This is a genomic window from Nitrosovibrio sp. Nv17 (assembly GCF_900119085.1).
In the GTDB taxonomy this organism is placed as follows: Bacteria; Pseudomonadota; Gammaproteobacteria; order Burkholderiales; family Nitrosomonadaceae; genus Nitrosospira.
Genome location: NZ_FPIQ01000007.1, coordinates 1 through 56092 on the forward strand (window position 1 = coordinate 1; position 56092 = coordinate 56092).

Consider the following 56092-nt stretch of genomic DNA (forward strand, 5'->3'; position numbering starts at 1 on the left):
AGTGTTGTTGCCATCGATTTCTCCTCTTTCGTTGATCAGACCCGCCAGCAGCCTCTGTCCGCCCGCGGGCCCACTCTCTCTTGCATCACAGCTTGCTGTTCTACTGCCTGTTCCAAATCTCCAAACCTAAACAACCCGTCCTGCTCCTTCGATGCCGCCATGCCGGAAATATCTCGTCACGGCGCTGTCCGGAGCGGATCTTACTCTTTCCTGTACCCTCGTCCACTGCTTTTGCTTTTTTGTATCGACCGGAGCCGAGCCAACCGCCCGTTACCGTCCGGCGACCGACCTCTTACGTCCCGGTCTGCCCAGCCTGACAGATTGATCTGACAGACTGCCATCCGATACACGCCCGCAGTCTTGCAAAGACTATCCCTCTTTCCGTCCTCAAGTCAAGATGTTTTGTCGGGCGAATCGAAGAGGAAAAGACGCCATCAGCCCGATGCACGGGGCTTTTGGGCGGAACGACGGAAGAGGCGCGAGCTATTGCGCGAGGGTCGTCCAGACGCACGGAAGGTAGGGAAATCAGAACCTGTCCGCCACCTGCCTTCGTACCGCTACCATCGGGACAATATTCCATCCAGCTGCTCCAGGCTGCTGTAGTGGATGACTACGCTGCCCTTGCCCTTTTTTCCCGGCTGTATGATCACCCGCGCACCGAGTTTGGCCGACAGCGTTTCCTGAAGGCGCAACAGATCCCGGTCCGGCCTGGGAGCCTGTCGCGATGCTGCCGAATGCTCCATCTGCTGCACCAGCTTTTCCGTCTCGCGCACCGATAGCTGCCTTTGCACCACCAGATTGGCAACGTGCGCCTGCCGGACGGGGGAGAGCGCGAGCAGGGCGCGCCCATGTCCCATGTCGATCTTCCCCTGCATCAGGAGTTGCTGTACCGGCGGCGACAGGTTGAGTAACCGCAGGAGATTGGACACAGCGCTGCGGGAGCTGCCCAGCGCCTGACTGGCCGTCTGGTGGGTCATGCCGAATTCCTTGATCAGCCTCTGTATTCCCAGCGCCTCTTCCAGGGGATTGAGATTTTCGCGCTGGATGTTTTCGATCAACGACATGGCCAGCGCCGCTTCATCCGGCACTTCGCGGACCAGCGCCGGGATTTCTACAAGCCCGGCAATCTGCGCGGCACGCCAGCGCCGCTCACCCGCGATGATCTCGAAGGCATGGGTGGATACGGGCCGCACCAGCACCGGTTGCATCACGCCCTGGGACTTGATGGAGTCGGCGAGCTCGGCCAGCGACTCCTGGTCCATCCGGGTGCGCGGCTGGTACTTGCCCGGCTGCAACTGGGTGACTTTCAGGTTGCGCAGCGACTCCTCGCCTCGAAGACTCTCGTCATTTCCCGCCAGCAGCGCGTCCAGCCCCCTGCCCAGCCCTTTTGTCTTTGTTCTCGTCATGCCTTGCCCTGTCGCATGTCTTCGTTTTCCTGATCGTGATTCAGCCGGATACGGGAGGATTGCCGGGCTCCCCACCGAGTATCTCGCCCGCCAAGGCCAGATAGGCCTGCGTGCCCTTCGACAGCCTGTCGTGATAAAGCACCGGCACGCCGAAACTGGGAGCCTCGGCCAGCCGTATGTTGCGGGGGATCACCGTGCGGTACACCTTCTCGCCGAAATGCTGCTGCAGCTGCTCCGACACCTGCTGCGCCAGGATATTGCGCGGATCGTACATGGTGCGCAGGAGTCCCTCGATCTCCAGCACCGGATTCAGGTTGGCTCGCACCTTCCGGATGGTGTTGACCAGGTCGCTCAGGCCCTCCAGCGCATAGTACTCGCACTGCATCGGTATCATCACCGTGCGGGCGGCACACAGGCCGTTGAGCGTGATCAGGTTGAGCGCGGGCGGGCAGTCGATGAGGATGAAATCATACTCGTCCGCCACCTCCCGCAATCCCTCTCTCAGGCGCATCTCGCGCCTGGGCAGATTCACCATCTCGACCTCGGCCCCGGCCAGGTCGCGATTCGCAGGAATCAGATCGTACTTGCAATCGGCCGCCGCCACGCGTACCGCCGCGATGGACTCGCTGCCCAGCAGCACATGGTAGACCGTATGGGCCAGGCCGCGCTTGTCCACACCACTGCCCATGGTCGCGTTTGCCTGCGGATCCAGATCGATCAGCAGCACGCGCCGTCCGGCGGCCGCGAGACTGGCCGCAAGATTGACGCTGGTGGTGGTCTTTCCCACCCCGCCCTTCTGGTTGGCTACCGCCAGTATGCGCGTCACCCCGCGGCCCCCACCGATCGGCAACGCAGATGCGAACTGGGGAAATGGAAGAAAACTCCAGATTTGAAGCCATTAAAATGTAAGTAAGCACTCACTTTATTTTGCCTCGTCGTGCTTACCGGTCGCTGCCGGCGCGGGATGGATCATCACCAGATGCCGCTCCGCATCAAGACCCGGCACCGTGATCGGGAATACATTTTCGACTACGAAGGACGCCGGTATCTGCGCCAGTTCCTCATGCGGATAGATGCCTTTCATCGCCACCATCCGTCCATTCTCCGCCACCAGGTGTCCCGCCAGCCTGATGAAGTCGCACAGGTCGGAAAACGCCCTGGAAATGACAGTATCATATCCTTTGCCGGCACGGGATGCTTCCACCCGTCCCATCGTCACTTCGGCATTGCCCAGTTCCAGCTCGATGAGCATCTGCCGCAGGAACACGGTCTTCTTGTGGCTGCTCTCGATCAGCGTCACCTGCCAATCCGGCCGCGCCAACGCCAAGGGAATACCCGGCAGCCCCGCGCCGCTGCCGACATCCGCGACTCGTGGACCCGCGACATGCGGCAGCACCGCGAGACTGTCGAACAGATGCCGGACCAGCATCATTTCCGGATCGCGCACCGCGGTGAGGTTGTACACCTGGTTCCACTTCCCGATCAGTGCCAGGTACTTCAGCAATCGCCCCCGCACCTCCTTCGGAAACACCCCGTCGAGAATCTCCAGTCCGGCGTCGAGCCGCTTCGCCAGCATTACGCGCTTTTCTTCCGGTCACGCGGGGAGGGCGCGGATGGAAATCCCCGCTTGGCGTACACCAGCAGCAGCGAAATCGTCGCGGGCGTGATGCCGGGAATGCGTGCCGCCTGGGCCGCCGTTTCCGGCCTGTGCTGATTCAGCTTCTGGCGCGCCTCGCTGGAAAGACCGGGCACTGCGGCATAGTCGAGATCCTGCGGCAATCTCGCCTCCTCATAGCGCGCATTGCGCGCCATCTCGTCCCGCTGGCGCGCGATGTAGCCCTGGTACTTGGCCTGGATTTCGACCTGCTCCGCCACCAACGGATCTGCAACTGCCTCCCCGGCGCCGGGCAAGGCCATGAGATCGGCGTAGGTCACGCCCGGGCGGCGCAGCAGTTCGCTCAAAGAGTATTCACGCCCGATGGCTTTTCCCAGCACCCGTTGAACGTCGGCCTGCAGGCCCGACTCTCCCGGATTCAGCCAGATGGCCTTCAGCCGCGCCTGCTCGCGCCCGATGGCTTCGCGCTTGGTCTCGAAGACGCGCCAGCGGACATCATCCACGACGCCGAGCCGACGCCCGGCCTCCGTCAGGCGCAGGTCCGCATTGTCCTCGCGCAGTTGCAGGCGGTATTCGGCACGGCTGGTGAACATGCGGTACGGCTCGGTGACACCGCGCGTGACCAGATCGTCCACCAGCACGCCCAGGTAGGCCTCGTCGCGGCCGGGACACCAGGGATCCCGCTCCAGCGTCCGGAGCGCCGCGTTGATGCCGGCCAGCAGGCCCTGTGCAGCCGCTTCCTCGTAGCCGGTGGTACCGTTGATCTGGCCGGCGAAGAACAGTCCTTCTATCGCCCTGGTCTCGAGCGAACGCTTCAGGCTGCGAGGATCGAAATAGTCATATTCGATGGCATAGCCGGGACGCGTGACGTGAGCGCCTTCCAGGCCCCGGATGGAGCGGACCAGCTCCACCTGCAGATCGAGGGGCAGGCTGGTCGAGATTCCGTTCGGGTACACCTCGTGGGTGTCGAGCCCTTCGGGTTCCAGGAAAACCTGGTGCGATTCCCGTTCGGCGAACCGCACGACCTTGTCCTCGATGGATGGGCAGTAGCGCGGCCCCACCCCTTCGATGACCCCGGTGTACAGCGGCGAGCGGTCGAGGCCGCCTCGTATGATTTCATGCGTGCGCACATTGGTGTGGGTGATCCAGCACGGCCGCTGGCGCGGATGCGATGTGGCGCGCCCCATGAACGAAAACACCGGGAGCGGCGAGTCGCTGAGCTGCTCGGCCATCACGGAAAAATCGATGGTGCGGCCGTCCAGCCGTGGCGGGGTACCGGTCTTCAGCCGTCCCACGGGCAGATTCATCTCCCGCAGGCGGGCAGCGAGAGTGGTGGCAGGCGGATCCCCGGCGCGGCCCGCCCGGAAGCTGGAGGAACCGACATGCGCCACTCCGCCGAGGAAAGTGCCGGCAGTCAGCACCACGGCGCGCGCGAAGAACCGGGCGCCTGACTGCGTCGCCACGCCTACGGCCCGGTCTCCCTGCACCAGAATATCGTCGACTGCCTGCTGGAACAGCCGCAAACGGGGCTGGTTCTCCAGGCGGTGCCGGATCGCCTGGCGATACAGGACGCGGTCCGCCTGGGCGCGCGTCGCGCGCACCGCCGGCCCCTTGCTCGAGTTGAGGATACGAAACTGAATCCCGGCCTCGTCGGCCGCTTCGGCCATGGCGCCCCCCAGCGCATCCACTTCCTTCACCAGGTGCCCCTTGCCGATCCCCCCGATGGAGGGATTGCAGGACATCTGGCCCAGCGTTTCAATGCTGTGGGACAGCAGGAGGGTACGGCACCCCATGCGCGCCGCCGCAAGCGCCGCCTCGGTGCCGGCATGGCCGCCGCCGATGACGATGACGTCGAAACTCTCGGAAAAATTCATTACCCACACTCCCTGCGCCGACCGCGATCGGCACGCAAGCACAGTGCGGCATTCTACGGCAAAAAGGCGGGAAGGGTAAGGAGAAGGCGATGTTTCACGTGAAACATCGCCGGCAGGTGCCGCAGATCATTGTCGCGAGCGGCGCCCATGACTTTGCCGGCTTCTTTCGGAAGACGCGGAAATGGCGCTTGTGCCGGGAACGACATCTCAACGGCACCCGCGCGGCCACGGAACCGCCCTGCCTTATCATGCCCACATCGAACCGCTCATGATCCTGAAGGCAGCATGGATTCAGTCCGTGCACAGGAACGCTCGAGTTGGCCCGTTCCATACAACGACTGCCGATGAAGCCACACGCAGCATCGTCGGCGCGAAATGTTCGGCACGTCGGAAATCGACGTGCCGAAAAGAACCTCGTTCGCCTTGACGGCTGGATGCCACAGCGGCGGCCAGGACAGTCGACGGGCCTCTTGTTGCGGCCGGGATTCGGGCTATTTCAGGTTCATGCAGCTCGCGTAGTAGCTGACTGTCGCCGGCCAGTCCGAAAAGATGCCCAGGATTCCTACCTCCTTAGCCAGCACGTCCAGCGCCTTGTACATGTCGCCGTCCTTCCTGATCACCGCGCCGGACGGATCGAAATCGTAGTAGAAACCCGCGCCGGACGCTCCCTGGCGCAGGTCCGATCGCTCGAAGGTCCAGGTGATGATGTCGAAGCCCAGCGCCTTCAGATCCCGCGCCAGACGCGAAGGCACCACACGATTGCCGCTCACCGCAAGGAGCGCCGGCATGGCGGGAGCGACGATCTCCACCCTGGCCTTGCGCAGCTCCGCGAGGAACCTGAACTGATCCTCTCTCCTCACCAATTGCCTGCCGGCGATGTCGAAGAGCAGGATGTTGTCCCTGTCCGCATCGTAATCGATCAGGAAGACCGCCTGCCTGCCGTACGCCGTATTCCGCACCCAGTACAGCACGTCGTTCACGTCGAACGACTGGGGCCACGCGTCACGCGGCCTGACACCGGCCGCCCGCAGCTCGTCCGCCAGCTTCTGCGCGTACTGCTCCTGGCCACCGAATACCTGAGCGATCGTGGCGGGATCGCCGCCCTTCAACTCGGGAGTGTGCCTGACGCCATTCCTCTCGTTGAGCTCGATGCTCTCGCGCAGGGTCATCAGCGTGCCGCGGCCGGTGTAGAGGTCGGTACGCCACGATGCCGTGCCGCCCAGGAACTCCTCGGGCGTGCGCGCGGCGGGATTGAATGCGTCCATCTTCCCCCGCAGGCTCCTGAACTCCTCGAGGCTGAGTTCGGACGTACGGCATTCGGCGCTGGCCGGTGTCAGCAGATTGCCGTCCGCATCGAAGCTCGCCGGCGTGAACGGCTTGATGCAGGTGGCGGCAAGCGGCGTGACCAGTATGTCGGTCGTCGTGTGCAGATCGTTCTGCGCGTGCCGGCACACGAAATCGCCGTCCTTGGTGAACGTCACGTCGCATTCGACGATGCCCGCGCCCATGCGCGCAGCAGCCTGGTAGGATTCCTTCGTGTGCTCGGGAAATTGCAAGGCAGCCCCGCGGTGCCCGATGGAAAAACCGGTACGGCGGAAAGGACCGTTCGCACACTGCAACAGCCGCTTCTTCAGCGGTCCATTCTCCATGCTCTCCACCAGCTGGAACGGGCGGGGTCCAAGCTGGATCGACTGACTGCCCCCACGGTCATGATCCCGATCATGACCGTGGTTCCCGCGATGACCATCATCCCGGTCCGCGAACGCGCAACCGGGAAACAAGGCAAGTGCAGCCACTACTGCGGCAACCTGTATGACTTCGCGCATCATTGGGTCCTCCTCTGCGTTGCGGGCGCGAGTGTGCTCCCGTATCCGTGAACGCTACAGCAGGAACATGATGCGAGAATGACATCGCCGTGAACCAATCAGCGCAGGGGAAGCCGGCCTTCATGCGGCTTTTCGCGCCAAGGGAACCGGCCCTGGATTCCGAGACCAGGACGTTCATTACCGGGCTGCAATCAGAGGGCGGTATGCATTGCACTCTTGAGTATCTCCCATTTTCATGCCATTATTCATGCCATGAAAATTACCATGGATATTGCCGGGCGGATTGTGGTGCCCAAGCCGCTGCGGCAGGCGCTCGGCCTGACACCCGGTCAGCCGCTCGAGATACGAGCGGAAAACGGGCGCCTCGAAATCGAAGTGGTGCCGACACCCATGCGTCTGGAAAAGAAGGGGAAAGGCGTTGTCGCCGTTCCCACCACGAAATTGCCCGCACTCACCGCCGCTCAGGTTCGAGATACGCTGGAACGCGTGCGGCGTTGATCGCAGTCGACACCAGCCTGGTCGTGGCCGCCTTCGCATCCTGGCACGAAAGCCACGAACCCGCGCGTCGCATACTCGAGAAAGGCGCACGTCTGATCGACCACTGCGCGCTCGAAACCTACTCCGTACTGACTCGCTTGCCTCCTCCGCATCGTACGCCAGGTATGGTGGTGCGGGATTTCGTGACGGCACGATTCACTGAACCGCTTCTGCGATTGGATGAAAGAAGCTACAAGAGCTTCATCCTGGAACTGGCGGAGCGCGGGATTACAGGCGGTTCCGCGTATGACGCGCTGGTGGCTGCCACCGCCGTGGCGCACGGGGCCGAGCTCGTCACATGCGACCGGCGCGCGTTGCCGGTGTATGAACGATACGGCCTTCGGATACAACTGCTGGAATAAAATTTCGGCGCGCACCTCCCATCTATAGATGCATCAGGCCGGACGGCCGAACCGTCAAGAACCCACGGCCGGCATCCGACAGGCCCCGTCCCACCTGACAAGCCTTCGCACGGCCAAGCCCGGTTCGGCAGACTCAAGCCAAGTAATGATTCTGTCATTCCGCGCGACGAGACGTTCCCCATCCTTCTCGATCCGGTCGAGCAAGGTGTTTCCAATTTACCGATAGCCTCGGAGGGCCCCGATCTCATACGGGACAACTTGTCCCTCATGCAGGCCGGACAGAAACCGGCTTGCATCATCCTCGCTCCAAAACCCGTCACCAGCGTAAATGCTGACACAATGGGAATGGCGGAGAGGTACCTGTCCTCGCTTCGGCCCCTCCTGAACCCTCAGTCAGAAAATATGAACGTCCAGCAATTTCCATGGCACGTACCGCGTTACCCAGGGAGATCTCAATCGAGCCTGGATAGCGGCTCCCGGCATGGCCACAGCCACCAGCATCCTGCATCGCCCGAATCCCTGCCGCCACTATCGCGATTTGCGAGTGGCACCCTGTATCTTTCCATTTGCGTATCACATGCACATCGCAATGACAGGGGTCCAACATGGGTATTCCGATCAGATTGCCCGAGATTCACGATGGGAGAACCGATCGCGCGAAACGCCGGTTCCTCGGCAGGCTCGCGGGGCTGCTGACTGTCGCTCCCTTCGCGCCACGGGCCTCCACGGCATCCCGCGTGGTGCTCATCCAGACCTCCCCAATCGCCGGATTCCAGTATCACGACGGCGAAGCGGTGTGGACAGGGTTGCGCGTCGGGCAGGCGCTCACACTGGTGCGCGAGTCGCGCAACCCCCATGACGGCAAGGCCGTGCGTGTCGACTGGCTGGGCCACAAACTCGGCTATGTGCCACGAAGCGAAAACCATGCGGTTGCGGAGCTGCTCGACCGCGGTGCCAAACTGTCGGCACGCATCGCCGCGCTGAGCGAGAAACGCGATGCCCACGGATGGAAGTCGAACTGGGACCGGGTGCGGCTCGAAGTGTTGCTGGCGGCGGAACCTTGAAGCGTGAGCGCATTGCCTGGCCACTGTTCTGGCTATGGCTGTGGTTTCATGAGTCAGGAGGTAGGGGCTCCCGCATTGCAAGGCTTCATCTTCGGGAGCTGAATGATGGAAAACTGAGTAACGTGCAGGTACATACAGGGATTGTCAAAGATGGTAGCTACGAAACTATTGATAGCCAACACAATTATTTATTTGCATAATAAACGGATCAGTTTATATGCATCGTAATATATTTCCGCGACATCATGCCGCGGCCGCATCGATCAGCATAATAGAACAGCTTGCTTACAGGAGGGTTTCATGATTCCGCTAGCTCTGAACACACTTGTAGCGTCGACAATTGAGGATGCCGCCCTGCGCCGCCGCCAGGCACTTCAGCCGGTGGGTGGAAAAGGCGACAAGATCTTTCCGCCCACCTACCCGGGTGAGGGACGCAATGCCCCGCCCCGCCATGTGTATGAAAAGCGGCGGCTGGAGACGCAGGATACCTGGTGTGTCCTGGTCGACAGCGTCCAATCACAGGCCAACCGGTTGGAGGAATGCCTGCTCCAGGCGATGGCAGACGGCATTCCGATCCCGCACGTCGCGGTGGACTTCAGCGACGCCAGGCTGGAAGGGATTTCCAGCATCACCTCGCTCGACGCTCCGCACCGCGTCTACGACGCGATCCTGCGCGACAGCCTGCTCGGGAAAGAGCCGTTCATGGAAAGCGAGGTCGGCAGGCGGCTTGCGAAGGCCAAGGCTGAGGACGCCTCGGCGCTGCTGGAGATCTCGCCCACTGCGCTCCTGTTCGGCGCCTGGCACTCGACCGGGGAAGGGGGCGGGATCGGCGCCAAATTCGCGCGGTGCCTGATATCCGAGATCACCGGGATCGACGTCCCCGTGGAAGAAGTGACGGACCGGAGAACCGGAGAGATCGACTTTCGCACGACCGGGCGCCGTACCGGGAGCAGGATGGACCCGCTGGGGATTCTGAGGAAGGTAGAGGTTTTCAAAGGCGAGTACGGCTGGAGCACGAGTGACGCTGCAGCGGGAAAGAAGGCGAAGAAGGTCAGGCCATCTGAAATCAACCATGGCAACATCGCGCCGTCCGTGCAACCGCTGGGCGTCACCTGCGATCATCTGGAACACAGTTTCGTGCTCAGTTTCGCCGCCCTGCGTCGATTGCGCTTTGGCGGTGGCGAAGAACGGGATTCCGCGGCCCGCGCCTTCCTCGCCGCGCTCGGCCTCCTTGCGCTCGCCGAGCAGGATGCGCGAGGCTATGCGCTGCGTTCGCGCTGCGACCTGGTGTGCGATGGGCGCGCGGCGCTCGAACTGGTGCATCCCGACGGGACGACCGACGCCGTCTCGATCGATCGTGCAGGCGCGCACAAACTCTACATGGACGCATTTGAAGCGGCCCGGGCCGCAGGCTTCCAGCTTTCGGGAACCCCCCTGGCCCTGACGCCGCAGGACAAATTGGTCGAAATCGTTCGCAAAAGCCAGGATCTTGCACTTCATGGAGCGGGCGGCGAGGATGGAGATTCCGACGATCCATCATCATGAGCCTCGTCCTCGAAATCGAATACCTGTCCGGCGTCTCGTTCGCAGCGATCGGCCCCGACAGTGCCGCGCCCGACTGGCCGCCGCAGCCCGACCGCGTTTTCTCGGCCCTCGTCGCGGCATGGGCAGGGCGAGGACAACACAGGCACGAAGCGCAGGCGCTTGAATGGCTGGAAGGACAGACACCGCCCCGCGTCCTCGCATCTTCCGCCTGCACGCGCACGGGTGCGATTGTTTTCGTGCCGCCGAACGACCCCCGCAGCGACAAGCAGAAGAACGCACGAGGCGTCTTTCCGCCGTTGCGCGGTCGCCAGCCGCGCCGCTTCCCTGCAGCACGGCCCGCCAAGCCGGTCGCGCGCTTCGCATGGGACGACGCAGTCCCGGACGGCACGACGCTCTCCGCATTGCAGCGGTTGGCGCACGACACCGCTTACGTCGGCCATTCGGCCAGCCTCACGCGCTGCCGCTTTTCCACCGAGTGCGGCGAATCAAGCTCGGATTCGCAATCGACTGCGCAACGCAATATCTATCCCGGACGTTTCGCGGAATTGCAGCGCGAGTTCGCGGCGGGCCGCCGGCCCCTGCGCAGCACGGCGTCTGCAACCCCTTCCAGCCCGGTCACGGCCGGCACAAACGCGTTCGGTGACCGCTGGCTGCTCCTGGAGCACGTCGATGGGGACATGCCCGATCTGCGCGCGTGCGCCATCGTGGCGAAGACCATTCGCGATGCCCTGCTCAGCGGCTATAAACGCATCGGCCGGGAAAACGCCATTCCCGAAGCCGTCAGCGGGCATACGCCGGACGGGAAACCGAGCCGCGCACCCCATCTCGCGATTGTCCCGCTGCCGTTTGCCGGCTTTCCTTACGCCGATGGGCACGTGATGGGCTATGCGCTCATTCCGCCCCGCGACGGCGGGCTTCACGACGGCTCGAATTTCGATCCCGTCTTCCTGAAGGCGCTGAGAACCATCGCGCCCCTGACCGGCAGCCGGCGCATCCTGACGGTCAAACCCAGAGAGGGGACGGGTCGCCGCCGCGGTTTTTCCATCGACCTCTCGTTGACGCAGGAGCCGTCCGCGAGCAAGCGCTCGCTCGACCCCGGCCTATACCTGCAGCGATCGCGAACCTTTGCGACCCTAACGCCGATCGCACTCGACCGGCATCTCAAAAAGGAAGACGGCGCGCGCGAGGATGAAATCAAAGCGCTGATCGCCGCTGCCTGCATCAATATCGGACTGCCGGAACCCAGCAGGATCGCCACCGACAAGCACTCGGCCCTGGAGGGCGCACCTTCGGCGTATCCCTCCGGAAAGGCGCCCGCATGGATGCGGTGGCATCTGCCTTCCTCCCTTGCCAGCCGACTCCTCGTGCACGCCGTGATTCAGTTCCCCAGCCCCGTCGATGGACCGGTGATCCTCGGCGCGGGACGTTTCGTCGGACTCGGCCTGTGCAGACCTCTCGACAGGGAGGCACGATGACTCTGTCGCTCGATGACTTCAGCGCATTCTTCCAGGAAATCCACGGCTATGAGCCGTTCCCCTGGCAGAAACGCCTGCTCGAATATGTCGCCGCGCAGGGAACATGGCCGCGGATACTCGATTTACCTACGGGTTCGGGCAAGACCGCCGCGATCGACGTCGCCGTGTTCCACCTCGCCCTGGAAGCGGATCGCGGGAGCAGGCGCAGCGCGCCGGTACGCATCGCCTTCGTGGTGGACCGGCGCCTCGTGGTGGATGACGCCTTTGCACGCGCGCAGACCCTGGCCGGGGCCCTCGCATCGCCAGGCGGACCGGTCACCCGCCGCGCCGCCGAGCGGCTTCTTTCCCTTGCATGCGACGAGTCCAGGGGCCGCCGTCCGCTGATCGCGCGCCGCCTGCGTGGCGGCCTGCCGAGGGAGGACGATTGGGCGCGCACCCCGTCGCAGCCGACCATACTTTGTTCGACGGTTGACCAGATCGGCTCGCGTCTTCTGTTTCGCGGCTACGGCGTGTCGGACTCGATGAAACCCGTGCACGCCGGCCTGATCGGATCCGATTGCCTGATCCTCCTGGACGAGGCGCACCTCGCGGAGCCGTTCCATCAGACGCTGAACTGGGTGGAGCGCTATCGAGGCGAAGGCTGGAGGGAAGAAAAGCATGCCCCGCCCTGGGGCATGGCCCTTCTCACCGCCACGCCCGGCGAGGAAATCCCGGCAACTTTCGCGCTCGATGACGACGACAGGCACCACCCGGTTCTGGAGAAACGTCTGAATGCCGGCAAACCGGCGCGCCTCGCGGAACTGGGAAAAACAAAGAAGGAAATGGCCGAAGACGGCAGCGAAACCGAAGATGGCGACAAAATCTTGATCCGGCGCGTGTCCGCAATCGTCGAGGAAGTCGAGCGCGCGTTCCGGCATTTCGAGACGGCCCCCCATGGCGTGCCCGTTCCCGCCATCGGCGTGGTCGTCAACCGCGTCGCACGTGCGCGCGCCGTGTTCTCGAGGCTGAAAAAAGAACTCGAGCCGAAGATTCCGTCCGCCGAGATCACCCTGATGATAGGGCCGGCACGGCCCGTGGAAAGGGACGAACTCGCCGACACGCTCCGGTCCATTCGTACGAAACCATGGAAGGATGGTGAGAATCGCATCCTGCCCAGACCCGTCGTCCTTGTCGCAACGCAGTGCATCGAGGCCGGCGTGGATATCGATCTCGACGCGCTCATCACCGAAGCGGCCGCGCTGGACGCACTGCGCCAGCGTTTCGGCCGGCTCAACCGCGCGGGGCGCGATATCGTTCCCTATGCCGCGATCGTGGCAGCCAGGGATGACCTGTCGCCGAGAAACGTCGACCCGGTCTACGGCAAGGCGATAAAGCATGCCTGGGATGGCCTGATCCAGGCCGCTGCGAAGGAAGGCTCGGCATCCATCGTGGATTTCGGGCTTGCCCGCTTCAACGTCGAGATAGTGCCGGAGGCGCTGTCGCCCAAGCCGGATGCGCCCGTGCTCATGCCCGGCCATCTGGATCTGCTGAGCCAGACCTCGCCCATACCGGCCGCCGATCCGGAGGTTGCGCTCTATCTCCACGGACCCGATCGCCAGCCGGATTCGATATCGGTCGTCTGGCGCGCCGACATCGATCCCGGCGAAATGGCCGACGGCGACGTCCAACGAATCCGCCGCCGCCTGACGCTCGTTCCGCCGCGATCGGGAGAGGCCGTCGAGCTGCCGTTATGGGCCGTCCGCCGCTGGCTGGACGACGCCGGCGCCACGGACGTGCTCGCGGATGCTGCAACGGAAGCGCCGGAGGAAGATCGTGTGAATTCTCCCGGAAAAAAAGGCTGTGTATTCGTCTGGAAAGGCAACGACGAGCGCTCGCGATGGATTTACTCCCATGAGATTCGCGCAGGCGACGCCATCGTGGTCCCCGCCCGCTACGGCGGGATCGACAGATTCGGATGGGCGCCGAAATCCACCGAGGCCGCGAGCGACGTTGCACACAAGACGGCGGCACTGTTCAAGGGATGCCGGTTTGCGATCCGCATCACACCCGGCCTCATCGACCCTGCACTCGACGAACCGCTGGCGGACACCCTGGCTAGCACCGAGTCCCAAGGTTGGAAGGAGGTGGCCACGGCGCTCCTGCAACTGCCATTGCCAGCGGAGATCCGGCAGGATCTCGATTCGCTGCGCGAAGCCAAAAAACCAGCCAGCGTCACGGCCTACCTGGATCTGTACGGCACGACGGAAGACGGCCGCCCTCGCGGCGTCGTCTTTATCGCGCCGTTCGGGATCAGGAACCAGCCCATGGACGAGGAGGGTTCGCCCAACGCAACCGAGGACGACACCAGCGGCTCCCTGCTGGGACTGCCGTTGGCGCTTGATCGGCACAGCGAGGACGTGGAGCACAAGGCGGATCTGTTCGCCAGGGCGGCGGGGCTTCCCGAGGCGCGGGTGCAAGACCTGAGGCTCGCCGGTTTTCTGCATGACTTCGGCAAGGCCGATCCCCGCTTCCAGAAATGGCTTCATCACGGAGATCCGTTGGGGTGGGATCCGGACGAAGCGGCGGACATTCTCGCCAAGTCGGGGCGCCCGCTGCCGCCTGCCGCCCGCATGATGTCGGGCCTGCCGGACAACTGGCGGCATGAGGCATTGTCCGTGCGGCTGGCCTTGCACGTTTCACGGTTCAGCGAGGCCAGGGATCCCGAGCTGGTACTCTGGCTCGTGGGAATCCACCACGGGCATGGCCGTCCGTTTTTCCCGCACATGGACCCTCTGGACGCCACGCCCCGCGAACTGCCGGACGTGCTCGGCCTTCCGCAGCAGCTACCTTCCGGAGCAGGCCCCCAGTCGATCGCCTTCGACTGGAACGGTCTCGACTGGCCGAAACTGTTCGAGCGCGTCAAGGCCCGCTACGGCCCATGGGGGCTCGCGCACATGGAAGCGATCCTCCGGCTCGCCGATCACCGCGCTTCGGAAGACGCCAAGGAGAACATACAATGACGGCCACCGCCTCCCATCGGCTCGAAGGGCTGGAACCGGACAACCTGCTTGCCTTTCTTGCGCTGCTGGGCTTGCTGCGCGCGATCGAGTGCGCGGACGAACGCCATGCAAAAGGCGAAAAACTTCTGCCACGCGTGGCGTGGGACATCGGTGCCCCACCTCTGCGGCCCCGGCTGCTCCTTGCGCGCACCGTGCCGCCGGACGACGTTTGCGGATACATCGCGCACGGCCTGGCGACCCTGTACGCCACGCATGACTTCGCCGGCAGGAAGGATCCGAATTATGCGCAGGAAGAGTGCCGCGCGCTGCTGACGCACGCGGCGGAATCCGCCCAGCCGGGGCAACGCGCGCGCGCCGACCTGCTGACCGCATTGATGACAGATGCCGCCGTCAAGGACGACAAGGAAGCGTGCATCAACCCGACCCCGCTTTGCCTGCTTTTCGGGCAGGGCCATCAGCATTTCCTGCAGCGGCTGGCGGCGGTGCCTCGGGAACCGGCCCCCCCGCCACGCGGCAAGGGCAAGAAAGCGGTCACGCTGTCGGAAGCCGAATGCCTGGCCGAGGCATTGTTCCAGCCCTGGCATCGAACCGACCCGATGTCCTCCTTCCGATGGGATCCGGAGGAAGACGTTCGCTACGCCCTGATGGCCGGCGACCCCACCGACTCGGCGTACAAGAGCGGCACCCAGCACGGCGCCAACCGCCTGGCCGCGGTGGGGCTGGCCGCCCTGACCCTCGTCCCCGAGCAGCGCACCGGGCGCGTACGCCCAAGCATCATCGGCGGGCACTTCAATGTGGACGGCTTCTCCTTCTCATGGCCGATCTGGCGCGAACCCGCCACACTCTCCTCCATTCGAGCGCTCATCGGGCACCCGCGCCTGCGGCAGCCCGAAGCACTCGGATACCTGGGCGTCCATCAGGTCATGACCGCAAAACGCATATCGGTCGGCAAGTTCATGAACTTCGCACGAGCGGTTGCATTGGCGAATTGATCGAGATTTAATGACATATCACTGAACCGGTAGCTCAGTATCATCCATCATGCTTCGGACAGATCGAGCCTTGCAATTCCCCGCAGATCAACCTGCTGTCGGATCTTCCAGAGATCGTGTGCATCCTGCATCGCAAGCCAGCTCTCTGCAGACCTGCCAAGCGCCTTCGAAAGCCTGAGCGCCATCTCCGGAGTGACTCGACTGCTACCCTTGAGCACGCGACTCAACGTCGATGCCGCCACGCCCAGCGTCTGGGCGAGCTCTCGTCCGCTAAGCCCGTGGGGCTCAAGATAGATCTCCGAGATGAACTCGCCCGGATGTGGTGGGTTGTACATGGTCATCAGTGGTAATCCTCGTATTCCAGAACGTAGACATTTCCCTGGATGAATTCGAAAGTCAGACGCCAGTTTCCGTTGACGAAGATGGACCAGCGACCCTTCATTTCATCTTTCAATGGATGAAGCCAGAAGGCTGGGGTATCATTTTTCTCACATCATATAGTCATATCACGCCGATCTGGCTTTGCCTTGATTATTGACGCAAAGAAGTTCGGCACTCGACGGGAGATTTTTATGGAAGAAATATACATTGAAAAATTATTACGTTATAGAGCGCTGCCTTCTATCCCTTCGTCGTCCGCTCGAACCGACACTTGATACCAGTGCGCTTGCTTTGCTCGGTGATATAGAACTCAGCGTTCGTACCGTCGACGCAGCTCGGGTCAATCTTCTGGGAATTGATGACCTCTGCTTCGCGGGCATCACCGTCGAATACCGCTACCCATGCCGTCCCGCTGCGCTTGAGCGTTCCCGGACGAGTCTGTCCCTTCTGGATCGACTTCGGCGCCGCGGGTGCTGACGGTGCCGGACGTGGCGGAACATTCATGTCGTGAGCACTAGTAGACCGCGAGCGGTCTCCGTCGGGACGGCGCATCACCGCACCGCTGCCTCTGCCCCCACCGCCTGGCCGCGGAGGATCGACAGGCCACGGCGGTTCACCTGCTCCCGCAATGGCGTGCGGAGTGGGCAGGACCGGCCGATCGCGAAAGCGAGCAAGTTCCATGTACGCGGTCGACGGGTTCTTTGGGCGCCCCTCCCATTCGAGAAGCCGAAAGAGCGCGTCGAGTCGCGCGAGCTTTTGAAGCCCTTCCTGGCCGTCCAGCGTTGCCTCGCCGTGTTGCTGCGCGTGCCCGAGGATTGCCTTCTCAAACGCGTCGCAAAAATCGTTACCGTCGCTCGCCTGGAGGCCGGCTGCGTGCCAGCTCCGGTAGCGGGCGAAGGAGTCGAAAAGCTGCAAGCGCGCGCCGATTCGAATGCTCCCGAGGCCTAGCGGCTTGCCCATGCCGAGTCGGTGGGCGCAGCCGTCCGGGAGATCCAGAGCGTGGAGCAGCGCACCCAACTCGATTGGCGTCAGGTTCTCAAACCGGATCTTGCCAGCAAGGGTGACCCCCTTCTTCACGGGCTGGATGATCGTATGTTGCGTGTCGCCGGGATTCGCGCTCCAGAGATCGCGCAGCAGGCCATCGTGATTCTGGGCTTCCTTGATCTGTGCGAGGCCACTGCCGTCATCACGGTGCCAGTAGAGCTTGTGGCCGCGAATCGTCGTGTGGTCTCTGTCGATGTACGTCGTGAGCTGATCTCTCCCCTTCGTGCCGTCTTGCGTGATGTAGTGCTGGAACGTGGTCGGCTTGGGTGCGGACAGGATGTGCGGCACCAGTACAGCCTCGCACCAAGGCGGACCACCTGAAGTCGCGACGGCATCGGAGAAGTGAACGCGTCCTTTGATCGCTTCTCCACCAGAGACCTTGCCGAACATCGCTTCAGCGAGGTCCAGCGGGCTCTCGCGAAGTGAGGCAGGCACGAGATCGCGCGGCGTCCGGTCATAAGGGAATCGGAACATGCCGGCACGCCCGAAAAAGACGAGACCATCCGGATTGTCCTCAGACTTTTCAGCCTCCGAGAGCACGAAGAAGACGGGCTCACCTTGTCGCAGGCGACCGGCCGCCGCTCGCCCCGCACGCTGGGGACGATCGCGAGGGAAGGCCCGCTCCTGCCAACTCGTGATCTGGTCGTCGTCATGGAAACGAGCCAAAAGGCTATCGGGAATACGAACCGGCGTGGCTCCGTCACCCTCTGGATCGAGAAACACAAACTCGCGTTTCTTCCTTGGCGCGTTCCCGGTCAGCACCAGCGTCGCCGCACGCCAACCTGTGCCCACCGGCTGCTGGTCCTGAAGCCTGATGTCGCTGACGTCTGAAGCATCCATCACCCTGACCCAGCAGCGGCCATGCTGCGGAGGCCACGGTGGCGTGTAGTTCGGGTCACGGGGGTCGAACTGGATACTGGTCAGCGCGTCGCGCTGCACACGCCTAACCTCGCGCGGTTGAATGCTCGCGCCCGAGCCGTCCAGATGAAGAATGCCACCACGCGGCTTCTGGCCGTCGACTGTCATGCGGCTGCGATACGTACGCCCGATCCGGTCGTCAGCGACTGTCCGGAAGAATGGCTTCGCATCGCTGATGGGTTGCATCTTCGAGAACGAGAGGATCTCGACGAGGGTTCGCACCATCCCGCGAAGGCTCGATCCGGGGATGGCCGGCCGCCCGTCCGGCGTCATGTACGGTTCGGGGCGACGCCTTGAATCGCGGTCGTCCCAGCTTCCGTCCCGCTTCTTTCGGACCGCGCCGCGGACGAAGAGTGGTGTCAGCGTCTCGATCGTAAGATCAATGTGGCCGCTGAAGGTGCCGGCGACGAAGCAATCATGCATCTCCCACGGCTTGATCTGCTTGCCGTCGACTTCAATCCCGTCCGCGACATCGAAGATGCGTTCGGGCAGCGGCACGAAGTTGTAGGGTGCGGTCGCGGGACGATCCGCACTCGTGGGGTTCACATGTCGAGGCATCATGTCACTTCCATGAGGCGCGTAACCGCCACCCGAACGCCGCCGGTTTCGATATCGCGCGTGAAGTAATGGCGGACGCGAAGCCGGGGCCACGAATGGGGCGGACCTTCCGTGACGCGAACCGGCAGAGCCTGCTCCGCGCCCGTGCCATCGCCGATACGTGTGAAGCCGTCCCGATGCTCGCCAACGCGTCCGGCGAGCAGAAGGCGCTGTTCGTCGTGCGGAGCGCACGGGTCGTCGTCCACGGGCTGCGCCGACTCGCGCAAGATTCGACCTGACGGTCCGTCAGCCTCTCGCCAGATCAGGATCTCGCCCTTCCGTGAGAAGATGCGTAGCTCTTGAAGGGTCGTGACCAACGGAGGTGGGCAGAGGTCCGGGAATACTGTCGACCCTAGCTGCCATCCGCTGCCGTCGATCAAACCCCACGTAACGCCGTCATCACAGTGGCACAGGAGCCAAGCGGGCGGCTCGATCAACTCGGACACAGGGGCTGCGGAGCGGCCCAACACGTGGTCCAGCCATGCGCGGCACGACGGGCCATCGAGTCGGTTGATCTGACATCGTTCGACGAGACTCACTGCTCACCTCCAAGGGCAGCTGTCGACCAGAACTGCCCGATGGCTTCATCCACGATCGGATCCGCCGATCTCGCGGGATCCAAGGCCACTCGCCGTCCGTCATCAAGGCATAACGTGGCCGTTCCCGCGAACACGCCGCGTCCGACCGAGGAGGAACCGCCAACGGCGATATCGCCCGTGAGGAGATCCTTCAGTGCGAGAAGGCAAAGGCCCAACTCGCCCGGAACCGGATCGCACAGCTCGAGGCGGAGCCGAGCACGCCCGCCATGCTCCGGCTCCTCGTCGAACAGCGCCCCCGGCACGACGCCCTGGGTGAAGCGGTCGATCCGAACACGGGATGGCCGCGTACGAATGCCATCCTCGATGAGGCTTTCGTGTACACGTAGCTTGGATGCGTGGAGCTTAGCGACGTCGGCTTCGTCACTCTGCGTTCGTGGTCCGAAGATTTGGTCGACCCAGTGCTCGGCGTCCCCTTTCCCATCGCGTACGAGGCGTGCAATGCGCAGCGCCCGGGCTCGGAGCACCCCTGCCATGGATGTCCCGGGAAGAACCGAACGGCCCGCCGACTGGATATGCGCCGCATCGGGAACATCGGGAGCATCTGGTGCGCTTCGAATCAGGAGACCTGATGTCAACGAGATATCCGCATCGACGATGACCCGCCGTCGCTGATCGGGCAGCTCGGGCAGCACACCCCCACTGAAACCGCGCTTGCATGCCTCGGTGATGTCGTTTGTCTCCGCGGTTGGATCGGCGGAGCATAGTTTTTCGCTCAGAAGCCACGCCAGCCAGCCCGCGCGACTCGACAAGTCATGACGTGTCGCCCGCCACTTGGTGGCGCGCACTGCGCCGAGGCCGCGTGAACGCCGTGCGCCGAGTGCGACATCTCCGGCTGAGAGTCCACCGAGCGCTGCAACGAGGAGACTCAGCAGAGCGGCCTCTTGGTCGCGCGTCGATATGATCAAGTCGAACCTGAGCGGGAAGCACGCGCCGGCAGGAAGCACTTCAAGGTCGAACTTCTTGTGCTCCTCCGCGACCCCTCGGGATGCGTCGATCTGCACCCCGTCGCGAATCTCGACGACGGACGGCGAGCTGGCCAGAGCGTCGAAGACGATGAGAGAGCTCTGAGCACCGAGGTCGTCGCCACGCGTCCCACCGAACAGCCGCGCAACTCGCGGATCCTCCTGGCTTCGATAGCCGCCGAGGACATCGGCAAGATACGAGCGTACGGCACCAGCGATCGATGTGCCTGGCAGAAGAGGCCAGCCGGTCCGCGCATCTCGTACGAGTACCATATCGGCAGCGTCGCCGACGCCGCTCCCGAAGTGAGCCGCCGTCTCGAGGACCAGCTCGCCGGTGATGGTCCATCGGCCCACAATCGGCCGCACGCCTCCCGGATCGCTGAGCCCTGCCGTCATGGCGACCTCCGTTGGCGCTGCCTTCGTGCGAGTGACGCGAGCGTAGCGTCGATGAGCCGGGCGCGGATCCAAGGCGCTTGCTGGACCCAATGCGCACGTGCTGTTACCTCGGAAACCACGTGTGCACGCTGGACCAGGGCGTCGAGCCTGAGGGAGGCCACGAGCACCTGCTCGGTACCGTCGATCATTTTTCGTAGCCAGGCTGCCAGCCGTTCTCCGTCATCGACCCGGCATCGCTCGAGTTGATCCATGGCAGGGCGCTTCAAACGGCGAGGGCCATCCTGGCCCAGCCACGTGCGGAGCGTCGCCAACGCGGCGGAGGGCTCCGCGCGCAGCGCCGTGCGCAAGCGTCCAAGCAGGCTCGGCGCAGGCAGCCGTGAGGCGTTTCGAGCGATTCGCGCAGCGTGCTCCTGGATGGCCCGTTCGAGCGCCGCGTCGACGATGCGCCCCTCGGCGAAGCGCACCAGCTCCGGGACGTCACCACCCTGTGTGGTGGCACCGGATGCCGACGGCTTACGCAGCATCAAGCTCTGTGTCGGAGCTTTGATAAAAACGACGCGCCCGAACCCTTCGGCCCGTCGTTCACCGAGGCCGGCGTTCTCGATGGCGAGCAGATCGCCGAACGGGATCGGTGCGGTGGTCCTGAGCACCAACACTGATCCCGCGGCGCAGGCCAGCGCCTGGGGAATCTCGAGCCGCCACTTTCGGTTGAAGCCCCCTACCAGTTCGAAGGCCCATCGCCGCGCAATGACCTCCACGCGACCTGCGAAACGCTCTACCAGCTCCGCTACCGTTTGAGTCGGATCGATCTGGCCCGTTTCGGGATCGCGAGTGACACACGCCGATGCGAGCAGAGCGCGGAACTCGATGTTCACAGGGAGATCCGTGCTGACGAGCCCGGTGCCCTCGACTTCGCGAGTACGAACGTTGCTCCACGAAATCGCGGCGTCGCCTCCGTAGCCGGCCCGGCGCGACCGACCCAAAAGCACGGGTCCGGGAAGGGCATTCTTGATGGTCGCCACGAGCGCGTCGCATTCCGCCTCGTTCTGCGCGTGGAATTGGATCAGCCCGTCAAACTCCTGACCCTCGTCGAGGGACTCGAAGGAGAAGATGGCGCCGTGAGCTTCTTCGCGTCCCTTGCGTTCCTCCTTCCACGCCCGCCCGCGTGCGCGGTCGCGTTGCTGATGCACGCGGCTCGTGCGAGCCGGGCTCACGCGAAGCGGCTGTGCGCCACCGATCGATACAAAGGGATCAGGAAGTGGCATGAGCGCGGCTTCAGGCCACGAAGTGCCCGCATCATCTTGCGCGTTCGAGAACGCCGAGAGATCCCAGGCGCTGATCTCGCCCGCGGGGCCTACCGAACCGTTCTTCTCGGCGTGCAACGACACGGGTGTCGGCAGTGTCCTGCGTCCGCCCGCGCGTGGATAGGCATTAAGGAAACACACTCCACCGCTGAGGAACACGGCTCGGAACCGCTCCAACCGGTCGGCGTCGCTTCCTGGATCACCGAGTCCCCGCGCGGCGGCGCCACGAAGCGCGGAACCCGGCACAAAGGGAAGCGTGCGTGAGCTGTTGGGGTCGTCGCCAAGAGACGTCAACACGGCGGGCGCGCGCAACGACAGCGTGTACGGCAGATAGTGGTAGATCATGGAGTCCCCCGTGCGAGCGCTCGCGTTCGCTCGAGGCCACCATCGACGGTCAGACGCAGGTGACCTCGCCCACGGTTGCGTACCAGGCCGCCATGCCTCGTCGCCAGCGCCGCGAGTGCGAGGCACTGTAGGTCGGCCGCCGCCGGTGGTTCGAGCCAGGAGAGCGGCGCTTCGAGCCTCAATCCGCGCAACGCGACCCGACTGGACCGCAGCGTCGTCCGGGCTGGAGCGCCAGTCGCGCGCTCTTCAGATGTCTGCAGCCGTACCCCAGTGAGCGCTGACAGAATCATGGTGGGCGCCAGCGGGTGTTGCTCGCGTTCGATGGCAGCAACGAAGAAGGTCCGCGCTGCCTTCTCGATCACCGCGTCGCCGATGCGGAGAATGGACGTCTCCGCCAGATCCTCATGCGGACCGAGCACGCGCGGTGCTGCGTCTCGAAGCTCGGGGAAGTGGTCTTGCATGGAGAGCCATGAATCCCGCAGCAGCCCTCGTAGCGCCTTGCCGCCGAGCATCGGCAAGCCGTGGGCGTCGTGCTCGACTTCAACGTCAACGGCACCAGGCATACCCTCGCCGCGACCGAAAGTCGTGTCCGAAAGAAGTTCGATGGTGATGTGGCCGGGTACCGGCGCGATGGTCATGGAGCAACCTCCAGCCCGAGCGGCAGGTGCACATCCAGGAGCTCGATCGCATCGAGGAGAGGGGTGCGAGTGGCGTCGAAGAAGCCTCCGGTCTGATCGAGCCTATCGGGCCACGGGAGGTTTGCCGCCGCTGTCCACGATTCGCGGGCGCGCCGAACGCCATCCGCACCCTCCCGCACGACTTGCACGAGCTCCTTGAGCTTATTGCGATGCCGGCTCCAACGCTCCCCGCGGAATCCTTCTGGCCCGGTTCCGAGGACAATCCCCGACAACCAGCGCCACGTCTCACGCTCGCGAGTGTCCAGCCCGAGGCGGTACGGTCTGCACGTGAGGTGGAGCTGCGTGCCGTCGAGTCGTTGCGTGAAACTGCGGGCGCGCAGATCGCCGACACTCTCTCCCCGGCGTGGGGCACCGATGTGCCAGTCGATCCAGCTCCCGCTGTCGTTTCTCTCGCGGCGGCGGGTCTTGGCGTTCGCTGCGAGCGCCTCGGCGAGATCGTAGGCGCGATCGAACGGCGTGTGCGCAGGAACGATCGCTACGCCCGCGCAGGCCGTCACCCTGCCGAGCTTCGAAACGTCACTGTCGAACTCGCGGAGTGCAGTTTCCGCTAGATCGAGTGCGAGCCGGCCATCGCAGAGAAACGTAAGATCGTCGCCCCCAAGCAGGACGGGCCGCAGCGGCAAGATGATCCGGCCATTCGACCGGCGAAGATCAAAGCCTAGGTCAGGCAGTGTCCCCTCAATGTGAGCCTCGCTGGTGACTGCCCCAGCGACCCGAGCAACGACGCTCTGGAGGCAACGGAGACCGATCTGGTCGATGCCCGTCGACCATGCGCGGAGATCCTCTTCCACAATGACATCGGGTCGTGCTTGCTCGACGCATTGGGCCAGCCATGACTGGATCTGCTGCCCGATCCCGTTGCCGTCGATATGGACGACACCGACGAGGCTCGTGTCGCCGCGCGTCCTCCCCATGTCGTCGATCTCCGGGGGGAAGGCGTAGCGCTGTGAGTCCGTAAGCAGCGCATCCCAGCGGCTCGTTGCAGAGGCACGCACGTCGCCGTCCCGCCACCGGAGCACCATGCTGGAGAGCGGGATACTGGCGTCTTGCGGATCCAGCCTGGTCGCGGGCAGACCTGTGATACGGCAAGGTGTCGTCACCGAGATGCCGAGCTGTGGCACGGAGGGAATGCGCTCGAGCTTTGCGCGCGCAACATCGACCTGGAGCTGAGCGAGCGCGGCGGCGAGTCCGCCTTTCTCGTAGTTCCGGTGCGCGACGACCACGTCAAGACCTGGCGCATCGTCGTACAACCGGCGCGTGTATCGCGCAGCGAAGGACTTGGCCGCGTCGATGTCCGTGAACCGGACGACTACGTTTCCGCCGCTGGCGAGCAAGACATCGCCCTCACTTCCTCGGAGCGCACCATCGGTGGCGGTGACCCAGTGCACCAGCCACGATGCCGAGATCACATCGCGCAGACGGTTCGATGCGAACACGTAGCGCTGGACACCTAGCACGTCCATGGCCGTCAGCACTGGCATGTGGCGCCTCCCATCATGAGTCGAGCCACTCCCTGAGTGAGCTGAGGTTCGGCTCTCCCGACGTGCCCGCCCATTCCCTGAGGTCGGTCAAGCCGAAGACCCTCGGGATATTGGGGGCGTCCCAGACGCCTGCGATGTCGGCGCGGAGTTGATCTACGTACGTGCCCTTCGCGTCATTACCATCGAGCAGGCAGACGAGAGCGCTCCGCGCCAGATCGCCGCCCATCTGGCGCGCTCTCATGGCCACCTCGAAGAGCTTCGACTTGCAGATAACCTTCTTCTCGTGCTCCGTCGTGCACGAGATGACGTGGAGCCTGTGATCTCGGATCAGCGCGACGTCGATCTCGAACTCCGTAGCGACCGGTTTGCTCCTCTTGCAGCGAACTCCGATTTCGATTGCCGTCGATCCGTCAAGGCAATGGCGAATAGCGTTCGCTGTCCAATGCTCGAGCCAGCCGCCGCACAGGAAGTCGTCCCAAGCTTCGTAGCGTGCCTTCGTCCAGTCCGTGTCGGGGATCGCCGCGGCGGTGAGCGCGAAGCCGTGGTCCAACGCCTTCCAAAGAGAGCCCTTCGCTTGCGTGACGTTCCTCCGCTTCCCATTCGGCCGGAAGTGTTCGAACAGCTTGCGCGAGAGCCCCTGCTCGCTCAGCACTCGTGCGCAGACCGCATCAACGTCGCTCCCGCTCGGGTCTCCGTCCGTTGCGCTCGCGCTTCCGATGCGCTCTGCTCCGTGGAGCGCCAGCACGAGATCGAGCGTTAGCCCGAGATCGCGGTCGGAAAGCTTCTCATCGTACCCGTCGTCGTAACGCAGGAGGCCCTTGCGCTCATCGAGATATGAGGCCTGTGACTCGTCTAGGTTGACTGCCGCCCGTGCATGCGCTGCCATCGGCTTCGTTCCACCGGAGTAATGCAGGTGATCCACCTGGAGCGACTTGCACGCATCGTGGATCTTGCGGACGTCGGTCGCGTCCTCAATGCAGACCTCCGATACGACAATGCTCTTCACCGACAAGGCCGCCCGCAGGTGGTCGCGCGGATCAAGCGTTTCCGGCGAGTAGAGCAAGACAACTTCCTTCGGTGAGAGGACCGCTGCTGCCAGGTAGTTGGGCAGGGGGTTCGAACCGACAAGCAGGGCTACTTTCTGAGGACGCATGTCGATGGATAGTAAAGTACTCATCACTCGGCTCGGTGCACGAGGATAAAAATAGGCAAAAACGCTTCAGGTTTCATACTGTGCAGTTTACTGCCAAGCTGATGCCGGCGTCCAGCTTTATAGCAGCGCATGCGGGATACGAAGGCAAACCTCGTCTATCGCCTCCTGCGGCCGCGTCAGTCGATCGAATCTGTCAACAAAAGCGTCCAGGCGTACGGTTATCGATAGCCGACTTCACCGCCAGAAGCAGACCGGACTCGCGCTGCACTTTGCTGAGCGAGCGGTAGCGTCGCTCGCCTTGCACCAGACGTTCGGCCAGGGCGCTTTTGCCGGTCTGCCGTGACCCGTGACTACGAGCACCCGCATCACCCTCAGCAGGGCCGACGAAGCGAGGCAGAGTCTTAATATCATGAATGGCATTCATTCATGACATGAGTTGTCAAGATTGCAACAAAGGAAGGACGGGTTGGAAAGCATGTTCCGCTTTCCCAGGGGATGGCGCCCTGAACACGAATCGAACGTGTGACCTACCCCTTAGGAGGGGGTCGCTCTATCCACTGAGCTACCAGGGCGCTAGCGGCATTTTACGCTAATATGCCGGCATGCATGAACGCACACGCGCCGCGGGCGGCGATTCCGCTCCTTCCCGCAGACTGCCGCGCACGGTGGTCGTTCTCGGGCTGGTCAGCTTCTTCAACGATCTCGCCTCGGACATCGTCGTTCCCCTCATCCCCATCCTGCTGGCGAGCGTGCTCGCCGCGGGGCCGGTGGTGCTGGGGCTCGTCGAGGGAGTGGCCGATGCGGTGGCGAGCCTGCTCAAGCTGTGGTCGGGACGCCATTCCGACGTCATGCGCGGTCGGCGCAAGGGCCTGGCCGTGGCAGGGTATACGCTTTCCAACATTGCGCGCCCGCTGCTGGGGCTGGCGGGTTCGTGGCCGATGGTGCTGCTGCTGCGCAGCGTCGACCGCGCCGGCAAGGGCCTGCGCGGCGCCCCGCGCGATGCGCTGGTGGTGGACGTCACGCCCGAGGCCATGCGCGGCTACGCCTTCGGCTTCCACCGGATGCTGGACAACGCCGGCGCGGTGGCGGGCAGCCTGGTCGCCGCGGCCGCTCTGGCCTGGGCGGGCCTGAGCCTGACCGAGGTGATACTCTGGTCGGCGGTGCCGGGCTTCGTCGCGGTGCTGCTGCTGGGCGCGGGTGTCCGCGAGCCGCACCCGGTCGCGGCGGCAGAGGCATCTTCGTTGCCGCCGCTGCGCTGGTCGGCGCTGTCGCCGCCGATGCGGCGCTATCTGCTGGTGCTGGGGCTGTTCACGCTGGCGCGCGCATCCGAAACCTTCATCCTGCTGCGCGGGCACGAGCTGGGCACGAGTACCGTCGAGCTGCTGCTGTTGTGGGCGGCCCTGAGCCTCGCCAAGTCGGCCACCGCCACCCACGGGGGGCTGCTGGCGGACAGCCGCGGACGCGGCATGCCGGTGCTGGTCGGCTGGGTGGCGTTCTCGCTGTCGTTTTTGCTGCTGGGGACGATTACTGATAGCATGCAGCTTTGGGTGGTGAGCGTCGCGTACGGGCTGTGCGCGGGCATGGGCGAAGGCGCGGAGCGCGCCCTTATCAGCGACCATGCCCATCCGCGCGAGCGCGGCACGGCCTTCGGCTGGTATCATCTGGTGACGGGGCTCGCAGCGATTCCGGCGGGACTGCTGTTCGGTTCGCTGTGGCAGTTCCACGGTGCTGCGACGGCATTCTGCAGCGCCGGCGCGGTGGCTGCCGTGGCAGCGATCCTGCTGCGCGCATGGGCATGGCCGGCGGGGATGGAGCTTACCCGAGGAAAGACCGAGCAGCCAACGAGGAGGCAGCCATGAACCCATTCTTCCTGTCCACGACACTCATCGCCATGATCTTCTTTTTCGGAAGCCCCGCGGCGCGCGCCGAGCCGTTGCAAGTAGGCCAGGCGGCGCCGGACTTCAGCCTTCCCGACCAGGACGGCAAGCTCCACGCCTTGGCCGACTATCGCGGCAAGTGGCTCACGCTGTACTTCTACCCCAAGGACGACACGCCCGGCTGCACCAAGCAGGCCTGCACCTTCCGCGACGAGATCGGGGAGCTTTCCGCGCTGGGCACCGAGGTGGTGGGCATCAGCGTGGACGACAGCGCAAGCCATGCGGCATTCGCCAGGAAGTACAACCTGCCCTTCACCCTGCTGGCGGATACGAAGGGCGAGACCGCGGCCCGCTATGATTCGCTGCGCAGCCTGCTGAACCTCAAGATGGCCAAGCGCAACACCTTCCTGATCGACCCCGAGGGCAGGATCGCCCGGATCTACCTGTCGGTCAGCCCCGCGAACAATCCGACCGAGGTCATCGAGGATCTGAAGAAGCTGAAGGGTTCCTGACGCCCGGGCTACAGTGCCGGCGTCAGGTCGGCGCCGCAGCCTTCAGCAGCACCAGCACGGCACCCCCGCCGCCATCCTCCGGCCGCGCCTGGCAGAAGGCCAGCACGTCGCCGCGCTGGGCGAGCCAGCCGCCGATCAGGTTTTTCAGCACCGGCGCGCGGGAGGGGGAGCTCAACCCCTTGCCGTGGATCAGCTGCACGCAGCGCAGCCCGCGCCGTCCACAGGCATCGAGGAATACAACCAACTCGCCCCGCGCGCGGTCGCGGGTCTGGCCGTGCAGGTCGAGCTTGGCCTGGATGCGCCAGTGGCCGCGCCGCAGCCGTCGCAACGTCTGGCGCGAGACGCCCGGCCGCAGGAACGACCATTCGTCCCCCGCCTCCATTTCCAGCGGCAGATGATCGGAAAGCGCATCGTCAGGCAGCGCATCCGGCTCGGGCGAACCCGGCAGCGGAATGGGCAGGGGCGGCTCGCCTTCATGAAGCACCCTGCCGGAATCGGGCAGGGGCACCACCTCTCCCACCGCGCTGCGGAACAGCGCGACGTCGTCGCTGGAAGGCGCCGGTGGGGTACCGTCTGCGGGTTTCCTGCCGCGACGCTTCATCGAAGGCTCCCGCGTGCGGGGAGCCGGACGTCGCGCCGCACCGGTCGGGCTCCTCAGCCCAATGCGTCGAGGTACTTCTCGGCGTCCAGCGCCGCCATGCAGCCGCTGCCCGCGCTGGTCACCGCCTGCCGGTAGACGTGGTCCTGCACGTCCCCCGCCGCGAACACGCCGGGGACGCTGGTCGCGGTGGCGTTGCCCTCGTTTCCGCTGTGCGTCACGATGTAGCCGTTCTTCATCTCCAGCTGGCCCTGGAAGATGTCGGTGTTGGGCTTGTGGCCGATGGCGATGAACACACCCTGCAGGGGCACGGTCTTGTCGCCGTCGTCCGCGGTGCTCCGGATGCGCATGCCGTTGACCCCGGCGTCGTCCCCCAGCACCTCGTCCAGCACGTGGTTCAGTTCCAGCTTGACGTTGCCGCTCCGCACCCGCTCCATCAGCTTGTCGATCAGGATTTTCTCGGAGCGGAACTTGTCGCGCCGGTGCACCACCGTGACGGTGCGCGCGATGTTGGAAAGGTAGAGCGCCTCCTCCACCGCGGTATTGCCGCCGCCCACCACCGCGACATCCTGCCCCTTGTAGAAGAAGCCGTCGCAGGTGGCGCAGCCGGACACGCCCCGGCCCATGTACGCCTGCTCCGAGGGCAGCCCGAGATACTGGGCGGAGGCGCCAGTGGCGATGATCAGTGCGTCGCAGGTATAGGTGCCCTGGTCGCCGACGAGCGTGATGGGCCGGTCGGCGAGCCGGGCGGTGTGGATGTGGTCGAATATGATCTCGGTGTCGAAGCGCTCCGCGTGCTTCTGGAAACGCTCCATCAGCTCGGGGCCCTGCACGCCCATGGCGTCCGCCGGCCAGTTGTCGACGTCGGTCGTGGTCATGAGCTGGCCGCCCTGGGCCATGCCTGTAAGAAGCACCGGCTTCAGGTTGGCGCGCGCGGCGTACACCGCCGCGCTGTAGCCGGCGGGACCGGAACCGAGGATGATGAGGCGGGCGTGCTTGGAAGTCGTCATGGCAGGGCCTGTGGCAAGCGTGTCAAAGGGAATTCGTGTTCATCGATATGGGGGCACCATGCCGGAAAACAACCCGGACGACGAGCGTCACAGCCGCTCTCCCACCCAGGCGGACACGCTCGCGAGCGCATCCGGCAGGTCGTCGGGACGGGTGCCGCCCGCCTGCGCCATGTCGGCGCGGCCGCCGCCCTTGCCGCCCACCTGCTGGGCGACGAAGCCGACCAAGTCGCCCGCCTTGATCCTGTCCGTGAGGCCGGGACTGACGCCCGCGATCAGCTTGACCTTGCCCGCCTCCACCGTCGCCAGCACCACCACGCAGGGCGCGAGCCGGTCCTTGAGCCGGTCCAGCGTCTCGCGCAAGGTGCGCGCATCGGCCTCCTCAAGCTGCGCCGCCAGGACCTTCGCTCCCTTCACCTCCAGCGCCTGTCCCGCCAGGTCGCCGCCCCGGGATCCGGCCAGCTTCGACTTCACCCGCGCCAACTCCTTCTCCAGGTGCCTCACGTTCTCCAGCATCTGGGCGATGCGCGCCGCAGCCTCCTGCGGCGAGGCCTTCACCGCTTCCGCCACGCCCCGCAGCTGCGCCTCCTGCCGCTGCACGTGGGACAGCGCGGCCTCTCCGGTGACCGCCTCGACGCGCCGCACCCCGGCCGCCACGCCGCTTTCGGAGACGATCTTGAAGAAGCCGATGTCGCCCGTGCGCCTGACGTGCGTGCCGCCGCACAGTTCGCGCGAGGAACCGATGTCCAGCACGCGCACTTCGTCGCCGTATTTCTCGCCGAAGAGCATCATCGCACCGGTCTTGCGCGCCTCGTCGAGCGCCATCATGCGTGCCTCGGTCTGCGCATTGGCGAGAATCTCGGCGTTGACCAGCGCTTCCACCCTGCGGATCTCGTCGTCCGCCAGCGGCTGGTTGTGGGCGAAGTCGAAGCGCGTCTTGTCGGAATCGACCAGCGAGCCCTTCTGCTGCACGTGGGCGCCCAGCACTTCGCGTAGCGCCTTGTGCATCAGGTGGGTGACGGAATGGTTGCGCTCGGTGCGCGCGCGCGACACGGCGTCCACCCGGGCCAGCACCGTGTCGCCGGCGGCGAGCCGCCCGCTGCGCAGCCGGCCCTTGTGGCCGAACACGTCGGCCTGGATCTTCTGCGTGTCGGCCACGTCGAACACGCCGCCAGGCACCGCCAGTTCGCCGCGGTCGCCCACCTGGCCGCCGGATTCCGCGTAGAACGGCGTATGGTCGAGCACCACCACCGCCTCGTCTCCCGCCCCGATGGAATCCACCCGGCTGCCCTGATGGTAGAGCGCCTGCACCCGGCCTTCGTGCTCGATCGTCTCGTAGCCATGGAACCGGGTCGGCAGGCCGCTGTAGGCGACGCCCTCCTGCGTCGCGAATCGGTTCGCGGCCCGGGCGCGCTCGCGCTGGCGCGCCATGGCCTGCTCGAATCCGGCAAGGTCGACGGCCACGCCGCGCTCGCGGGCGATGTCGGCGGTGAGGTCCAGCGGAAAGCCGAAAGTATCGTAGAGGCGAAACGCGGTTTCTCCGTCCAGCATGCCGCCTTCCTGCACGAGCGCCGCCTCCAGTATCTGCATGCCGTTCTCCAGGGTCTCGGCGAAGCGCTCCTCCTCCTGTTTCAGCACCGCCGCCACGCGCGCCCTGGCTTCGACCAGCTCCGGGTAGGCGTCCCCCATCGTCCGCGCCAGGGCATCCACCAGCGTGTGGAAGAACGGCCGCTCCTGCCCCAGCTTGTAGCCGTGGCGGATGGCACGGCGGATGATGCGCCGCAGCACGTAGCCGCGCCCCTCGTTGCCGGGGATCACGCCATCGACCACCAGGAAGGCGCAGGCGCGGATGTGGTCGGCGATGACCCGGAGCGAGTTGCTGGAGGGATCCGCCGCGTGCGTGGCCTCGGCTGCGGCGGCGATCAGTTCGCGGAACAGGTCGATGTCGTAGTTGCTGTGCACCCCCTGCATCACGGCGGCGATGCGCTCCAGACCCATTCCCGTGTCCACCGACGGACGGGGCAGGGGATGAAGAATGCCTTCGGCATCGCGGTTGTACTGCATGAACACCAGGTTCCAGATCTCGACGTAGCGGTCGCCGTCGGCCTCCGGGGTGCCGGGCGGGCCGCCCGCGATCTCCGCACCGTGATCGTAGAAAATCTCGGAACAGGGGCCGCAGGGGCCGGTATCGCCCATCTGCCAGAAATTGTCGGACGTGGCGATGCGCGTAAAGCGCGCGGGGTCGATGCCGACCTCGTCGAGCCAGATAGCGGCGGCCTCGTCGTCCTCGGCGTATACCGTGACCCACAGCCTGTCCTGCGGCACCCGCAGCGTGACTGTCAGGAATTCCCAGGCGTACCGGATCGCGTCGCGCTTGAAGTAGTCCCCGAAGCTGAAGTTGCCCAGCATTTCGAAGAAGGTGTGGTGCCGCGCCGTGTAGCCGACGTTCTCCAGGTCGTTGTGCTTGCCGCCCGCCCGGACGCAGCGCTGCGAACTGGCGGCGCGCACGTAGGGACGGCGGTCCTGGCCGAGGAACACGTCCTTGAACTGCACCATGCCGGCATTGGTGAACAGCAGGGTGGGATCGCCGGCCGGCACGAGCGGGCTGGAGGCGACGACCGTGTGGCCGCGCGCCGCAAAGAATTCCAGGAAGCTTTGCCGGATTTCGCCGCTCTTCATGGCGTGCCTTCCATGCTCGCGCACGCCTCGCCGGCTTGGCGCAACACCTGGCGCGCCGTGTCTGCCGTGAAGCCGCGCCCGACGAGAAAGCGCATCTGCCGGCCGAATTCCCTGGCGTCCGCAGGCACGGTGCCGAACTTCCGTCGCCACGCCTCCTGCGCGTGCGCCTGCTCGGCCGCCCGGACCTCGGGCAGGGCGGCCGCGATCAGATCCTCCGCCACGCCTTTTTCGCGCAGCTCGTAGGCGATGCGCCGGCTGCCGAAGCGGCCCCTGCGCGCATGCACCACCTGCTCCACCAGGCGCTCGGCGGACAGGGCGCCGCTACGCTCGAGCCCGTCCAGCAGGGCGGCGATCGCCTCCGGCACCGCATGCGGCGCAAGCTTTCTCTCCAGTTCGGCCCGGGAATGCTCGCGCCGTGCCAGATGGCCCAGGGCCCGGGCTTCCAGGTCCGTCCCGGCGGCGGAGGGCGGCTTCATGGCGAGCGAAATCAGGTTTCGGCGGCCGGAACCTTCGCCTGGCCGCCCACCCCCACGGCCGCGCGAATCCGGGATTCGATCTCGGCGGCGACGTCCGGGTGCTCCTTCAGGTATTCGCGGGCGTTGTCCTTGCCCTGGCCGATCTTGTTTTCCTTGTAGGCATACCAGGCGCCGGATTTCTCGATCAGCTTGTGCTGCACGCCCAGCTCGACGATCTCGCCCTCGCGCGAGATGCCCTCGCCGTAGAGGATATCGAATTCGGCCTGCCTGAAGGGCGGCGCCACCTTGTTCTTGACCACCTTGACCCGGGTCTCGCTGCCGATCACCTCGTCGCCCTTCTTGATGGCGCCGGTGCGGCGGATGTCCAGGCGCACGGATGCATAGAACTTGAGCGCGTTGCCGCCCGTGGTGGTTTCCGGGTTGCCGAACATCACGCCGATCTTCATCCGGATCTGATTGATGAAGATCACCATGGTGTTGCTGCGCTTGATGTTGGCGGTGAGCTTGCGCAGGGCCTGCGACATCAGCCGCGCCTGCAGGCCCATCTGCGGCTCCCCCATCTCGCCCTCGATCTCCGCCTTGGGCGTCAGGGCGGCGACCGAATCCACCACCACCACGTCGATGGAGCCCGAACGCACCAGCATGTCGGCGATCTCCAGCGCCTGCTCGCCGTTGTCGGGCTGGGAAATCAGCAGATCCTGCACGCTGACGCCGATCTTCTGCGCGTACTGCGGGTCCAGCGCGTGCTCTGCGTCGATGAACGCCGCCGTGCCGCCCGCCTTCTGGATCTCGGCGATGACCTGGAGGGTGAGGGTGGTCTTTCCGGACGATTCGGGCCCGTAGATCTCGATGACGCGTCCGCGCGGCAGGCCGCCCACGCCCAGCGCGATATCGAGCCCGAGCGAGCCGGTGGAGATCACCTCGATGTCGCGAGTGGCTTCGCTTGCGCCCAGCCGCATGATCGAGCCCTTGCCGAACTGTTTTTCGATCTGCGAAAGTGCCGCAGCCAGCGCCTTGCTCCTGTTGTCGTCCATGGGTCGTCCTCCCGATCGATGCGGGATTATCGCACAGGTGCCGGCACGCGGGAAAGCCGCGCCGGAATGACAACGTAGTGCGCATGGCACGCCAGACGCGCGACCCTGGATGGCATCAGCGCAGGCGATACCGTAAACCCGGCAATAATCGCGCCTCTCAAAAAGTGTAAAATAGCGGATCGCTCATCCGCACGAAAGCCCGACTCCGATGGAAACCAGCCCCGCCAAAGAACAACCGGCAAATCCCTCTTCAGGGAGACCGATCCATCCGCTCGCCTACTTCATCTTCACCACGCGCTGGCTGCAGCTGCCGTTGTACCTGGGGCTGATCCTGGCCCAGTGCGTGTACGTGTACCACTTCTGGGTCGAGCTGATCGACCTGATCGGCGCGGTGATGGGCGACCGGGCGGCGCTGCAGCATATCCTGGACGCCGTCGCCGTCGAGGGCGCCCCCAAGCCCGGCAAGATCGGGGAGACCACCATCATGCTGGTCGTGCTGGGCCTGATCGACGTGGTGATGATCTCCAACCTGCTCATCATGGTGATCATCGGCGGCTACGAGACCTTCGTCTCGCGCATGAACCTGGAGGGCCATCCCGACCAGCCGGAGTGGCTGTCGCACGTCAACGCCTCGGTGCTGAAGGTCAAGCTTGCCACCGCGATCATCGGCATCTCGTCCATCCACCTCCTCAAGACCTTCATCAACGCCAACGCCTACGAGGAGAAAGTGATCCTCGCGCAGACCGGCATCCACATTGTCTTCCTGCTCTCGGCGATTGCCATCGCCTACAGCGATCGCGTCATGATGGGCACGCATAAGAACGTCCAGGAGTCGCACTGAGCACCACGCCTCAGGCGGTGCCCGGGGGACAGTTCCGCAGCAGGGCGAGGATCCCCTGCAGGGCCCAGGCCACCGACTGGCGCCTGACGGCCTCCCGGCCACCCGCGAACAGGCGGGTGTCGCGGCTGACGCTGCCGTCCTGCGCCACCCAGGCGAAGCAGACCGTTCCTACCGGCTTCGCCGACGTGCCGCCCCCCGGCCCGGCGATACCGGTCACGGCCACCGCCACCTGCGCATGGCTGCGCGCCAGGGCGCCTTCGGCCATCTCGCGCGCCACCGCAGCAGACACCGCGCCGTGCTGCCCGAGCGTCCCGCCGCCCACGCCCAGCAGCTCGCGCTTGGAGGCGTCCGTATAGGTCACGAAACCGCGCTCGAACCAGGCCGAGCTGCCGGCAATGCCGGTCACGGCCTGCGCCAGCCAGCCGCCGGTGCAGGACTCGGCGGTAGCGAGCATCCACCCCCTGGCGGCAAGCGCCTCGCCTGCCTGCCGGGCAAGATCCTCGAGCGTCCGATCATCCATGTCTTCCTCCCCCGGCCTCAATCCACGAATGCCTTCCATGCGGCCAGGCACAGCAGCGTGATGAACGCGGCCAGCAGGTCGTCGAACATCACGCCGAAACCACCGCGCAGGGCTTTGTCATAGTACCGGATCGGCGGCGGCTTGAGGATGTCGAACAGACGAAACAGGGCGAAGGCGCAGGCCTGCCAGCCCGGATCGGAGGGCGTGAACGCCAGCACCAGCAGGAAGGCGACGATCTCGTCCCACACCATGCCGCCGTGGTCGGGATTGCCGAGCGCCCTGCCGGTGACGCCGCAGGCCCAGACGCCAATGAGGAACAGCACGGCGACGAGGCCCAGCAGCGCCGTCGGATCGAACACGAAATCCAGCAGCCAGAACAGGGGAAACGCAACCAGCGTGCCCACCGTGCCGGGTGCGGTGGCGCTCAGCCCCGCGCCGCCGCCGAAGGCGATGAAGTGCGCGGGATGGCTGCGCACGAACGCCTTGTCTGGCCTGGGCCGGTAGGGTTCAATCGCGGAAGTGGTCATATCCCCGCTTGCTCGGTGTGATCGCATGGCCCGATGCATCCAGCACGATCAGTTCCGCGCTTTCATTTCTCTCCAGTATCGTGCCGATGCGGGCCAGCGGCAGCGCCTGCGCGCCCGAGAGCGCCTCGACGCGCCCGCGTTCGGATACCGGCGCGGTGAAGCACAGTTCGTAATCGTCGCCGCCGGCCAGCAGGCAGTCGAGCGCCAGCGGCTGCGGCAGGCGCCGCCGCATCGCCGCCGAACAGGGAATGTCATCCAGGTGGAGGCTGGCTGTGACCGCGGAACGATCCAGGATGTGGCCCAGATCCGCCAGCAGACCGTCGGATACGTCGATGGCGCTGGTGGCGAGGCCGAGCAGCGCCTGCCCCAGCCGGACCCGCGCCACCGGTGTATGCAGGTGCTGCAGGCATGCCGCAGCCTCGTCCGGCTCGAGCGCCAGGCGGCCTTGCAGGTGCGCCAGGGCCAGCGCGGCATCTCCCAATCGCCCCGAGACCCATACGTCGTCTCCCGGCTTCGCGCCGCTGCGGCGCAGCGCCCGTCCCGACGCCACCTCGCCGAGGAGAGTCACGCCGATGGCGAGCGGACCCGCGGTGGTATCGCCCCCGACCAGATCCACCTCGTGCTCGCGCGCGAGGGCGAAGAATCCCTCGGCGAACGCGGCCAGCCAGTCGTCACCGGCACGCGCCAGGACATCGGGCAGCACCAGGGAAAGCACGGCCCATCGCGGCGTGGCGCCCATCGCGGCCAGGTCGGACAGGTTGACCGCCAGGCTCTTGCATCCCAGCCCGTACGGAGCCGCATCCTCGAAAAAATGCCGTCCGCTGACCAGCATGTCGGCGGAAACCGCGAGTTCCATGCCCTCGCCGGGCCGGATCAGCGCAGCGTCGTCCCCCGCGCCCAGTATTGCGCCCGGTGCCGGGCGGCTGAAGTGACGCCGGATGATGTCGAACTCGCCGGGCATGGTGGTTCAGGCACGCGCATCCGCACCGGTCTCGATCACGCGCAGGGTCGAGGCCAGCCTGTCCAGCACGCCGTTCACATACTTGTGCCCGTCGGTTCCGCCGTAGGTCTTGGCGAGCTCGACGGCTTCGTTGATGACCGCACGATAGGGGATTTCCGGTTGATGGGCGAGTTCGTAGGTACCAAGCAGGAGGATGCCGGCTTCCACGGGGCTCAGTTCATTGAACGTCCGGTCGAGGTGGGGCGCGATGCGCTCCTCGAGTTCGGCGGCATGCGCCAGCACGCCACGCAGCAGGACGGACAGGTATGCCTCGTCCAGCGAGCCGTCCTCCCGGGCTTCACGCAACTGGGCCTCGATGGTGCCCGCGTTCCCGCCCGCCACCCGCCACTGATAGAGTCCCCGCAACGCCAGTTCCCGGGAGAGGCGGCGACGGGTCCTGCGTCCGGCGCCGCTCGGTGCGCCGTCCGTCGGATCAGGGTTCATTGCACGACTTCGTCGAGCATTTTCAGCAGATTGGCCATCTCCAGCGCGGCCCGTGCGACTTCCGCACCCTTCTGGCTCATGCGGGCCAGCGCCTGGTCATCGGTATCCGCAGTCAGTATGCCATTTGCAACAGGCACGCCGGTATCCAGCTGTACCGCAGCAACGCCCCCCGCCGACTGGTTGGCAACGACCTCGAAGTGATAGGTCTCGCCCCGTATCACCGCACCGAGCGCCACCAGCGCATCGAACTGGTCGGTCAGGGCCATGCGTTGCAGCGCGAGCGGAATCTCCAGCGCTCCCGGAACGGTCACCAGCACCAGCCCCGACTTCTGCACGCCGCGGTTCACCAGTTCCGCTACGCAGGCATCGAGCAGGCCTTCGCTCACATTGATGTTGAAACGTCCCATCACGATGCCGATGCGCAGTTCAGTCCCGTCCAGATCCGGCTCGACTTCCAGAATCTCCTCATATCTTGCCATGCGCCCCCCGCCGAAGTTCAGTTGATCCCGCATTTCTTCCTGTCTTTCGGCTCAAGGTATCCCGTCACCTCCAGACCGAAGCCCGCCATGCTCGGCATCTTGCGGGGAATGGCCAGCAGCCGCATCCTGCCCACCCCCAAGTCCCTCAGTATCTGCGCACCGATGCCATAGTCGCGCAGGTCGGTCGCAGAACCGGCTCGGGCTGGAGATCTTTCCGGCATGATGCGCTCGATCAGTTCCGTTGGGCTTTCCCTGCGGTGCAGCAATACGATCACGCCAGTCGCCGCGTTCGCGATTATACGGAGGGTATCGTTCACGTTCCAGGAATGGGTGTCGTCCTGGATGTCGAGCAGGTCGATCACCGAAAGAGGTTCGTGCACCCGTACCAGGGTTTCGGTTCCGGCGTCGAGGGTCCCCTTCACCAACGCAAGATGCGTGGCGCCGCTCGCCTTGTCCAGATAGGCGATCAGCCGGAATTCCCCGTACAGCGTCTGGATGGAGCGTTCGGTCACCCGTTTCACCAGACTTTCGGTACGGCTGCGGTAGTGGATCAGGTCCGCGATCGTGCCGATCCGGAGACGATGCCTTGCGGCAAACTCGACCAGATCCGGCAGGCGTGCCATGCTGCCGTCTTCCGTGAGGATTTCGCATATCACGGACGCGGGGGACAGCCCCGCCAGGCCCGCCAGGTCGCAGCCGGCCTCGGTATGACCCGCCCGCACCAGCACGCCGCCGGTCTGCGCCATCAGCGGAAAGATGTGCCCCGGCTGGACGATGTCCTCGGGTCTGGCGTCGTGTCGCACCGCTGCCTGGACGGTGCGTGCACGATCGGCGGCGGAGATGCCGGTGGTGACGCCTCTCGCGGCCTCGATGGAGACCGTGAAATTGGTGCCCAGCGGCGAACGGTTGGTGGAAACCATCAGGGGAAGATTGAGCTGCCGGCAGCGTTCCTCGGTCAGCGTCAGACAAATCAGCCCGCGGCCATGGGTGGCCATGAAATTGACGGCCGCCGGGGTGACGAAGTCCGCCGCCAGGATCAAATCGCCTTCGTTTTCGCGGTCTTCCTCGTCCACCAGGATCACCATCCGGCCATCCCTGATGTCGGCGACGATCTCCTGTATCGAACTGATGGTCATGGGGTCCTCATGTGCCACGCCTCGTCAGCCTGGCGGACGTCCAGAAGCCGTTCCACGTAGCGGGCCAGCAGATCCACCTCGAGGTTCACTCTCGTACCCACCTGCAGCCCGCCCAGCGTGGTGGCGGCCAGCGTGTACGCAATGAGATTCACCTCGAACGCATTCCCCTCCAGCGCATTGACGGTCAGGCTCACGCCGTCCACCGCGACGGAGCCCTTCAGGGCGATATAGCGCACCAGCGCAGCCGGCGCCTGGACGCGGAGGAGGCGGCTGTCGCCACGGGGCTCGAATGCGACCACTTCGCCGATGCCGTCCACGTGCCCGCTCACCAGGTGCCCGCCCAGCCTGTCCGACAGCCGCAGGGCTTGCTCGAGATTGACCGGAGCGCCAGGGATGTCCGGAATACGTGCGCAATCCAGCGTGGCCTGCGACACGTCCACATGAAACATGCCCTCCTCCAGGGCCGCCACCGTAAGGCATACGCCGTTGACGGCGATGCTGTCCCCCACCTGCACGTCGCCGAGATCCAGCGCACCCGGCGCGACCAGCAGACGCAGCCCGCCGTCCGCAGGGACCGTGCGCACCAGTTCACCGACTGCTTCGACGATCCCCGTGAACATCCGCCGTTCCCCGTTTTCCAATACAATGAACCCGAACCCTCTAGCCTATCAGACTCGGGGCACAACGGGGATAATAATGGGCCCAATGCGGCGACACAGCTGTCTCCATGGAAAACATGATCCCACCAGGACCGGTCCCTGCGGCAATTTGCCGCATGGCCGCGGCACGCGATTTGCGTTAAGGTTCCAGGCTCGGTGACGGGCGGTCAAACGGGAACGGACTATCTCGACATGTTCAGTCGTCTCAATCAGTCGCCGCTGAGCAAGAACCTGCAGCGCCTGTTCCTGCTCAGGAACATCGTGATCGCCGCACAGTGTCTGACCATCGCCCTGGCCTACTGGGGGCTCGGAATGGAGCTGCAGTGGTCACAGATCATCGCTGTGACGGCGCTCCTCACCGTGGTGAATCTGGCCACGTGGCTGCGTCTGTATCGCAACTGGCCGGTGTCGAACATCGAGTTTTTTTCCCAACTCCTGATCGACATCTTTGCACTGAGCGCGCTGCTGTACTTCAGCGGAGGATCCACCAACCCGTTCATCTCGCTGTATCTGTTGCCGCTCACCATCGCCGCCGCCGCGTTGCCATGGACCTACACCTGGCTGGTGGCGGCGATCACGATCAGCTGCTACACGTTGCTGCTGTTTTACTATATACCCTTGCCGCACGATCATGACGAACACCTCAGGGAATTCAACTTGCACGTTTCCGGCATGTGGCTGGCTTTCGTGCTGAGCACGGTGCTGATCGCGTGGTTCGTCGTCAAGATGGGGACATCGATCCGCGAGCGCGACCGGGATCTGGCGCGGGCACGGGAACAGGCGCTGCGCAACGAGCAGATCATCGCCCTCGGCACGCTGGCGGCCGGAGCGGCGCATGAACTCGGCACGCCGCTGGCAACGATGGCGATCCTCACCGGAGAGTTGCAGAACGACTACACCGACAACCGCGAATTCCAGAACAGCATCCGCATCCTGCGCGATCAGATCACGCATTGCAAGCACACGCTGACCCAGATGCTGGCGGACGCGGGGCAGGCGCGTACCGAGGAAGGCAGCGGACAGACTGCGGATCGCTTCCTGCGTCAGGTTCTGGACAAATGGCAGCTCATGCGGCCTTCGGTCAAATTCACCTATCATGGCGAAGGCGTGCAGCCGGCGCCGCAGATCCTCAATACGCAGCTGCTGAGCCAATCCATCCTGAATCTGCTGAACAACGCGGCCGATGCATCGCGCAGGCATATCGAGATCGAGGCCCGCTGGAACGAACACGAATTGCGACTCGAGATCCTCGACGACGGCGATGGACTGACCGGCGAAGCGGCTCAGCGTGCGGGTGAGGCATTTTTCACCAGCAAGGCGCCGGGTCACGGTTTCGGCATCGGTCTATTTCTTGCCAACGCGAACATCGAGCGCTTCGGCGGTAGCGTGCGCCTCACCAATCAGGAAGGCGGCGCCTGCACCCGTGTCGTGCTTCCACTGATCAGGCCTTCCGCATGACGGACGCAACCCCTTCCCCAAATCCCGAACCGGACGACCGGCCTGCGCTCCTGATCGTCGACGACGACGCCACGTTCTGCAGTGTGCTCGCCACCGCCATGACGCGGCGCGGATTCGACAGCACCTGCGCGCATACCGTGGAGCAGGCCCTGGCGTGCGCCGAAACCTGCACTCCGGAGTACGCGGTGATCGACCTGAGGTTGCCCGGGACCTCTGGTCTCATCCTGGTCGAGAAGCTGAGGGCACTCGACCCGGGAACCCGCATCGTCATGCTGACAGGTTATGCCAGCATCGCCACGGCGGTGGAGGCGGTCAAGCTTGGCGCCACCCACTACCTGGCGAAGCCGGTCGACGTCGACGAGATCCTGGCCGCGTTCGAGCGCACCTCGGGAGATGCGGAAGTGCCGATCAGCGCGCATCCGCTTTCGGTGAACCGGCTCGAGTGGGAGTATATCCAGCGGGTCCTGACCGAGAACAATGGCAACGTTTCCGTCACCGCCCGAGTGCTCAAGATGCACCGGCGCACCTTGCAGCGAAAGCTCACCAAGTATCCCGCCAAGACCTGACCCGCCCCCCTTTACGGTTCATCCATGCGGGCCACGATACGGATGTCCGGCCCCACTTGGCGCAGGTCGCGAATCTGCAACGCCCGCCGGCCGGCAAGATCCGTCAGTTCCGGCAGCCTCGCCATGCCATGGGCCGCATTACCGATCAGGCACGGCGCAAGATAGATCACCACCTCGTCAACCAGTCCAGCCTGGATCAGCCCCCCGTTCAGCCCGCTGCCCGCCTCGACCAGCACCTCGTTGACCTCGTAATCCGCGAGCGTCCGCATCATGGCGGCCAGGTCCACTTTCCCGCGTCCGTCCGGCAGCACGACGGGACGAGCGCCCGCGGCACGCAATGGCGCAAGCCTGGCCTCGTCGGCGGTGGCGGTGAAAATCCATTCGCCACCGCCGCGCAACATCTTCGCCCCGGCCGGCATGTCCAGCCGGGCGTCCACCACCGCACGCAGCGGCTGCCTGGAGGTTTCCACATGGCGTACATCGAACCGCGGGTCGTCGGCCAGCACGGTGCCGATGCCGGTCAGAATGACGCACGCGCGTGCGCGCTGCCGGTGGCCGTCGCGCCGCGCCGCTTCGCTCGTGATCCACTGACTGCGGCCATTGGCGAGGGCGGTGACGCCGTCCAGGCTGGCGGCGACCTTCACCCTCACCCAGGGACGCCCGCGCACATGGCGCGAGACGAAGCCGGCGTTGAGCGCGGCCGCTTCCGCCTGCATCAGGCCGGTCTGCACCGCCAATCCCGCCCGCCGCAGGGCCGCGCAGCCGCTACCCGCCACCTCGGGATTCGGGTCCGTCATGGCGGCCACCACGCGGGCCACCCCGGCCCGGATGAGCGCCTCCGCACAGGGCGGCGTGCGCCCGTGATGGCTGCACGGTTCGAGCGTGACGTAGGCGGTCGCCCCATGCACTTCCGCCCCGGCGGCCTGCAGGGCATTGATCTCGGCGTGGGGCTCGCCCGCGCGGGCATGCCAGCCGCTGCCCAGCACCCTGCCATCGCGTACGATGACGCATCCGACGCGAGGATTGGGACTGGTGCCGTAGAGCCCTTTTTCGGCAAGCCTCAGCGCCTGCGACATATGGAGATGATCGGCTGCCGAGAACATCGAAAGTCATCCGCCAGGAGAATGGTACGCTTTCCGGAGAAGCAAGCGGCTTCGCATTCGCGAAAGGCCTGGATTGCAGCGGATCACGAAACCCGGGATCGCCTTTTGCGCTGCGGTCGCTGTGCCTCTTCGATCGCGCTCTGGAAATCGTCGGCGTCCTGGAAGCTGCGATAGACCGAAGCAAAGCGTATATACGCCACCTTGTCCAGTCTGTAGAGCTCCTGCATCACCATCTCGCCGATCTTGCGAGTAGGCACCTCGCGCACGCCCATGCTCAGCAGCTTCTGCACGATACGATCCAGCGCCGCATCCACTTCCCCGGTGGGAACCGGGCGCTTGTGCAGCGCACGCATGAAGCCGGTCAGCAGCTTGTCGCGATTGAATTCGGAGCGGTTGCCATCCTGCTTGATCACCTGCGGCAGGCGCAGCTCCACCGTCTCATAGGTGGTGAAGCGCTTGTCGCAGGTCAGGCAGCGGCGGCGGCGGCGTATACGGTTCCCTTCCTCGCTGACGCGCGAGTCGATCACGCTCGTGTCGTCGGCATTGCAGAAGGGGCACTTCATCCTAACCGCTATAGACGGGAAACCTGACGCACAGGGCACGTGCCTGCTGCGCCACGCGCGACAGCACCCCGATGTCCGCGGGCGCATCCAGCACATCGGCGATCAGGTTGGCCAGCTGCTCCGCCTCGATCTCCTTGAAACCGCGCGTGGTGATCGCCGGCGAGCCGATGCGTATGCCGCTGGTGACGAACGGCTTCTGGGGATCGTTGGGAATGGCGTTCTTGTTGACGGTGATGTGCGCCATCTCCAGGGATTCCGCCGCCTGCCTGCCCGTCAGATTCTTGGCGCGCAGGTCCACCAGGAACATATGGCAGTCGGTGCGTCCGGAGACGATGCGCAGGCCGCGCTCCTGCAGCACCTTTGCCATGACGCGGGCATTGTCGATGACCTGCTTCTGGTATTCCTTGAATTCCCGGGTTGCGGCTTCCTTGAAGGTGACCGCCTTGGCGGCGATCACGTGCATCAGCGGCCCACCCTGGGTCTGCGGGAAGATCGCGGAATTGAGCGCCTTCTCGTGCTCCGGACGAGCCATGATGATGCCGCCGCGCGGGCCGCGCAGGGTCTTGTGGGTTGTACTGGTGACGAAGTCGGCGATGCCGACCGGATTGGGATAGAATCCGGCGGCGACCAGGCCGGCATAGTGGGCCATGTCCACGAACAGGTAGGCGCCGATCTCGTCCGCGATCTTGCGAAAACGTTTCCAGTCTATGACGAGAGAATAGGCGGAGGCGCCAGCGACGATCAGCTTGGGCTTATGCTCGTGCGCCAGGCGCGCAACCTCGTCGTAGTCCAGTTCCTCGGTGTCCGCGGTGAGCCCATAGGACACGGCGTTGAATATCTTCCCGCTGAGATTGACCGAGGCGCCGTGGGTCAGGTGTCCGCCGTGGGCCAGCGACATTCCGAGCAGCGTATCGCCGGGTTTCAGCGTGGTCAGATAAACCGCCGCATTGGCCTGCGATCCGGAGTGCGGCTGGACGTTGACGTATTCAGCGCCGAACAGATCCTTGAGGCGATCGATCGCGAGCTGCTCGACGATGTCCACGTACTCGCAGCCGCCATAGTAGCGCTTGCCGGGGTAACCCTCGGCATACTTGTTGGTCAACACGGAGCCCTGTGCCTGCATCACCGCCGGGCTGGCGTAATTTTCCGACGCGATCAGTTCAATATACTCCTCCTGGCGTCGTACCTCGCCATTGATCGCTTTCCATATTTCCGGATCTACGCTGCTGAGGGTCGGATTGGGGAAGGGCATGACTCATACCTCGGACAGATAAAAAACGCTGCATTCTACCATCACACGCTGGCGGAAAAGCTACACGTCGAGATTCCTCACACCCAGCGCGTTGTCCTCGATGAACGCGCGGCGCGGCTCGACCACATCTCCCATCAGCGTAGTGAAAATCTCGTCCGCGGCAATGCTGTCCTCGATCTGGGCGCGCAGCAGCCGGCGGCTGCCGGGATCCATCGTGGTTTCCCACAACTGTGCGGGATTCATCTCGCCCAGGCCTTTGTAGCGCTGGATGCCGATGTTGCGGTTGGCTTCCCGCAGCAGCCAGTCCAGGGCCTGCTTGAAGTCGCTGACCGGCTGCTTCTGTTCGCCGCGGCCGACGAACGCTCCTGTGCCGATCAGGCCGTCGAGCAACTGGCCGGTCTGCCGAATCTGCGCATAGTCGCCACTCTGGAGGAAATCCTGGTCCAGATGGCTTACACGCGTATTACCGTGATGGGTTCGAAGTATGCGCAACCGATACTCCTCGGAAGCAGCGTCATACTCCGGCAGGATCTGCGTGCCGGGAACGAGGGCGGCCAATCGGGCCGCAGCTTCCGCGGCAGCCTCTTCACCGACCAGATTCACTTCCCGATGATGGAGCAGCGCATGCATCACGCCGCGGTCGATCAGTTGACTCATGCGGTCGATGACCGCCTCGGCCAGCAGGTATTCGCTGGCGATACTCTCCAGCGCTTCGCCCGAGATCGGCGGTTCGCCCGCGCGCGGCTGCAGCGTCGCGCCGGTCAGCGCCAGGCCCAGAAGATATTGCTTGAGTTCGTGATCGTCCTTGACGTAGCGTTCCTGCTTGCCGTGCTTGACCTTGTAGAGTGGCGGCTGGGCGATGTAGACATGGCCGCGCTCGATCAGCTCCGGCATCTGCCGATAGAAGAAGGTGAGCAGCAGCGTGCGGATGTGGGATCCGTCCACGTCCGCGTCGGTCATGATGATGATGCGATGGTAGCGCAGCTTGTCGGGGTTGTATTCGTCCTTCCCGATGCCGGTGCCGAGTGCGGTGATGAGGGCGATGATCTCCTGTGACGAGATCAGCTTGTCGAAACGGGCCTTTTCCACGTTCAGGATCTTGCCCTTCAGGGGCATGATCGCCTGGAACTTGCGGTCGCGCCCCTGCTTGGCCGATCCACCGGCGGAATCGCCCTCCACTAGGTACAGCTCGCACAGGGCGGGATCCTTTTCCTGGCAGTCGGCCAGCTTGCCCGGCAGCCCCATGCTGTCGAGCACACCCTTGCGTCGGGTCAGCTCGCGCGCCTTGCGCGCAGCCTCCCGCGCCCGGGCGGCATCGATGATCTTGCCGCAGATGGTCTTGGCGTCATTCGGACGCTCCATCAGGAAATCCGCCAGTTTTGCCGATACGATTTCCTCCACCACCGGACGCACCTCGGACGACACGAGTTTTTCCTTGGTCTGCGACGAGAACTTGGGCTCGAACAGCTTCACCGAAAGGATGCAGGACAACCCTTCGCGCATGTCATCCCCGGACGTTTCCACCTTGGCCTTTTTCGCCAGTTCGTTCTTCTCGATGTAGCTGTTCAGGGTGCGTGTCATGGCGGCGCGCAGCCCGGTAAGATGCGTACCGCCGTCCTTCTGCGGGATATTGTTGGTGAAGCACAGTACCTGTTCGGAATAGCTGTCGCTCCACTGCATGGAAACTTCCACATTGATGCCGTCCTTTTCCCCAGTGGCATGGAAGATATTCGGATGCAGCACGGACTTGGAACGGTTGATGTACTCCACGAAGCTGCGTATACCTCCACTGAAGACGAAATTCTCCTCCCGGGCGCTGCGCTGGTCCACCAGGTGGATCCTCACCCCGTTGTTGAGGAACGAGAGTTCACGCAGGCGCTTCGCGAAGATGTCATAGTGATACTCTATGTCACCGAAGATCTCCCTGCTGGCGAGAAAGTGGACTTCGGTGCCGCGGCGCTCGGTCTTGCCGGTAATGGCCAGCGGGGCGACGGGCACCCCCATGCGAAACTCGATCTGGTGCGCCTGCCCGCCGCGCCGTATGGTCAGGCGCAGCCACTCCGACAGCGCATTGACGACGGACACGCCCACGCCATGCAGGCCCCCCGATACCTTGTAGGAGTTGTCGTTGAACTTGCCGCCCGCGTGCAGCTCGGTCATGACGATCTCCGCGGCGGAGCGCTTCAGCTCGTCGTCGTGCTTGATGCCGGTCGGAATTCCCCTCCCGTTGTCCTGCACCGTCACCGAGTTGTCCGGGTGGATGACCACGTTGATCTCGTCGCAATACCCCGCGAGCGCCTCGTCGATGGCATTGTCCAGCACCTCGAACACCATGTGGTGCAGGCCGGTGCCGTCGCTGGTATCGCCGATGTACATGCCCGGCCGCTTGCGCACCGCATCGAGCCCCTTCAGGATCTTGATGCTGTCGGAGCCATAGTCGTCGGCGAGGTTTTCGAAGGATTGCTGCCGGGGGGATTTTTTCTCGTTCATGGGGTCGCCAGGTGGTGTTTCAGGTAAAACGGAATCCAGGGATACGGATGCTGCTGCCGGATTGTCTCATATTCTCATCGGCATGACGACGTACTTGAAGTGATTGTCGCCGGGAATCGTGATGAGTGCGCTGCTATTGGCATCGCCGAACGCACACCGCACCGTCTCGCTGGTCAGGTTGTTCAAGACCTCCACCAGGTAGGTAACGTTGAATCCGATGTCGAGAGGCTCGCCATCGTATTCGACATCCAGTTCTTCCTCCGCTTCCTCCTGCTCCGCGTTGGTGCAGACGATGCGCAGGTTTCCAGGCGTGAGGATGAGGCGTACTCCGCGGTACTTTTCGTTCGACAGGATGGCGGCACGCTGGAGGGTCTGCAACAGGAGCAGGCGGTCGACATCTATCAGCTTGCGATGGTCGATCGGAATGACGCGGTTGTAGTCCGGAAACTTCCCGTCCACGACCTTGGAGATCAGCTCGACACTGGAAAAGGAAAAGCGCACCTGATTCTGCAGAATCTCGATGTCGACCGGCTCGTCGCTGTCGCTCAGCTGGCGGGTGAGCTCGAGTACTACCTTGCGCGGCAGGATGACTTCCCGCCTTTCCTGGGACGCCGGCAACGCCAGCAACGCGAACGCCAGGCGGTGGCCGTCGGTGGCGACCACCTTGAGGCTCTCCCCCTCGAGCAGCAGCAGCAGCCCATTCAGGTAGTAGCGGATATCCTGTTGCGCCATGGCGTACTGCACCAGGGACAGGAGCCGCTTCAGTTCGCTCTGCTTGATCGTCACCCGCGCCAGGGATTCGGTATTTTCAGGAAACTTGGGAAAGTCCTCGGCAGGCAGAGTCTGCAGACTGAAGCGGCTTTTCCCAGCCTGGCCCAGGAGCCGGTTCTCGCTGGATTTCAATACCACCCTGGTATTGTCCGGCAAGGCCCGCAGGATATCCTGCAGCTTCTTCGCCGCAACCGTGATCGCATGGCTTTCAGTGGCTGCCTGTTCGTCCTGCGCGGTGGTCGCGATCTGGATTTCGAGGTCGGTCGTGACGAAGGAAATTTCGTTGTTGCGCCGTTCGATATGCACATTGGAAAGGATGGGGAGGGTGTGGCGCCGTTCGACGATGCCGATGACCATCTGCAGGGGTTTGAGCAGAGTATCCTTGTCAGCCTGTATCAGTTTCATTTATCTAAAATCCAGATAATAGTTAATAAAAGTCGGTCAAGTCCGGTATGAGTGTCTGAAATCGATTTCAATCAGTCAGTTGCAGGATTCCAAGAGCGTGTATCGAAACGGTATGGCCTGTGGATGATTTGTGCACGAAAATTTCAGCCGGGTGAAAGAAGCAGGTTATCCCCAAACTGTCCACCTGATTTCTCGCTGCATTTCTCGCCGCTTGCCGCCTGTCGGCTCGACGGCCTATCCGCGCAGGATGTGCAGCAAGGTATTGAAGTCGCGATTGATCGAAGGGTCCGATGCCCGCAGTTCGGTGATTTTACGATAGCCGTGCAATACCGTGGTGTGGTCCCGGCCACCGAACGCTTCCCCGATGTCGGGCAGGCTCAAGGGGGTGAGTTCCTTGGATATCGCCATGGCCATCTGCCGGGGCCGGGCGACGATGCGGGACCGTTTCTTGGAATACATTTCGGTTACCTTGATCTTGTAGTAGTCGGCCACGGTCTTCTGGATGTTCTCGATGGAAATCTGGCGGTTCTGCACTGCGAGCAGATCCTTGAGCGCTTCCCGCGCCAGGTCCAGCGACAGCGGGTGGCCGGTGAAGCGGGAATAGGCCAGCACCCGCTTGAGCGCGCCTTCCAGTTCACGTACATTGGAGCGTATGTGCTTGGCGATGAAAAAGGCGATGTTCTCGTCCAGGGCGACCTTTTCCACCAGGGCTTTCTTGAGCAGGATGGCTACGCGCATTTCCAGCTCCGGTGGTTCCACCGCGACCGTCAGGCCCCAGCCGAAGCGGGAGATGAGCCGTTCCTCCATGCCGGAGATTTCCTTCGGATAGGAATCGCAGGTGATGATGACCTGCTTGTGGGCTTCGATCAGCGCATTGAAGGCATAGAAGAATTCTTCCTGCGTGCGGCTCTTGCCGCCGAAGAACTGGATGTCGTCCACCAGCAAAAAATCCAGGGAGTGATAATACCACTTGAAGTCGTCGAATGCCTTGTGTTGGTAAGCCCTCACTACGTCGGAAACGTACTGTTCCGCATGAATGTATCGGATTTTTGCGGAGCTGTTGTGCTTCAGGGCCGCATTGCCGATCGCCTGGATCAGATGGGTTTTCCCGAGGCCGACACCGCCGTAGATGAAGAACGGATTGTAGGCGATGCCGGGATGTTCCACGACCTGCATGGCGCCTGCGCGGGCTAGCTGGTTGGCCTTGCCGGTGACGAAGCTGTTGAAGGTGAAAGAGGGATTGAGGCGACTCGAATTCTTCTCCTTCTTGAGTGACGGCTTCGGGGACGAGCGCGAGGGACTCTCCGCGGCGACCGATGCGGGAGATGTGGCCGGTGCGTTGTTTTTCGTGGGCACGGCTTCCTTGGCGTCATTCTGGTTGGCGAGCCGGATCTGGAAGTGTACGCTGTGCGAGAAATGGTTCTCCGCCATCTGCTCGATGCGCGGCAGGAAGTGCTCCTTGATCCACTGCATGACGAAGCGGTTGGGCGCGATGAGTATGGGTTCGTCCGCCTTGTGGGAGAGATCCAGGTGCAGGGGTTTGATCCAGGTGTTGAATTGCTGGGTGCTGAGTTCCTTCTCGAAATATCCCAGACAGGCGAGCCAGAAATTTTGCATTGCGGATATCATTTGAGGTGCACCTGAACGGAAAAAGAAGAGCAAGGTTCGGGGCAGTGCGGGGTACCCTATTCTAGACACTTCCCACTCAGTTATCCACAGGGCCGGGAAAAAATATAGGTTGACACAGACATCCGTAAAGAGTTGTAATGCGGGGTTTTATTTATTGATCTCAAGGGGAAAAAGGGGCAGCGATGAAACGTACCTACCAGCCTTCCGTGACCCGGAGGAAGCGCACCCATGGCTTTCGGGTCCGCATGAAAACCGTGGGCGGGGCCGCCGTCATCCGGGCGCGTCGCGCCAAGGGGCGCGCCCGTCTGGGAGTGTAGTCCGCGCGGGACTGGACGCAAAATCACAGGGGATCGCACGATTCGTTTTTTGAAGAGTTGCCGGCTGCATCGGGCGGATGAATTCTCATCGGTGATTCGGTTCAGGTGTTCTGTCAGCGGGAAATTTCTGCAGGTGTTCGCCAGCCCCAACGAGCTTGCGCATTCCCGTCTGGGAATGGTGATTCCAGGGAGAATCGAGCGTCTGGCGGTTTCGCGCAACCGGGTAAAACGGCTGTTGCGCGAAACGTTTCGTGCGCGGCAGAGTGAACTGGCAGGACTGGATCTGGTGGTGCGCCTGCGTTGCAAGGTTCTCCGGCAGGACACGCAGCAACTGGTGGAGGAGGCTGAAATGCTCATGCTTCGGGTGCAACGATGTCGAGGGTGATCATCGGGCTGATCCGGCTCTATCAGTATTGCCTGAGCCCACTGCTGGGATCGTCCTGCAGGTTCAGCCCTTCCTGCTCGCACTATGCCTGCGAGGCGCTGGCCAGGCATGGGCTGCTGCGCGGCGCGCGCCTCGGTGCGTGGCGGATACTGCGCTGCAACCCGTGGAATCACGGCGGGCACGATCCGGTTCCCTAGGGGGGATGTGACGGACAAGCGGTACCGATATGTTGTATGCATGTCGTGAGAAAATAACGTAGCGGAGCAAGATGGACATACAAAAATTCGTACTTTTCCTGATTTTCTCCACTTCGATGCTGTTTCTGTGGGACGCGTGGCAAAAGGAGCAGATGCCTTCCCCGCCGGGGACCACGACCCAGGGTCCCGGCGCACAGGGTCCCGGCACCGGGACCTCGCCCCGGGCCGGCGAAGACACGCCCACTCCGGGAGAAGCCCTCATATCGTCGCGCCCGGGGAACGGGAGCGCCAACGATGCGAATGTTGCGCCATCGCCATCCGGCAAGCTGGAATCGGGAGAGAAGGTCGTGGTCAAGACCGACCTGGTGGTGGCCGAGATCGACACCGCCGGCGGCGACCTGCGCCAACTCGAACTGCTGGACCACCCGGACAAGGAAGATCGCAGCAAGCCCTTCGCACTGCTGCAAAGCCAGCACGGCCACGTCTACGTGGCACAGTCGGGGCTGATCGGGGAAGGACTGCCCACCCACAAGACGCGCTACACCACCGACACGCTTGCCTACCAGCTGGCGGACGGCCAGGACCGCATCGAGGTCCGCCTCGCGGCGCCCGAGGTCAACGGCGTGCAGGTGAACAAGGTCTATACCTTTCACCGCCACAGCTACCTCGTCGACGTGAGCTTCGAGATCGTCAACCAGGGCGAGGCGGCGATCCAGCCGTTTTCCTACTTCCAGATGCTGCGCGACAGCCAGCCGCCGGCCGGCTCCTTCTTCATGATCCCGACCTACACAGGTGCCGCGCTCTATACCGAGGAAGAGAAGTTCAAGAAGATCGAATTCTCGGCGCTGGACAAAGGCAGCGCCAGCTATCCGAAGAATGCGGACAACGGCTGGATCGCCATGCTGCAGCACTACTTCCTGGCTGCCTGGCTGCCGAAGGACAAGTCGCCGCGCGAATACTATGCCAAGCGCCTGGGAGAGAACGAGTACGCCGCTGGGGTGATCGTGCCCGTGGGGCAGGTCGAAGCCGGCGGCACGGCGACCGTCACCGTGCCGCTCTACGCCGGGCCGGAAGAACAGAGCAAGCTCGCGGCCGTGGCGCCGGGGCTGGACCTCACGGTAGACTACGGCTGGCTGACCGTGATCGGCGCGCCGCTGTTCTGGCTGCTGTCGTTCTACCATTCGTGGACGGGCAACTGGGGGGTGGCGATCATCCTCCTGACCATGTCCGTCAAGCTCGCTTTCTTCCCCCTGTCCGCCGCCGGCTACCGCTCCATGGCCAAGCTGCGCGTGGTCACTCCCAAGCTGCAGCGGCTGCGCGAGCAGCACGGCCACGACCGCCAGCGCCTGAACCAGGCGATGATGGAATTCTACAAGGCGGAGAAGATCAACCCCATGGGCGGCTGTCTGCCGATCCTGGTGCAGATCCCGGTGTTCATCTCGCTTTACTGGGTGCTACTCGCCAGCGTCGAGCTGCGCTACGCGCCCTTCGCACTGTGGATCGAGGATTTGTCGTCGCCGGATCCCTACTACGTGCTGCCGGTCATCATGGGGATCTCCATGTTCGTGCAGTCCAGGCTCAGTCCGCCCGCGGCGGACCCGATCCAGGCGCGGGTGATGCAGATCATGCCATTTGCATTCAGCGTCTTTTTCTTCTTCTTCCCGGCAGGCCTGGTGCTGTATTCCCTGGTAAACAACGTATTGTCCATCGCCCAGCAGTGGCAGATCACACGCATGATCGAAGGCAGCGCCGACAAGACCGTCGCCGCACCGGCCAAGAAGAAATAGCCCGTACTGCCGTGCCGCCGTGCAACATTGAGCGGCGGCCGCAGCGGCGTGGTACGGATGTTCCCGGGAACCTGAGCCTGCATGGGTGACACCGATCTCATCGCGGCGATCGCCACGCCGCCTGGCCGCGGCGGCATCGGCGTGGTGCGCGTGTCCGGCAGGAACCTGGCCACGCTCGCCGTGGCGCTGGTTGGCCGGGTTCCACCACCGCGCCAGGCCACCCTCTGCACCTTCCTCGACGCGGATGGGTCGGTCATCGACCAGGGGCTTGCCCTCTACTTTCCGGCGCCACACTCCTATACCGGCGAGGATGTGCTGGAACTGCAGGGCCACGGCGGCCCGGCAGTCATGCGCCTGCTGCTGGCGCGCTGCCTGACTGCTGGCGCGCGCGTCGCCGCGCCGGGCGAATTCACCCTGCGCGCATTCCTCAATGGCAAACTGGATCTCGCCCAGGCGGAAAGCGTCGCCGACCTCGTCGACGCCACCACCGCCCAGGCGGCGCGCTGCGCCGCACGCTCGCTGCAGGGTGCATTTTCAGAGGCTGTCCACAGCCTGGTGAGAGGGCTGGTCGACCTGCGCATGGAGGTGGAGGCCGCGCTGGATTTTCCCGAGGACGATCTTCCCGCACCGCGGCAGGCCGGCGTCCGCGCCGCGCTGGACAGCCTTCGCGCGCGGCTGGATGCAGTGTTCCGCGCGGCCCGCCAGGGCAGCCTGCTGCGTGAAGGCGTGTCCGTGGTACTAATCGGCCGCCCCAACGTCGGCAAGTCCAGCCTGATGAACGCGCTGGTGGGCCGGGAGGCGGCAATCGTCACCGAGATCCCTGGGACCACCCGCGATGCCATCCGCGACACCATTGACTTGGAAGGCATTCCCTTCCATCTGATAGACACTGCGGGGCTGCGGGAAACGGACGATCCGGTCGAGAAGATCGGCATCGCGCGCACGCGTGCGGCCGTCGCCGCGGCGGATCTGGCGCTGCTGCTGCTCGACTGCCGTAGGGGGGAGACGCCGGAGGATCGCGCCATCGTGGAGAGTCTGCCGCCGGCGCTGCCGGTCGTGCGCCTGTACAACAAGATCGATCTGCTGGATGAGGCTCCCGCCATTCATGACGACGGGATCGGCACGTCGGTGCGCTTGTCGGCCAAAACCGGTGCCGGAGTGGACCTGCTGCGCGAAAAACTGCTGGAGCTTGCCGGTTGGAGTGACCTGGAATCCGACGGCCTTTTTCTCGCGCGCCAGCGCCACCTGGAAGCGCTGGCGATGGCGGAAGATTACTTGCATAGTGCGGCAGCCTTGACCGACGAAGAATCGCAGCTTGATCTGCTGGCGGAGGACCTGCGTGCTGCCCAACAGGCGCTGTCGTCCATCACCGGCGAATTCACCGCGGACGACCTGCTAGGAGAGATTTTTTCGAGGTTCTGCATCGGCAAATGAGTCGAGTTCCATAGACGTCCAAGGAAGTCTGCTAAACATATAAAAACTATTATAAATAAAGGAATTTTTGTATTTTAAGTGCTTCGCTGATACAGTCAGAGCCATTCACTTATATGTCCAAGTTTGGGTCCAAGTAGCCAGAGATTTTCTTTATATTCTGTACTTGGACATACGGAGGATATGATGGCTCTGACCGACACTGCCCTCAAGGCGCTCAAGCCCAGGGACAAGACCTATATCGTCACCGACGACCGTGGCCTGTACGTGGAGGTGTTCCCGACCGGGGGCGTCGTCTAACGTTACCGCTACCGGCTGAACGACAAGTACGAGAAGTTGACCTTGGGCAAGTATCCGGCGCTGACCCTGAAGAATGCCCGTATGAAACGGGACGAAGCCGCCCAGCAGGTCGCATTGGGTGAGTCTCCGGCGAAGAAGAAGCAGTTGGCCAAGGTGGCGGGGTTGGAAGACACCACAGTCGCCGAGTTCGCCGAACGCTTCCTCAAGGACATCCAGTCACGCGACCGCAAGGACGTGACAATGCCTCGCCGCTACCTGGAGAAGGACATCCTGCCGCACATCGGCAGCAAGCCGGTCCGGGACATTACCGCCGAGGACGTGCGCAGCGTCATCTGGCGCAAGAAGGCGCAAGGTTTCGACTCCGCCGCCGGCCAGGTGCGGGGCCTGCTCAAGCGCATGTTCGACTATGCGTTGACCTGCGGCCTGATCCAGGCCAACCCGGTGTCAAGCGCAAATGAAAATTGAGCCAGATTGGGCGATATTGCGCAAAGTAAATCTGAGCCATTGCTTATTACTGGGGTGAGGAGGAGGAGAGTCCAACCCTGCGTTGCTGCTTGAGTCGGTAGCTATCACCCTTTATCTGGACGATGTGAGAATGGTGCAGGATGCGATCGAGCATTGCTGCCGTCAGCGTGGTATTTCCCCCGAAGGTTTGATCCCATTGCGTAAATGGCAGATTGCTGGTCAGTACCATGGATCCTCCTTTCTCATAACGCTTGGCCACGATCTGGAAGAAATGGTTTGCCTGGCCGCCGGTCAAAGGCAAGTACCCGATTTCATCGATGATGAGCAAGCGCGGCCCCAGCACATTGTGGCGCAGCACGGTGTTATATCGCTCCTGGCGCATGGCGGCCTCCAATTGCAACATCAGATCGGCTGCAGTGATGAACTTCGTTTTTATTCCGGCCTGGGTTGCGGCGTAGCCCAAGGCGATGGCCAGGTGGGTTTTACCCACACCCGAAGGGCCCAGCAGTACGACGTTTTCGCTGTGGTCGACAAACCGCAGGCTTGCCAGCTCATCGAGCTGCTTTTTAGGTGCACCTGTTGCAAAACTGTAGTCATACTGATCCAGAGTCTTGATAGCCGGAAACCCTGCCATGCGCACCAGCGTCTGACGAGAACGTACCTGGCGGGTGTCCCGTTCATGGGCCAATGCCTGTTCCAGGTAATCAAGGAAACTCCAATCCTTGCTTGCCCCTTCGGCGGCCAGTGCCCGGTAATTCTGCATCAGCCCTTCAAGCTTGAGCGTCTGGCAGTGCGCATCGATGCGTTCATGTTGCAGATTCATGAGCGTACCTCGGTCAGCAACTGCTGGTAGATCGACAATGGATGCTGCAGCGATGTGCCAAACTCAGGCAGGGGATGCGTGGGTGACCGGATGAATGCGCTGGTTGGCCACGTCGCGCAACCATTTGCCGACTTCGGCGTTGGCCGTATCCACATCCAGCATCATGCCGGACTGCTTGAGCCAGCTGGACAGGGGCATATAGAAATTACCGCGCAGATAACGATGGAAGCGTTCCACCTTGCCCTTGGTGCGCGCACGATAAGGCTGACAAAGACGCGGCATGAAGCCATAGTGCTTGGCCAGATCCAATAGTCCCGCATGCCAGCGGTGATGGCCCGCCCCGTATGCATCACGATCGAGCACGATCGTCCTGGCGTTATCGTAGAGAATCTCCCTGGGCACACCACCCAGGCTTTCGAACAAGGCATGGTGGCAGGCAATGAGGGTGGCGGCCTTCTCATTGCTGGCAAATCGAACCCAGCGCCACCGGCTGTAGCCCAGTGTGGCCGTAAAGGCATAAAGGGGATGATTTCCCCGACGAAATACCACGAAATCACACTGCATCTGACGCCCGGGTGCCGTCTCAAAACGTACGACGGGATCGGCGAGCCCGGGTGCCGGGCGATGCGCCTGCATGAATGCCTGCACGCTGCGCAGTTGTCCCTGATAGCCTTGCGCCTTGAGTTCTCGCAGAAGCGCCGGCGCAGCGATCCGATCGGGTTCGGCCGCCTGCATGCGCTGCACAATGTAGGCGTGAAACGGCTCAAGCTTCGTGGGCCGAGCTTCAC

51 protein-coding genes, 1 tRNA gene and 2 pseudogenes (1 of these 54 cut by a window edge) are annotated in these 56092 nt (G+C 63.9%); 19 read left to right on the forward strand and 35 right to left on the reverse strand.

The genetic code is table 11. The annotated features are described in order from the left end of the window. Window positions 1–557: 557 nt before the first annotated feature. From BT108_RS05610 to BT108_RS05635, 5 genes are all read right to left on the reverse strand, one after another. Window positions 558–1406: a ParB/RepB/Spo0J family partition protein gene (locus BT108_RS05610; protein ID WP_072293570.1), complete on the reverse strand. Its 849-nt coding sequence runs from the start codon at window positions 1404–1406 to the stop codon at window positions 558–560. A 40-nt stretch (window positions 1407–1446) separates the two neighbouring features. After that, window positions 1447–2232, reverse strand: a complete 786-nt coding sequence (locus tag BT108_RS05615; protein WP_072293667.1) for a ParA family protein — start codon at window positions 2230–2232, stop codon at window positions 1447–1449. A 96-nt stretch (window positions 2233–2328) separates the two neighbouring features. After that, complete coding sequence (rsmG, locus tag BT108_RS05620) at window positions 2329–2982, reverse strand: 16S rRNA (guanine(527)-N(7))-methyltransferase RsmG (protein ID WP_072293571.1); 654 nt, start codon at window positions 2980–2982, stop codon at window positions 2329–2331. Continuing rightward, window positions 2982–4895: a tRNA uridine-5-carboxymethylaminomethyl(34) synthesis enzyme MnmG gene (mnmG, locus tag BT108_RS05625; protein WP_072293572.1), complete on the reverse strand. Its 1914-nt coding sequence runs from the start codon at window positions 4893–4895 to the stop codon at window positions 2982–2984. The genes rsmG and mnmG overlap by 1 nt, the downstream gene beginning before the upstream one ends. 491 nt (window positions 4896–5386) lie before the next feature. Then, complete coding sequence (locus BT108_RS05635) at window positions 5387–6724, reverse strand: glycerophosphodiester phosphodiesterase family protein (protein ID WP_072293574.1); 1338 nt, start codon at window positions 6722–6724, stop codon at window positions 5387–5389. Window positions 6725–6937: 213 nt separating this feature from the next. On the opposite strand from BT108_RS05635, the gene BT108_RS05640 reads away from it, so the two are divergent. The 7 genes from BT108_RS05640 to BT108_RS05670 all read left to right on the forward strand — a co-directional run bounded on the left by BT108_RS05640 (window position 6938) and on the right by BT108_RS05670 (window position 15695). Next, window positions 6938–7219, forward strand: coding sequence for an AbrB/MazE/SpoVT family DNA-binding domain-containing protein (locus tag BT108_RS05640; RefSeq protein WP_218184824.1), 282 nt, complete (start codon window positions 6938–6940; stop codon window positions 7217–7219). After that, window positions 7216–7620 carry a type II toxin-antitoxin system VapC family toxin gene (locus BT108_RS05645; protein WP_072293576.1) on the forward strand — a complete coding sequence of 135 codons (405 nt, stop codon included), beginning with the start codon at window positions 7216–7218 and terminating at the stop codon, window positions 7618–7620. Before BT108_RS05640 ends, BT108_RS05645 begins: the two co-directional genes overlap by 4 nt. A gap of 605 nt (window positions 7621–8225) precedes the next feature. Then, window positions 8226–8684, forward strand: coding sequence for an HIRAN domain-containing protein (locus tag BT108_RS05650; protein WP_083566247.1), 459 nt, complete (start codon window positions 8226–8228; stop codon window positions 8682–8684). A 300-nt stretch (window positions 8685–8984) separates the two neighbouring features. Then, window positions 8985–10229 (forward strand): type I-G CRISPR-associated RAMP protein Csb1/Cas7g, encoded by a 1245-nt coding sequence (gene cas7u, locus BT108_RS05655; protein ID WP_072293577.1) that lies wholly within the window; start codon window positions 8985–8987, stop codon window positions 10227–10229. Further along, window positions 10226–11704, forward strand: a complete 1479-nt coding sequence (csb2, locus tag BT108_RS05660) for a type I-G CRISPR-associated protein Csb2 (protein WP_072293578.1) — start codon at window positions 10226–10228, stop codon at window positions 11702–11704. The genes cas7u and csb2 overlap by 4 nt, the downstream gene beginning before the upstream one ends. Beyond that, entirely contained in the window at window positions 11701–14703 is a 3003-nt protein-coding gene (gene cas3u / locus BT108_RS05665; RefSeq protein WP_072293579.1) for a type I-G CRISPR-associated helicase/endonuclease Cas3g, read from the forward strand. Before csb2 ends, cas3u begins: the two co-directional genes overlap by 4 nt. Continuing rightward, window positions 14700–15695 (forward strand): type I-G CRISPR-associated protein, Cas3-extension family, encoded by a 996-nt coding sequence (locus tag BT108_RS05670; protein ID WP_072293580.1) that lies wholly within the window; start codon window positions 14700–14702, stop codon window positions 15693–15695. Before cas3u ends, BT108_RS05670 begins: the two co-directional genes overlap by 4 nt. Window positions 15696–15742: 47 nt before the next feature. Here the strand turns inward: BT108_RS05670 and BT108_RS05675 are convergent, their stop codons facing one another. From BT108_RS05675 to BT108_RS05720, 10 genes are all read right to left on the reverse strand, one after another. Then, entirely contained in the window at window positions 15743–16054 is a 312-nt protein-coding gene (locus tag BT108_RS05675) for a HigA family addiction module antitoxin (RefSeq protein WP_369816949.1), read from the reverse strand. After that, window positions 16036–16137 (reverse strand): type II toxin-antitoxin system RelE/ParE family toxin, encoded by a 102-nt coding sequence (locus tag BT108_RS14290; RefSeq protein ID WP_083566248.1) that lies wholly within the window; start codon window positions 16135–16137, stop codon window positions 16036–16038. Before BT108_RS14290 ends, BT108_RS05675 begins: the two co-directional genes overlap by 19 nt. Before the next feature lie 179 nt (window positions 16138–16316). After that, complete coding sequence (locus tag BT108_RS05685) at window positions 16317–18599, reverse strand: TIGR03986 family type III CRISPR-associated RAMP protein (RefSeq protein WP_072293582.1); 2283 nt, start codon at window positions 18597–18599, stop codon at window positions 16317–16319. Then, window positions 18596–19174, reverse strand: a complete 579-nt coding sequence (gene csx19, locus BT108_RS14295) for a type III-D CRISPR-associated protein Csx19 (protein ID WP_072293583.1) — start codon at window positions 19172–19174, stop codon at window positions 18596–18598. Before csx19 ends, BT108_RS05685 begins: the two co-directional genes overlap by 4 nt. Further along, complete coding sequence (locus BT108_RS05695; protein WP_072293584.1) at window positions 19171–20592, reverse strand: RAMP superfamily CRISPR-associated protein; 1422 nt, start codon at window positions 20590–20592, stop codon at window positions 19171–19173. Before BT108_RS05695 ends, csx19 begins: the two co-directional genes overlap by 4 nt. Further along, entirely contained in the window at window positions 20589–22241 is a 1653-nt protein-coding gene (locus BT108_RS05700; RefSeq protein ID WP_072293585.1) for a hypothetical protein, read from the reverse strand. Before BT108_RS05700 ends, BT108_RS05695 begins: the two co-directional genes overlap by 4 nt. Then, the gene (locus BT108_RS05705; RefSeq protein WP_072293586.1) at window positions 22238–22879 is read right to left on the reverse strand and encodes a hypothetical protein; all 642 of its coding nucleotides are present in this window, start codon (window positions 22877–22879) and stop codon (window positions 22238–22240) included. Before BT108_RS05705 ends, BT108_RS05700 begins: the two co-directional genes overlap by 4 nt. Then, on the reverse strand, window positions 22876–24420 hold the full coding sequence (locus BT108_RS05710) for a Cas10/Cmr2 second palm domain-containing protein (RefSeq protein WP_072293587.1): 1545 nt from the start codon (window positions 24418–24420) through the stop codon (window positions 22876–22878). Before BT108_RS05710 ends, BT108_RS05705 begins: the two co-directional genes overlap by 4 nt. Window positions 24421–24433: 13 nt before the next feature. Beyond that, window positions 24434–25597, reverse strand: a complete 1164-nt coding sequence (locus BT108_RS05715; protein ID WP_072293588.1) for a Card1-like endonuclease domain-containing protein — start codon at window positions 25595–25597, stop codon at window positions 24434–24436. A 472-nt stretch (window positions 25598–26069) separates the two neighbouring features. After that, window positions 26070–26145: transfer RNA gene (locus BT108_RS05720), tRNA-Arg, on the reverse strand. A gap of 30 nt (window positions 26146–26175) precedes the next feature. On the opposite strand from BT108_RS05720, the gene BT108_RS05725 reads away from it, so the two are divergent. Together BT108_RS05725 and BT108_RS05730 are read left to right on the forward strand one after the other, a co-directional pair. Then, entirely contained in the window at window positions 26176–27432 is a 1257-nt protein-coding gene (locus BT108_RS05725; protein ID WP_072293589.1) for an MFS transporter, read from the forward strand. Next, on the forward strand, window positions 27429–27962 hold the full coding sequence (locus BT108_RS05730) for a peroxiredoxin (RefSeq protein ID WP_072293590.1): 534 nt from the start codon (window positions 27429–27431) through the stop codon (window positions 27960–27962). The genes BT108_RS05725 and BT108_RS05730 overlap by 4 nt, the downstream gene beginning before the upstream one ends. A 22-nt stretch (window positions 27963–27984) precedes the next feature. Here the strand turns inward: BT108_RS05730 and BT108_RS05735 are convergent, their stop codons facing one another. From BT108_RS05735 to recA, 5 genes are all read right to left on the reverse strand, one after another. Beyond that, a complete protein-coding gene (locus BT108_RS05735) occupies window positions 27985–28563 on the reverse strand; it encodes a Smr/MutS family protein (RefSeq protein WP_072293591.1) in 579 nt (192 codons plus the stop codon). Between the two features lie 53 nt (window positions 28564–28616). Continuing rightward, window positions 28617–29570 carry a thioredoxin-disulfide reductase gene (gene trxB, locus BT108_RS05740; RefSeq protein ID WP_072293592.1) on the reverse strand — a complete coding sequence of 318 codons (954 nt, stop codon included), beginning with the start codon at window positions 29568–29570 and terminating at the stop codon, window positions 28617–28619. 87 nt (window positions 29571–29657) lie between these two features. Continuing rightward, complete coding sequence (alaS, locus tag BT108_RS05745) at window positions 29658–32246, reverse strand: alanine--tRNA ligase (protein WP_072293593.1); 2589 nt, start codon at window positions 32244–32246, stop codon at window positions 29658–29660. After that, on the reverse strand, window positions 32243–32722 hold the full coding sequence (gene recX / locus BT108_RS05750) for a recombination regulator RecX (RefSeq protein ID WP_072293594.1): 480 nt from the start codon (window positions 32720–32722) through the stop codon (window positions 32243–32245). Before recX ends, alaS begins: the two co-directional genes overlap by 4 nt. 11 nt (window positions 32723–32733) lie before the next feature. Then, window positions 32734–33756 (reverse strand): recombinase RecA, encoded by a 1023-nt coding sequence (gene recA, locus BT108_RS05755; protein WP_072293595.1) that lies wholly within the window; start codon window positions 33754–33756, stop codon window positions 32734–32736. 208 nt (window positions 33757–33964) lie between these two features. Between recA and BT108_RS05760 the strand changes: the two genes are divergently transcribed. Then, entirely contained in the window at window positions 33965–34597 is a 633-nt protein-coding gene (locus BT108_RS05760; protein ID WP_072293596.1) for a YqhA family protein, read from the forward strand. Between the two features lie 10 nt (window positions 34598–34607). On the opposite strand, the gene BT108_RS05765 is transcribed toward BT108_RS05760, so the two are convergent. The 7 genes from BT108_RS05765 to BT108_RS05795 are packed head-to-tail and all read right to left on the reverse strand — an operon-like array spanning window position 34608 to window position 39323. Then, window positions 34608–35117 (reverse strand): CinA family protein, encoded by a 510-nt coding sequence (locus BT108_RS05765; RefSeq protein WP_072293597.1) that lies wholly within the window; start codon window positions 35115–35117, stop codon window positions 34608–34610. A 17-nt stretch (window positions 35118–35134) separates the two neighbouring features. Next, the gene (locus tag BT108_RS05770; RefSeq protein ID WP_072293598.1) at window positions 35135–35644 is read right to left on the reverse strand and encodes a phosphatidylglycerophosphatase A family protein; all 510 of its coding nucleotides are present in this window, start codon (window positions 35642–35644) and stop codon (window positions 35135–35137) included. Then, window positions 35625–36605: a thiamine-phosphate kinase gene (gene thiL / locus BT108_RS05775; RefSeq protein WP_072293599.1), complete on the reverse strand. Its 981-nt coding sequence runs from the start codon at window positions 36603–36605 to the stop codon at window positions 35625–35627. The genes BT108_RS05770 and thiL overlap by 20 nt, the downstream gene beginning before the upstream one ends. 6 nt (window positions 36606–36611) lie before the next feature. After that, window positions 36612–37088, reverse strand: a complete 477-nt coding sequence (gene nusB / locus BT108_RS05780; protein WP_072293600.1) for a transcription antitermination factor NusB — start codon at window positions 37086–37088, stop codon at window positions 36612–36614. After that, entirely contained in the window at window positions 37085–37567 is a 483-nt protein-coding gene (gene ribH / locus BT108_RS05785; protein ID WP_072293669.1) for a 6,7-dimethyl-8-ribityllumazine synthase, read from the reverse strand. The genes nusB and ribH overlap by 4 nt, the downstream gene beginning before the upstream one ends. 17 nt (window positions 37568–37584) lie before the next feature. Beyond that, window positions 37585–38703: a bifunctional 3,4-dihydroxy-2-butanone-4-phosphate synthase/GTP cyclohydrolase II gene (ribBA, locus tag BT108_RS05790; protein WP_072293601.1), complete on the reverse strand. Its 1119-nt coding sequence runs from the start codon at window positions 38701–38703 to the stop codon at window positions 37585–37587. After that, a complete protein-coding gene (locus BT108_RS05795) occupies window positions 38700–39323 on the reverse strand; it encodes a riboflavin synthase (protein ID WP_072293602.1) in 624 nt (207 codons plus the stop codon). Before BT108_RS05795 ends, ribBA begins: the two co-directional genes overlap by 4 nt. Window positions 39324–39554: 231 nt before the next feature. On the opposite strand from BT108_RS05795, the gene BT108_RS05800 reads away from it, so the two are divergent. Continuing rightward, window positions 39555–40820 (forward strand): ATP-binding protein, encoded by a 1266-nt coding sequence (locus BT108_RS05800; protein WP_072293603.1) that lies wholly within the window; start codon window positions 39555–39557, stop codon window positions 40818–40820. Further along, entirely contained in the window at window positions 40817–41386 is a 570-nt protein-coding gene (locus BT108_RS05805; protein WP_072293604.1) for a response regulator transcription factor, read from the forward strand. The genes BT108_RS05800 and BT108_RS05805 overlap by 4 nt, the downstream gene beginning before the upstream one ends. 11 nt (window positions 41387–41397) lie before the next feature. Here BT108_RS05805 and ribD read toward each other — a convergent pair whose 3' ends face one another. From ribD to dnaA, 6 genes are all read right to left on the reverse strand, one after another. Continuing rightward, window positions 41398–42489 carry a bifunctional diaminohydroxyphosphoribosylaminopyrimidine deaminase/5-amino-6-(5-phosphoribosylamino)uracil reductase RibD gene (gene ribD / locus BT108_RS05810; RefSeq protein ID WP_072293605.1) on the reverse strand — a complete coding sequence of 364 codons (1092 nt, stop codon included), beginning with the start codon at window positions 42487–42489 and terminating at the stop codon, window positions 41398–41400. A gap of 83 nt (window positions 42490–42572) precedes the next feature. After that, window positions 42573–43052, reverse strand: coding sequence for a transcriptional regulator NrdR (nrdR, locus tag BT108_RS05815; protein WP_072293606.1), 480 nt, complete (start codon window positions 43050–43052; stop codon window positions 42573–42575). A 1-nt stretch (window position 43053) separates the two neighbouring features. Further along, window positions 43054–44304 (reverse strand): serine hydroxymethyltransferase, encoded by a 1251-nt coding sequence (gene glyA / locus BT108_RS05820; protein ID WP_072293607.1) that lies wholly within the window; start codon window positions 44302–44304, stop codon window positions 43054–43056. 60 nt (window positions 44305–44364) lie between these two features. After that, window positions 44365–46794, reverse strand: a complete 2430-nt coding sequence (gene gyrB, locus BT108_RS05825; protein ID WP_072293608.1) for a DNA topoisomerase (ATP-hydrolyzing) subunit B — start codon at window positions 46792–46794, stop codon at window positions 44365–44367. A 66-nt stretch (window positions 46795–46860) separates the two neighbouring features. Continuing rightward, window positions 46861–47970, reverse strand: a complete 1110-nt coding sequence (gene dnaN / locus BT108_RS05830) for a DNA polymerase III subunit beta (protein WP_072293609.1) — start codon at window positions 47968–47970, stop codon at window positions 46861–46863. Between the two features lie 234 nt (window positions 47971–48204). Further along, window positions 48205–49587 (reverse strand): chromosomal replication initiator protein DnaA, encoded by a 1383-nt coding sequence (dnaA, locus tag BT108_RS05835; protein WP_083566250.1) that lies wholly within the window; start codon window positions 49585–49587, stop codon window positions 48205–48207. Between the two features lie 194 nt (window positions 49588–49781). Here dnaA and rpmH point away from each other — a divergent pair, with 194 nt between their 5' ends. The 7 genes and pseudogenes from rpmH to BT108_RS05865 all read left to right on the forward strand — a co-directional run. Continuing rightward, window positions 49782–49916 carry a 50S ribosomal protein L34 gene (rpmH, locus tag BT108_RS05840; RefSeq protein ID WP_072293611.1) on the forward strand — a complete coding sequence of 45 codons (135 nt, stop codon included), beginning with the start codon at window positions 49782–49784 and terminating at the stop codon, window positions 49914–49916. A 49-nt stretch (window positions 49917–49965) separates the two neighbouring features. Further along, on the forward strand, window positions 49966–50301 hold the full coding sequence (gene rnpA / locus BT108_RS05845; RefSeq protein WP_255369633.1) for a ribonuclease P protein component: 336 nt from the start codon (window positions 49966–49968) through the stop codon (window positions 50299–50301). After that, complete coding sequence (gene yidD, locus BT108_RS05850) at window positions 50289–50498, forward strand: membrane protein insertion efficiency factor YidD (protein ID WP_072293612.1); 210 nt, start codon at window positions 50289–50291, stop codon at window positions 50496–50498. The genes rnpA and yidD overlap by 13 nt, the downstream gene beginning before the upstream one ends. A 71-nt stretch (window positions 50499–50569) precedes the next feature. Then, a complete protein-coding gene (gene yidC / locus BT108_RS05855; RefSeq protein ID WP_072293613.1) occupies window positions 50570–52285 on the forward strand; it encodes a membrane protein insertase YidC in 1716 nt (571 codons plus the stop codon). An 81-nt stretch (window positions 52286–52366) separates the two neighbouring features. Next, window positions 52367–53719: a tRNA uridine-5-carboxymethylaminomethyl(34) synthesis GTPase MnmE gene (gene mnmE / locus BT108_RS05860; protein WP_072293614.1), complete on the forward strand. Its 1353-nt coding sequence runs from the start codon at window positions 52367–52369 to the stop codon at window positions 53717–53719. 180 nt (window positions 53720–53899) lie between these two features. Further along, a complete protein-coding gene (locus BT108_RS13955) occupies window positions 53900–54016 on the forward strand; it encodes an Arm DNA-binding domain-containing protein (RefSeq protein WP_218184825.1) in 117 nt (38 codons plus the stop codon). A 12-nt stretch (window positions 54017–54028) separates the two neighbouring features. Beyond that, window positions 54029–54481, forward strand: a pseudogene (locus tag BT108_RS05865) (tyrosine-type recombinase/integrase); the annotation flags it as partial. A gap of 46 nt (window positions 54482–54527) precedes the next feature. Here BT108_RS05865 and istB read toward each other — a convergent pair. After that, window positions 54528–55304, reverse strand: a complete 777-nt coding sequence (gene istB / locus BT108_RS05870; protein WP_072293615.1) for an IS21-like element helper ATPase IstB — start codon at window positions 55302–55304, stop codon at window positions 54528–54530. After that, window positions 55301–56092 (reverse strand): annotated as a pseudogene (gene istA / locus BT108_RS05875) (IS21 family transposase); it runs 145 nt beyond the window's last position. Before istA ends, istB begins: the two are co-directional and overlap by 4 nt.

What these genes read in the sequence shown, in the direction of transcription:
- BT108_RS13955 (WP_218184825.1), top strand. Translation starts at nt 53,900, where the DNA reads ATGATGGCTCTGACCGACACTGCCCTCAAGGCGCTCAAGCCCAGGGAC.
- BT108_RS05670 (WP_072293580.1), top strand. Translation starts at nt 14,700, where the DNA reads ATGACGGCCACCGCCTCCCATCGGCTCGAAGGGCTGGAACCGGACAAC.
- dnaN (WP_072293609.1), bottom strand. Translation starts at nt 47,970, where the DNA reads ATGAAACTGATACAGGCTGACAAGGATACTCTGCTCAAACCCCTGCAG.
- BT108_RS05610 (WP_072293570.1), bottom strand. Translation starts at nt 1,406, where the DNA reads ATGACGAGAACAAAGACAAAAGGGCTGGGCAGGGGGCTGGACGCGCTG.
- cas7u (WP_072293577.1), top strand. Translation starts at nt 8,985, where the DNA reads ATGATTCCGCTAGCTCTGAACACACTTGTAGCGTCGACAATTGAGGAT.
- rpmH (WP_072293611.1), top strand. Translation starts at nt 49,782, where the DNA reads ATGAAACGTACCTACCAGCCTTCCGTGACCCGGAGGAAGCGCACCCAT.
- rsmG (WP_072293571.1), bottom strand. Translation starts at nt 2,982, where the DNA reads ATGCTGGCGAAGCGGCTCGACGCCGGACTGGAGATTCTCGACGGGGTG.
- BT108_RS05650 (WP_083566247.1), top strand. Translation starts at nt 8,226, where the DNA reads ATGGGTATTCCGATCAGATTGCCCGAGATTCACGATGGGAGAACCGAT.
- recX (WP_072293594.1), bottom strand. Translation starts at nt 32,722, where the DNA reads ATGAAGCCGCCCTCCGCCGCCGGGACGGACCTGGAAGCCCGGGCCCTG.
- BT108_RS14290 (WP_083566248.1), bottom strand. Translation starts at nt 16,137, where the DNA reads ATGAAGGGTCGCTGGTCCATCTTCGTCAACGGAAACTGGCGTCTGACT.
- BT108_RS05715 (WP_072293588.1), bottom strand. Translation starts at nt 25,597, where the DNA reads ATGAGTACTTTACTATCCATCGACATGCGTCCTCAGAAAGTAGCCCTG.
- yidC (WP_072293613.1), top strand. Translation starts at nt 50,570, where the DNA reads ATGGACATACAAAAATTCGTACTTTTCCTGATTTTCTCCACTTCGATG.
- yidD (WP_072293612.1), top strand. Translation starts at nt 50,289, where the DNA reads ATGTCGAGGGTGATCATCGGGCTGATCCGGCTCTATCAGTATTGCCTG.
- ribH (WP_072293669.1), bottom strand. Translation starts at nt 37,567, where the DNA reads ATGGCAAGATATGAGGAGATTCTGGAAGTCGAGCCGGATCTGGACGGG.
- trxB (WP_072293592.1), bottom strand. Translation starts at nt 29,570, where the DNA reads ATGACGACTTCCAAGCACGCCCGCCTCATCATCCTCGGTTCCGGTCCC.
- csb2 (WP_072293578.1), top strand. Translation starts at nt 10,226, where the DNA reads ATGAGCCTCGTCCTCGAAATCGAATACCTGTCCGGCGTCTCGTTCGCA.
- ribBA (WP_072293601.1), bottom strand. Translation starts at nt 38,703, where the DNA reads ATGACCATCAGTTCGATACAGGAGATCGTCGCCGACATCAGGGATGGC.
- nusB (WP_072293600.1), bottom strand. Translation starts at nt 37,088, where the DNA reads ATGAACCCTGATCCGACGGACGGCGCACCGAGCGGCGCCGGACGCAGG.
- istB (WP_072293615.1), bottom strand. Translation starts at nt 55,304, where the DNA reads ATGAATCTGCAACATGAACGCATCGATGCGCACTGCCAGACGCTCAAG.
- BT108_RS05760 (WP_072293596.1), top strand. Translation starts at nt 33,965, where the DNA reads ATGGAAACCAGCCCCGCCAAAGAACAACCGGCAAATCCCTCTTCAGGG.
- nrdR (WP_072293606.1), bottom strand. Translation starts at nt 43,052, where the DNA reads ATGAAGTGCCCCTTCTGCAATGCCGACGACACGAGCGTGATCGACTCG.
- BT108_RS05710 (WP_072293587.1), bottom strand. Translation starts at nt 24,420, where the DNA reads ATGCCAGTGCTGACGGCCATGGACGTGCTAGGTGTCCAGCGCTACGTG.
- BT108_RS05730 (WP_072293590.1), top strand. Translation starts at nt 27,429, where the DNA reads ATGAACCCATTCTTCCTGTCCACGACACTCATCGCCATGATCTTCTTT.
- BT108_RS05795 (WP_072293602.1), bottom strand. Translation starts at nt 39,323, where the DNA reads ATGTTCACGGGGATCGTCGAAGCAGTCGGTGAACTGGTGCGCACGGTC.
- mnmG (WP_072293572.1), bottom strand. Translation starts at nt 4,895, where the DNA reads ATGAATTTTTCCGAGAGTTTCGACGTCATCGTCATCGGCGGCGGCCAT.
- BT108_RS05705 (WP_072293586.1), bottom strand. Translation starts at nt 22,879, where the DNA reads ATGACCATCGCGCCGGTACCCGGCCACATCACCATCGAACTTCTTTCG.
- BT108_RS05725 (WP_072293589.1), top strand. Translation starts at nt 26,176, where the DNA reads ATGCATGAACGCACACGCGCCGCGGGCGGCGATTCCGCTCCTTCCCGC.
- cas3u (WP_072293579.1), top strand. Translation starts at nt 11,701, where the DNA reads ATGACTCTGTCGCTCGATGACTTCAGCGCATTCTTCCAGGAAATCCAC.
- dnaA (WP_083566250.1), bottom strand. Translation starts at nt 49,587, where the DNA reads ATGCAAAATTTCTGGCTCGCCTGTCTGGGATATTTCGAGAAGGAACTC.
- gyrB (WP_072293608.1), bottom strand. Translation starts at nt 46,794, where the DNA reads ATGAACGAGAAAAAATCCCCCCGGCAGCAATCCTTCGAAAACCTCGCC.
- recA (WP_072293595.1), bottom strand. Translation starts at nt 33,756, where the DNA reads ATGGACGACAACAGGAGCAAGGCGCTGGCTGCGGCACTTTCGCAGATC.
- BT108_RS05635 (WP_072293574.1), bottom strand. Translation starts at nt 6,724, where the DNA reads ATGATGCGCGAAGTCATACAGGTTGCCGCAGTAGTGGCTGCACTTGCC.
- BT108_RS05685 (WP_072293582.1), bottom strand. Translation starts at nt 18,599, where the DNA reads ATGATGCCTCGACATGTGAACCCCACGAGTGCGGATCGTCCCGCGACC.
- BT108_RS05805 (WP_072293604.1), top strand. Translation starts at nt 40,817, where the DNA reads ATGACGGACGCAACCCCTTCCCCAAATCCCGAACCGGACGACCGGCCT.
- mnmE (WP_072293614.1), top strand. Translation starts at nt 52,367, where the DNA reads ATGGGTGACACCGATCTCATCGCGGCGATCGCCACGCCGCCTGGCCGC.
- BT108_RS05700 (WP_072293585.1), bottom strand. Translation starts at nt 22,241, where the DNA reads ATGATCTACCACTATCTGCCGTACACGCTGTCGTTGCGCGCGCCCGCC.
- alaS (WP_072293593.1), bottom strand. Translation starts at nt 32,246, where the DNA reads ATGAAGAGCGGCGAAATCCGGCAAAGCTTCCTGGAATTCTTTGCGGCG.
- glyA (WP_072293607.1), bottom strand. Translation starts at nt 44,304, where the DNA reads ATGCCCTTCCCCAATCCGACCCTCAGCAGCGTAGATCCGGAAATATGG.
- BT108_RS05765 (WP_072293597.1), bottom strand. Translation starts at nt 35,117, where the DNA reads ATGGATGATCGGACGCTCGAGGATCTTGCCCGGCAGGCAGGCGAGGCG.
- ribD (WP_072293605.1), bottom strand. Translation starts at nt 42,489, where the DNA reads ATGTTCTCGGCAGCCGATCATCTCCATATGTCGCAGGCGCTGAGGCTT.
- thiL (WP_072293599.1), bottom strand. Translation starts at nt 36,605, where the DNA reads ATGCCCGGCGAGTTCGACATCATCCGGCGTCACTTCAGCCGCCCGGCA.
- BT108_RS05735 (WP_072293591.1), bottom strand. Translation starts at nt 28,563, where the DNA reads ATGAAGCGTCGCGGCAGGAAACCCGCAGACGGTACCCCACCGGCGCCT.
- BT108_RS05695 (WP_072293584.1), bottom strand. Translation starts at nt 20,592, where the DNA reads ATGACGGCAGGGCTCAGCGATCCGGGAGGCGTGCGGCCGATTGTGGGC.
- BT108_RS05770 (WP_072293598.1), bottom strand. Translation starts at nt 35,644, where the DNA reads ATGACCACTTCCGCGATTGAACCCTACCGGCCCAGGCCAGACAAGGCG.
- BT108_RS05800 (WP_072293603.1), top strand. Translation starts at nt 39,555, where the DNA reads ATGTTCAGTCGTCTCAATCAGTCGCCGCTGAGCAAGAACCTGCAGCGC.